The 57,671-nt window shown below is 34.7% G+C and carries 50 protein-coding genes and 2 riboswitches (2 of these 52 running past the window's edge); of the genes, 43 read left to right on the top strand and 7 right to left on the bottom strand.

Annotated features, from left to right (window positions below; genetic code table 11):
- Nucleotides 1-80, bottom strand: partial view of a methionine adenosyltransferase gene (metK, locus tag O5O44_RS15910; protein ID WP_289195180.1) — the beginning only. It extends 1,174 nt beyond the left edge of the window; the window shows 80 of its 1,254 coding nt (coding positions 1-80); the start codon lies at nt 78-80; its stop codon lies beyond the left edge, outside the window.
- A 753-nt stretch (nt 81-833) separates the two neighbouring features.
- Here metK and ilvD point away from each other — a divergent pair.
- From ilvD to O5O44_RS15875, 7 genes are all read left to right on the top strand, one after another.
- Nucleotides 834-2,513 (top strand): dihydroxy-acid dehydratase, encoded by a 1,680-nt coding sequence (gene ilvD / locus O5O44_RS15905; RefSeq protein ID WP_019387706.1) that lies wholly within the window; start codon nt 834-836, stop codon nt 2,511-2,513.
- Nucleotides 2,514-2,558: 45 nt separating this feature from the next.
- Nucleotides 2,559-4,292: a biosynthetic-type acetolactate synthase large subunit gene (ilvB, locus tag O5O44_RS15900; RefSeq protein ID WP_289195179.1), complete on the top strand. Its 1,734-nt coding sequence runs from the start codon at nt 2,559-2,561 to the stop codon at nt 4,290-4,292.
- A gap of 10 nt (nt 4,293-4,302) precedes the next feature.
- Nucleotides 4,303-4,836, top strand: coding sequence for an acetolactate synthase small subunit (gene ilvN, locus O5O44_RS15895; RefSeq protein WP_019387708.1), 534 nt, complete (start codon nt 4,303-4,305; stop codon nt 4,834-4,836).
- Between the two features lie 17 nt (nt 4,837-4,853).
- The gene (gene ilvC, locus O5O44_RS15890; RefSeq protein ID WP_289195178.1) at nt 4,854-6,329 is read left to right on the top strand and encodes a ketol-acid reductoisomerase; all 1,476 of its coding nucleotides are present in this window, start codon (nt 4,854-4,856) and stop codon (nt 6,327-6,329) included.
- Between the two features lie 159 nt (nt 6,330-6,488).
- Nucleotides 6,489-7,754, top strand: coding sequence for a threonine ammonia-lyase IlvA (gene ilvA, locus O5O44_RS15885; RefSeq protein ID WP_289195177.1), 1,266 nt, complete (start codon nt 6,489-6,491; stop codon nt 7,752-7,754).
- A gap of 267 nt (nt 7,755-8,021) precedes the next feature.
- Nucleotides 8,022-9,614, top strand: coding sequence for an NADP-dependent glyceraldehyde-3-phosphate dehydrogenase (locus O5O44_RS15880; protein ID WP_019387711.1), 1,593 nt, complete (start codon nt 8,022-8,024; stop codon nt 9,612-9,614).
- A gap of 27 nt (nt 9,615-9,641) precedes the next feature.
- The gene (locus O5O44_RS15875; protein WP_019387712.1) at nt 9,642-10,163 is read left to right on the top strand and encodes a plastocyanin/azurin family copper-binding protein; all 522 of its coding nucleotides are present in this window, start codon (nt 9,642-9,644) and stop codon (nt 10,161-10,163) included.
- A gap of 82 nt (nt 10,164-10,245) precedes the next feature.
- On the opposite strand, the gene O5O44_RS15870 is transcribed toward O5O44_RS15875, so the two are convergent.
- The 4 genes from O5O44_RS15870 to O5O44_RS15855 form a co-directional block, all read right to left on the bottom strand.
- Entirely contained in the window at nt 10,246-11,694 is a 1,449-nt protein-coding gene (locus O5O44_RS15870) for a Gfo/Idh/MocA family protein (RefSeq protein WP_289195176.1), read from the bottom strand.
- Nucleotides 11,695-11,718: 24 nt separating this feature from the next.
- Nucleotides 11,719-12,462, bottom strand: coding sequence for a 3-keto-disaccharide hydrolase (locus O5O44_RS15865; RefSeq protein WP_289195175.1), 744 nt, complete (start codon nt 12,460-12,462; stop codon nt 11,719-11,721).
- A 62-nt stretch (nt 12,463-12,524) separates the two neighbouring features.
- On the bottom strand, nt 12,525-13,142 hold the full coding sequence (locus tag O5O44_RS15860; protein ID WP_289195174.1) for a gluconate 2-dehydrogenase subunit 3 family protein: 618 nt from the start codon (nt 13,140-13,142) through the stop codon (nt 12,525-12,527).
- 11 nt (nt 13,143-13,153) lie between these two features.
- Nucleotides 13,154-14,878 carry a GMC oxidoreductase gene (locus tag O5O44_RS15855; RefSeq protein WP_289195173.1) on the bottom strand — a complete coding sequence of 575 codons (1,725 nt, stop codon included), beginning with the start codon at nt 14,876-14,878 and terminating at the stop codon, nt 13,154-13,156.
- Nucleotides 14,879-14,983: 105 nt separating this feature from the next.
- On the opposite strand from O5O44_RS15855, the gene O5O44_RS15850 reads away from it, so the two are divergent.
- From O5O44_RS15850 to O5O44_RS15760, 19 genes are all read left to right on the top strand, one after another.
- Entirely contained in the window at nt 14,984-16,003 is a 1,020-nt protein-coding gene (locus O5O44_RS15850; RefSeq protein WP_289195172.1) for a helix-turn-helix transcriptional regulator, read from the top strand.
- Nucleotides 16,004-16,113: 110 nt separating this feature from the next.
- Nucleotides 16,114-17,094 (top strand): sugar phosphate isomerase/epimerase family protein, encoded by a 981-nt coding sequence (locus tag O5O44_RS15845; RefSeq protein WP_289195171.1) that lies wholly within the window; start codon nt 16,114-16,116, stop codon nt 17,092-17,094.
- 30 nt (nt 17,095-17,124) lie between these two features.
- Complete coding sequence (locus O5O44_RS15840; protein ID WP_289195170.1) at nt 17,125-18,354, top strand: nucleoside permease; 1,230 nt, start codon at nt 17,125-17,127, stop codon at nt 18,352-18,354.
- 11 nt (nt 18,355-18,365) lie between these two features.
- On the top strand, nt 18,366-19,511 hold the full coding sequence (locus O5O44_RS15835; RefSeq protein ID WP_019387720.1) for a Gfo/Idh/MocA family protein: 1,146 nt from the start codon (nt 18,366-18,368) through the stop codon (nt 19,509-19,511).
- Nucleotides 19,511-20,563, top strand: coding sequence for a sugar phosphate isomerase/epimerase family protein (locus tag O5O44_RS15830; protein ID WP_019387721.1), 1,053 nt, complete (start codon nt 19,511-19,513; stop codon nt 20,561-20,563). The genes O5O44_RS15835 and O5O44_RS15830 overlap by 1 nt, the downstream gene beginning before the upstream one ends.
- A 17-nt stretch (nt 20,564-20,580) precedes the next feature.
- The gene (locus tag O5O44_RS15825) at nt 20,581-21,327 is read left to right on the top strand and encodes a DUF1080 domain-containing protein (RefSeq protein WP_019387722.1); all 747 of its coding nucleotides are present in this window, start codon (nt 20,581-20,583) and stop codon (nt 21,325-21,327) included.
- Nucleotides 21,328-21,817: 490 nt separating this feature from the next.
- Nucleotides 21,818-22,429, top strand: a complete 612-nt coding sequence (locus tag O5O44_RS15820; protein WP_019387723.1) for a GNAT family N-acetyltransferase — start codon at nt 21,818-21,820, stop codon at nt 22,427-22,429.
- A gap of 39 nt (nt 22,430-22,468) precedes the next feature.
- Nucleotides 22,469-23,650, top strand: a complete 1,182-nt coding sequence (locus O5O44_RS15815) for an argininosuccinate synthase (RefSeq protein ID WP_289195169.1) — start codon at nt 22,469-22,471, stop codon at nt 23,648-23,650.
- On the top strand, nt 23,647-24,624 hold the full coding sequence (gene argC, locus O5O44_RS15810; protein ID WP_289195168.1) for an N-acetyl-gamma-glutamyl-phosphate reductase: 978 nt from the start codon (nt 23,647-23,649) through the stop codon (nt 24,622-24,624). Before O5O44_RS15815 ends, argC begins: the two co-directional genes overlap by 4 nt.
- 272 nt (nt 24,625-24,896) lie before the next feature.
- The gene (gene proC / locus O5O44_RS15805; protein WP_289195167.1) at nt 24,897-25,691 is read left to right on the top strand and encodes a pyrroline-5-carboxylate reductase; all 795 of its coding nucleotides are present in this window, start codon (nt 24,897-24,899) and stop codon (nt 25,689-25,691) included.
- A gap of 1 nt (nt 25,692) precedes the next feature.
- On the top strand, nt 25,693-26,841 hold the full coding sequence (locus tag O5O44_RS15800; protein ID WP_289195166.1) for an aspartate aminotransferase family protein: 1,149 nt from the start codon (nt 25,693-25,695) through the stop codon (nt 26,839-26,841).
- A gap of 9 nt (nt 26,842-26,850) precedes the next feature.
- Nucleotides 26,851-28,047: a glutamate-5-semialdehyde dehydrogenase gene (locus O5O44_RS15795; RefSeq protein WP_289195165.1), complete on the top strand. Its 1,197-nt coding sequence runs from the start codon at nt 26,851-26,853 to the stop codon at nt 28,045-28,047.
- A gap of 1 nt (nt 28,048) precedes the next feature.
- Nucleotides 28,049-28,813, top strand: a complete 765-nt coding sequence (proB, locus tag O5O44_RS15790) for a glutamate 5-kinase (protein ID WP_019387729.1) — start codon at nt 28,049-28,051, stop codon at nt 28,811-28,813.
- Between the two features lie 3 nt (nt 28,814-28,816).
- Nucleotides 28,817-29,755: an N-acetylornithine carbamoyltransferase gene (locus tag O5O44_RS15785; protein WP_019387730.1), complete on the top strand. Its 939-nt coding sequence runs from the start codon at nt 28,817-28,819 to the stop codon at nt 29,753-29,755.
- Nucleotides 29,756-29,864: 109 nt separating this feature from the next.
- A complete protein-coding gene (argB, locus tag O5O44_RS15780) occupies nt 29,865-30,641 on the top strand; it encodes an acetylglutamate kinase (protein ID WP_289195164.1) in 777 nt (258 codons plus the stop codon).
- On the top strand, nt 30,642-31,709 hold the full coding sequence (locus tag O5O44_RS15775; protein WP_289195163.1) for a M20 family metallo-hydrolase: 1,068 nt from the start codon (nt 30,642-30,644) through the stop codon (nt 31,707-31,709). It abuts the gene before it with no gap.
- Nucleotides 31,710-31,744: 35 nt separating this feature from the next.
- Nucleotides 31,745-33,019, top strand: coding sequence for an argininosuccinate lyase (gene argH, locus O5O44_RS15770; protein ID WP_289195162.1), 1,275 nt, complete (start codon nt 31,745-31,747; stop codon nt 33,017-33,019).
- Nucleotides 33,020-33,129: 110 nt separating this feature from the next.
- Complete coding sequence (locus tag O5O44_RS15765; protein ID WP_289195161.1) at nt 33,130-33,765, top strand: hypothetical protein; 636 nt, start codon at nt 33,130-33,132, stop codon at nt 33,763-33,765.
- Between the two features lie 357 nt (nt 33,766-34,122).
- Nucleotides 34,123-34,440, top strand: a complete 318-nt coding sequence (locus O5O44_RS15760) for a DUF3784 domain-containing protein (protein ID WP_289195160.1) — start codon at nt 34,123-34,125, stop codon at nt 34,438-34,440.
- Nucleotides 34,441-34,563: 123 nt separating this feature from the next.
- Here the strand turns inward: O5O44_RS15760 and leuB are convergent, their stop codons facing one another.
- A complete protein-coding gene (leuB, locus tag O5O44_RS15755; RefSeq protein WP_289195159.1) occupies nt 34,564-35,682 on the bottom strand; it encodes a 3-isopropylmalate dehydrogenase in 1,119 nt (372 codons plus the stop codon).
- Nucleotides 35,683-35,728: 46 nt separating this feature from the next.
- Entirely contained in the window at nt 35,729-36,904 is a 1,176-nt protein-coding gene (locus O5O44_RS15750; RefSeq protein WP_019387736.1) for a 2-isopropylmalate synthase, read from the bottom strand.
- Between the two features lie 148 nt (nt 36,905-37,052).
- Between O5O44_RS15750 and O5O44_RS15745 the strand changes: the two genes are divergently transcribed.
- From O5O44_RS15745 to metH, 17 genes are all read left to right on the top strand, one after another.
- Entirely contained in the window at nt 37,053-38,597 is a 1,545-nt protein-coding gene (locus O5O44_RS15745; RefSeq protein ID WP_289196453.1) for a hypothetical protein, read from the top strand.
- Between the two features lie 263 nt (nt 38,598-38,860).
- Nucleotides 38,861-38,981: riboswitch (SAM riboswitch) on the top strand.
- 119 nt (nt 38,982-39,100) lie between these two features.
- The gene (locus O5O44_RS15740; RefSeq protein WP_289195158.1) at nt 39,101-40,375 is read left to right on the top strand and encodes an O-acetylhomoserine aminocarboxypropyltransferase/cysteine synthase family protein; all 1,275 of its coding nucleotides are present in this window, start codon (nt 39,101-39,103) and stop codon (nt 40,373-40,375) included.
- Between the two features lie 127 nt (nt 40,376-40,502).
- Nucleotides 40,503-43,901 (top strand): bifunctional aspartate kinase/homoserine dehydrogenase I, encoded by a 3,399-nt coding sequence (gene thrA / locus O5O44_RS15735; RefSeq protein WP_289195157.1) that lies wholly within the window; start codon nt 40,503-40,505, stop codon nt 43,899-43,901.
- A gap of 37 nt (nt 43,902-43,938) precedes the next feature.
- Nucleotides 43,939-45,111: a trans-sulfuration enzyme family protein gene (locus O5O44_RS15730; protein WP_289195156.1), complete on the top strand. Its 1,173-nt coding sequence runs from the start codon at nt 43,939-43,941 to the stop codon at nt 45,109-45,111.
- An 80-nt stretch (nt 45,112-45,191) separates the two neighbouring features.
- A complete protein-coding gene (locus O5O44_RS15725; RefSeq protein ID WP_289195155.1) occupies nt 45,192-45,611 on the top strand; it encodes an RrF2 family transcriptional regulator in 420 nt (139 codons plus the stop codon).
- A gap of 161 nt (nt 45,612-45,772) precedes the next feature.
- Nucleotides 45,773-46,030 (top strand): DUF2061 domain-containing protein, encoded by a 258-nt coding sequence (locus O5O44_RS15720; RefSeq protein WP_026010050.1) that lies wholly within the window; start codon nt 45,773-45,775, stop codon nt 46,028-46,030.
- Between the two features lie 9 nt (nt 46,031-46,039).
- Entirely contained in the window at nt 46,040-46,660 is a 621-nt protein-coding gene (locus tag O5O44_RS15715) for a phosphoadenosine phosphosulfate reductase domain-containing protein (RefSeq protein WP_019387743.1), read from the top strand.
- A gap of 10 nt (nt 46,661-46,670) precedes the next feature.
- Nucleotides 46,671-47,576 (top strand): sulfate adenylyltransferase subunit CysD, encoded by a 906-nt coding sequence (cysD, locus tag O5O44_RS15710; RefSeq protein ID WP_019387744.1) that lies wholly within the window; start codon nt 46,671-46,673, stop codon nt 47,574-47,576.
- A 127-nt stretch (nt 47,577-47,703) separates the two neighbouring features.
- On the top strand, nt 47,704-48,951 hold the full coding sequence (locus tag O5O44_RS15705) for a sulfate adenylyltransferase subunit 1 (protein ID WP_019387745.1): 1,248 nt from the start codon (nt 47,704-47,706) through the stop codon (nt 48,949-48,951).
- Nucleotides 48,952-48,999: 48 nt separating this feature from the next.
- Nucleotides 49,000-51,093, top strand: a complete 2,094-nt coding sequence (locus O5O44_RS15700) for a ferredoxin-like domain-containing protein (protein ID WP_289195154.1) — start codon at nt 49,000-49,002, stop codon at nt 51,091-51,093.
- 12 nt (nt 51,094-51,105) lie between these two features.
- Nucleotides 51,106-51,867: a uroporphyrinogen-III C-methyltransferase gene (cobA, locus tag O5O44_RS15695; protein WP_289195153.1), complete on the top strand. Its 762-nt coding sequence runs from the start codon at nt 51,106-51,108 to the stop codon at nt 51,865-51,867.
- 3 nt (nt 51,868-51,870) lie between these two features.
- On the top strand, nt 51,871-52,455 hold the full coding sequence (locus O5O44_RS15690) for a precorrin-2 dehydrogenase/sirohydrochlorin ferrochelatase family protein (RefSeq protein ID WP_289195152.1): 585 nt from the start codon (nt 51,871-51,873) through the stop codon (nt 52,453-52,455).
- Between the two features lies 1 nt (nt 52,456).
- A complete protein-coding gene (locus tag O5O44_RS15685) occupies nt 52,457-53,509 on the top strand; it encodes an NAD(P)/FAD-dependent oxidoreductase (protein WP_289195151.1) in 1,053 nt (350 codons plus the stop codon).
- A 131-nt stretch (nt 53,510-53,640) separates the two neighbouring features.
- Entirely contained in the window at nt 53,641-54,384 is a 744-nt protein-coding gene (gene epsC / locus O5O44_RS15680; RefSeq protein ID WP_289195150.1) for a serine O-acetyltransferase EpsC, read from the top strand.
- Nucleotides 54,368-55,258, top strand: coding sequence for a cysteine synthase CysM (gene cysM, locus O5O44_RS15675; protein WP_289195149.1), 891 nt, complete (start codon nt 54,368-54,370; stop codon nt 55,256-55,258). Before epsC ends, cysM begins: the two co-directional genes overlap by 17 nt.
- Before the next feature lie 79 nt (nt 55,259-55,337).
- A riboswitch (SAM riboswitch) is annotated at nt 55,338-55,448 on the top strand.
- 49 nt (nt 55,449-55,497) lie between these two features.
- Nucleotides 55,498-56,505 (top strand): homocysteine S-methyltransferase family protein, encoded by a 1,008-nt coding sequence (locus tag O5O44_RS15670; RefSeq protein WP_289195148.1) that lies wholly within the window; start codon nt 55,498-55,500, stop codon nt 56,503-56,505.
- A 17-nt stretch (nt 56,506-56,522) separates the two neighbouring features.
- Nucleotides 56,523-57,671, top strand: the start of a protein-coding gene (metH, locus tag O5O44_RS15665; RefSeq protein WP_289195147.1) for a methionine synthase. The gene runs 1,524 nt beyond the window's last position; only the first 1,149 of its 2,673 coding nucleotides appear in the window; its start codon is at nt 56,523-56,525; its stop codon lies off the right edge, out of view.

Below are 57,671 nucleotides of genomic sequence, written 5' to 3'. Positions count from 1 at the left end.
ATTAAGGCATCACTAATTTGATCTGCTACCTTATCTGGGTGTCCTTCAGAAACACTTTCTGAGGTAAATAAATAAGCCATATTTTTTATTTTACGGTAAGATTTGACGAGAACGTCGAAGGAAGTTTACACTGCCTTTAGCATTTTTGCTCCATCCTTAACTTGTTTCAGTATCTCTGGTAGATAACTTTATAAAGTTTAGTATGAAAGAGGTTGCAATCAGTCAAATCTTTCCTCTTGTTATTTGTGTGCGCAAAAGTAAAAAAATAAAAGAATATCTACCTCGATTTTAACTTTTTTAAGCAAATAAATAAGCTTTAGAATTTTTATGTCTCGATTTGTGGTTGTTAAATCTGCAAATGGATAATCAAATAATAATTCTGTCCGTAATTAAATGAATTCTTCTAGTAGAATAAGGTAAATTTGCAGCTAAATATTTTTTTTAAAACCCGTTTAAAAGTGACCTGGTGATAGGGAATATGATATACCGAAAGTTGGATTGAAAGAAATGGTTGCGACAGTAATGAAAGTAGATAAAAAAGGACTACAATAATGAAAAAATGCAGATTCAAATAAGTTTGATATTTTTTTTAGAATTTATTCATCTTTTGAACATCATAAAAAATATAACTTAAAAAGCTGAATAACAATATGTTAAGTTGGTTTTTATGGTTGTGAGTTTAACCTAAAAAATGAAAGCATAAAATCTATAAAAACCTAATATTTTAATTTCGGCAAGTCGTATTATTAAATTGAAGAATTTATAATATTAATCTTAAAAATTAACAGAATTATAATTAATCAACATAATTAGCGCTATTTTTTGCAACAAATATGAAAGAACTCAATAAACATAGTAGAAGATTAACTCAAGATGAATCTCAGCCTGCATCTCAAGCCATGTTATATGCAGCCGGTTTTAGGGATGAGGATATGAATAAGGCACAAATAGGAATTGCAAGTACGGGGTTTGACGGAAACCCATGTAATATGCATCTTAATGGCTTAAAAGATGAAGTTAAAATTGAGTGCAATATTGCAGGATTAGTAGGTTTAGGGTTTAATACCATAGGTGTAAGTGATGGGATTTCTATGGGGACCTCTGGTATGAATTATTCTTTAGCATCTCGAGATATTATTGCAGATTCTATAGAAACGGTTATGCAAGCACAAAGTTATGATGCATTAATAGCTATTGTTGGTTGTGATAAAAATATGCCTGGAGCTATAATCTCTATGCTGCGTTTAAATCGTCCATCAATCATGATGTATGGTGGTTCCACCGCTTCTGGACTATATAAAGGTAGAAAACTAAATATAGTTTCGGCTTTTGAAGCTTTAGGGCAAAAAGTAGCAGGAGAGATTGATGAAGAGGAATATAAAGAAATTATAAAACGAGCCATTCCAGGCGCTGGTGCTTGTGGTGGTATGTATACTGCTAATACTATGGCTTCAGCAATAGAATGTATGGGGTTTGCATTACCTTATAACTCATCTATTCCAGCACAGAATCCAAATAAATTATCAGAAAGTGAAAGAACTGCAAGAGCTATTAAGAATCTTTTAGAATTAGATTTAAAACCTTTAGATATTATTTCAAAAGAATCTATTGAAAATGCCATTACATTAGTAAACGCACTTGGAGGATCTACAAATGCGGTATTGCACTTTTTAGCAATTGCACATGCAGCAGATATTGATTTCACACTTGAAGATTTTCAACGCGTAAGTGATAGAACACCATTAATTGGCGATTTAAAACCTAGCGGAAAATACTTAATGGAAGATGTTCATAGTATTGGAGGTATTCCTGCAATAATGAAATATTTATTAGAGAATGGTTTCTTACATGGTGACTGTATGACGGTTACAGGTAAAACACTGGCAGAAAACTTAGCTAATGTAGAAGCTATCGAGTTTGAAGAACAAGACATTGTTTATCAAAAAGAAAACGCTTTAAAATCTTCTGGAAATTTACAAATCCTATATGGGAATTTAGCCGAAGAAGGTGCGGTAGCAAAAATTTCAGGGAATGAAGGATTACTGTTTGAAGGTAAAGCTGTGGTTTACGATGGTGAACAAGCTGCTAATACAGGGATATCAAATGGTGAAGTCGAAAGAGGTGATGTAGTCGTCATTCGTTATGTAGGTCCTAAAGGAGGTCCGGGAATGCCTGAAATGTTAAAACCAACATCCTTAATAATGGGTGCTGGTTTAGGAAAATCTGTGGCGTTAATAACTGATGGTCGTTTTTCAGGAGGAACGCACGGTTTTGTGGTAGGTCATATAACACCTGAAGCACAAACAGGGGGAACTATCGGATTATTAAAAACTGGTGATAAAATTAGAATTAGTGCAGAAGATAATTCTATTAATGTATTGATTTCTGATGAAGAATTAGCTCAAAGAAAAGCACAATGGGTTCAACCACCATTAAAACACAAAAAAGGAATATTATATAAATATGCAAAAACTGTAGCATCGGCTTCAAAAGGCTGTGTAACAGATGCATAAAATGTTCTTGCATTGGCAGGAATCTCACACTTAAAAGTTGAGAATATGAAGACACAAACAATTAATAAGAACCAAGAAGTGGCAGAAAAAACACAAAATATTGCGGGTAGCGAAGCAGTAGTAAGAAGCTTAATTGCCGAGGGTGTAGATATTATTTATGGATACCCAGGAGGAGCTATTATGCCGGTTTATGATGAGTTATTTAAATATCAAGATAAAATTCATCATGTATTAACGCGTCATGAGCAAGGTGCTGCACATGCTGCTCAAGGTTATGCCAGAATTTCTGGTAAAGTAGGTGTTGCTATGGCAACTTCGGGTCCAGGAGCAACCAATTTAATCACCGGAATTGCCGATGCGCAAATAGATTCTACACCGTTAGTTTGTATAACAGGTCAAGTGTTTTCGCATTTATTAGGAAGTGATGCATTCCAAGAAACCGATATTGTTGGTATTTCTACTCCTGTAACCAAATGGAATTGTCAGGTTACTAAAGCTGAAGATATTCCAGGAGCAATCGCAAAAGCATTTTACATAGCTAAAAGCGGGAGACCAGGGCCAGTATTAGTTGATATTACTAAAGATGCTCAAGTCTCAAATTTAGATTTTATATATAAGAAATGTACAGGTATAAGAAGCTATAATCCTGTGCCAAAAACAAGTCAAGAGTCTGTTAATGCAGCTGCAAAATTAATTAATAATGCTAAAAAACCAATGATTGTTTGGGGTCAAGGTGTTATTTTAGGTCAAGCAGAAGAAGAACTTAAAGCAGTAATAGAAAAAGCTGGAATTCCATCGGCGTGGACTATTCTAGGAGCTTCGGCATTACCAACATCTCATCCTTTAAATATTGGTATGGTAGGAATGCATGGTAATTATGCTCCTAATAAATTAACTAATGAATGTGATGTTCTAATCGCTATTGGAATGCGTTTTGATGATCGTGTTACTGGACGATTAGATGCTTATGCGAAACAAGCAAAAATCATTCATTTCGATATTGATCCTGCAGAGATTGATAAAAATGTGAAGACTGATGTTGCAGTATTAGGAGATTCAAAAGAAAGTTTATCAATGCTTTTAGATGCTTTGGATAATAATTCACATGAATCATGGTTACAAGAATTTAAAGATTTATACGCTATTGAATTTGAAAAAGTAATTAAAGGTGATATCAGTCCTACGAAAGAAGGGTTGACTATGGGCGAGGTTATCAAACAAATAAATATTGAAAGCAAAGGTAAAGCAGCTATTGTTTCAGATGTTGGTCAGCATCAAATGATAGCCTGCAGATATGCCGAGTTTAACGTTTCAAAAAGTAATATTACATCTGGAGGTCTAGGAACCATGGGGTTTGCACTTCCAGCGGCAATAGGAGCTAAAATGGCAGCACCAGAGCGCGAAGTTGTTGCCGTTATTGGTGATGGTGGTTACCAAATGAATATTCAAGAATTAGGTACCATTTTTCAGCAAAAAGCTGCGGTAAAGATTGTAGTTTTAAATAACGAATTTTTAGGAATGGTACGTCAATGGCAACAGTTGTTTTTCGATAAGCGTTACGCATCTACCGAAATGACAAACCCAAATTTTGTTGCCATTGCAGAAGGGTATTATATCAAAGCTAGAAAAGTAACAAAACGAGAAGAATTAGCAGGGGCTGTAAAAGAAATGATGGACTCAAAAGAGTCTTATTTCTTAGAGGTTTGTGTTGAAAAAGAAGACAATGTATTTCCAATGATACCATCGGGTGCAGCGGTTTCAGATGTAAGATTAAGTTAAGTTTATAGAAATGAAGGAAGATATAAAATCATTCACAATATCAATATATACCGAAAATAATATCGGATTATTGAATCGTATTTCAGCTATATTTCAGCGCAGACATATCAATATAGAAAGTTTAACAACATCGCAGTCAGAAATAGATGGCGTTAATCGTTTTGTAATTGTTGTAAATATTTGTGAAGACACAGCTTGTAAAATTGTTAAACAGATTGAAAAGCAAGTTGAAACCATTAGAGCTTATTATCACACAGAAGATCAAACCATTTTTACCGAGTCTTGTATGTTTAAAATAAAATCTGATTTGTTGTTTAACGAACCTCAAATTCAGAATATTATAAAAGAAAGCAATGCAAGAATTGTAACTGTAAATAAAGAGTTTTTTGTACTTGAAAAGTCAGGTAGAAGAAACGAAATAGAATCTTTACGACGTGATTTAAACGTGTTTGGCATCATGCAATTTGTGCGTTCTGGCAGAATTGCAGTAACTAAAGATCAAATGAAAATAACCGAATTGCTAACAGCATTCAATAACCAATAATAACAATTAAATATAAAATGGGAAATTATTTTAACACACTATCGCTAAGAGATAAATTAAATCAATTATCGAAGTGTAGATTTATGGACGCTTCAGAGTTTTCAGATGGAGTAAACGCTTTAAAAGGTAAAAAAATAGTTATCGTAGGATGTGGTGCTCAAGGATTAAACCAAGGGTTAAACATGAGAGATTCTGGTTTAGATATCTCTTATGCATTGCGTGTTGCTGCGATTAAAGAAAAGCGTCAATCTTTTATAAATGCTACAGAAAATGGTTTTAAAGTTGGTAATTATCAAGAGTTAATTCCAACTGCAGATTTAGTGTTAAACTTAACACCAGATAAACAACATACCAATGCCGTAAATGCTGTAATGCCTTTAATGAAAAAAGGAGCAACATTATCGTATTCTCACGGCTTTAATATTGTTGAAGAGGGTATGCAAATACGTGAAGACCTTACTGTAATTATGGTGGCGCCTAAGTCTCCAGGGTCTGAGGTTCGTGAAGAATATAAGCGTGGTTTTGGTGTGCCAACATTAATAGCAGTGCATGACGAGAACGATCCAGAAGGTAAAGGTTGGGCGCAAGCTAAAGCTTATGCAGTAGCAACTGGTGGAGATAAAGCGGGTGTGTTAGCATCATCTTTTATTGCTGAGGTGAAGTCTGATTTAATGGGAGAACAAACTATTCTTTGTGGATTATTACAAACAGGATCTATCCTTTGTTTTGATAAAATGGTTGAAGAAGGTATTGATGCTGGTTACGCTTCAAAATTAATTCAATACGGTTGGGAAACTGTAACAGAGGGTCTTAAATATGGTGGTGTGACTAATATGATGGATCGTTTATCTAACCCAGCAAAAATAAAAGCTTTTGAATTGTCAGAAGAATTAAAAGACATTATGCGTCCGTTATTCCAAAAACATATGGATGATATTATAGAAGGTCGTTTTTCTGCAGGAATGATGGCAGATTGGGCTAATGATGATCATGATTTATTGACTTGGAGAGCAGCAACTGCTGAAACCAATTTTGAAAAAACACAGGCTGGTGATGTTGAAATATCAGAGCAAGAATATTACGACAATGGCGTGTTAATGGTTGCTATGGTGAGAGCTGGAGTTGAGTTAGCTTTTGAAGCTATGACTGATTCTGGAATTATTGATGCATCAGCATACTACGAGTCTTTACACGAAACACCATTAATTGCTAACACCATCGCAAGACGTAAATTATACGAAATGAATAGTGTGATTTCTGATACTGCTGAGTATGGATGTTATTTATTCGATCATGCTTGTAAGCCTTTATTGAAAGACTTTATGTCGAATATTAAAACCGATGTAATTGGTAAGGCTTATGCTAAAGATAATGGTGAAGGAGTTGATAATGCAAAACTTATTGAAGTGAATAAAGCATTAAGAAACCACCCAGTTGAAAAAGTAGGTGAGTTTTTAAGATCTTCAATGACGGCAATGAAGCCTATTGTATAGCACACAATTAAACTAAACTATATTTTTAAAAGCCTGTCAGATACAATTTATTCTGACAGGTTTTTTGTTCTAAAACATAATCTAATTAGGTCTTACATAATTTTTAGAACACTAATTAAAACAGTAACTTGTATCTATCAAATTCTATAAATTGATATTATGAATCAGGAAAAACAAATTTATTTTCCTACTATTGAAAAGGTAAAAAAAGCTACCGAAAACATTAAAAATGTATCGGCTGTAACACCTTTAGGTGTTAGCTTAAGGTATTCAAAACAATTTGATGCTAAAATTCTTTTAAAACGTGAAGATTTACAACAAGTACGATCTTATAAAATTAGAGGGGCATATAATAAAATAAGTTCTCTTACTGCGGAAGAGTCTAAGAACGGTGTGGTTTGCGCAAGTGCTGGAAATCATGCCCAAGGTGTAGCCTTGTCTTGTAAATTACTCAAAATAAAGGGCACCATTTATATGCCGGCTCCAACTCCAAATCAAAAGGTGGAACAAGTAAAGATGTTTGGCGAAAATTATATAGAAATAAAACTCGTTGGAGATACATTTGATGACTCTTACCATGCCGCAATGTTGGAATGTGAGTCTTTAGGTAAAACATTTATCCATCCATTTAATGATGAAAAAGTTATAGAAGGGCAGGCTACAATTGGTTTAGAAATTTTAGAACAATGTGACAAACCTATCGATTATGTATTTATTGCTGTAGGTGGTGGTGGACTTGCGGCAGGATTATCAACAGTATTTAAAGCCTTATCTCCAAACACAAAGGTTATTGGGGTTGAGCCGGAAGGAGCGCCTTCAATGAAAACATCTATTGAAAATAATAAAAACACCGAACTTGAATCTATAGATAAATTTATAGACGGTGCAGCGGTAAAACGCGTGGGCGATTTAAATTTCGCTATTTGTAAAGAAAATTTACATGCCATGATAACGGTGCCCGAAGGGAAGGTATGCGAAACCATTTTAGAACTATATAATAAAGATGCTATAGTTGCGGAACCTGCGGGAGCATTAAGCATTTCGGCCTTAGATTTTTATGCTGAAGACATTAAAGGAAAAAACGTGGTTTGTGTGGTTAGCGGCAGTAATAATGATATTACACGAACACCTGAGATAAAAGAAAGAGCCTTATTATTCGCTAATTTAAAGCATTATTTTATCATCAATTTTCCACAGAGAGCAGGCGCGTTAAAAGAGTTTGTTGTTGATATTTTAGGAGCGAATGATGATATAACTTATTTTCAATATGCTAAAAAAACAAACCGTGAAAATGGTTCAGCTGTGGTTGGTGTTCAATTAAAATCCGCATCAGATTTACAACCCTTAGTTGAAAGAATGAAGAAACATAATTTTTATGGTGATTACTTAAACGACAAACCTGATCTCTTTCAGTTTTTAGTTTAAAGACCTTGTTTTTTAGGTAGTTAAAGTCTATTATTTACGAAATCGTTTGAGTTGAAATTCTTAAATTTATTTAAAGTTTAAAGGTTTGGTTTCAGTTATTTTCAGTTATTTTGATTGAGACGTCTTATGTTAAATTGGAGATTCTATAGTCTTTAAACTTTAATTTTTGAAACACTCTAACAATAAAAAAGACCATAAAACTTTTCTATTAAATAAGATGTTTAAGGGACAAATTACACTAATCAAAAAAATAATAAATTCAAACTGATGAAACAACCTTTTAAAGAAATTCCGCAGGCATTTAAAATTGACTCTCTTTTGCATCAAAACACGTATTTGGTAAATGGTGAGTTAAAACCTTGGAAGGGAGAAACGGCAGAAGTATATTCAACCATCTCATCAACTTCAGATTATAAGCAAACACTTCTCGGAACTATTCCGCAATTGGGTGAAAAGGAAGCTAAAGAAGCTTTAGATTCAGCAACTTTAGCTTACGATAATGGTAAAGGTTTATGGCCAACTATGAAGGTTGGAGATAGAATTGCATGTATGGAAACCTTTGTTGATCAAATGAAAACAAAGCGTGAGGAAGTCGTGAAATTACTCATGTGGGAAATTGGAAAGAATCTTCCAGATTCTGAAAAAGAGTTTGATAGAACTGTTGACTACATTTATGACACTATTGAAGCCTATAAACAAATTGACAGAGATTCTGCGAAATTTGAAAAGAACTCAGGTGTACATGCCCATATCCGCCGTGGTCCATTAGGTGTTGTTTTATGCTTGGGGCCTTATAATTACCCTTTAAATGAAACATTCACTTTATTAATTCCTGCATTAATTATGGGGAATCCTGTAATTTTTAAGCCTGCTAAATTGGGTGTCTTACTCATTTCACCATTATTAGATGCTTTCCAAAGTAGTTTTCCAGAAGGGGTTGTAAATATTGTGTATGGTCGTGGTCGTGTTTTAGCTACTCCAATTATGCAATCTGGTAAAATTGATGTATTAGCATTAATTGGGAATAGTAATTCAGCTAATGCATTACAATCGCAACATCCAAAAGGAAATAGATTGAGAATGGTTTTAGGTTTAGAAGCCAAAAATCCAGCAATTGTATTGCCTGATGCCGATTTAGATTTAGCTGTTGAAGAATGTATTGCGGGTACTTTATCATTTAACGGACAACGTTGTACAGCCTTAAAAGTATTATACGTACATGAATCAATTATTGAAGAATTCAATCGTCGTTTCGCATACAAGGTAGATCAACTAAAGTTTGGAAATCCATGGGAAGAAGGCGCGAAACTAACACCACTTCCTGAAGTTGATAAGCCAGGATATATTCAAGAATTAATTGATGATGCTAAGGCAAAAGGAGCAAAAGTGTTGAATAAAAAAGGTGGAGAAACGACAGAAAATTTCATTTTTCCAGCAGTCCTGTATCCAGTTTCAAAAGATATGCGTGTTTTTAAAGAAGAACAATTTGGTCCTGTTATTCCTATTGTTTCTTTTTCGGATATTGAAGAACCTCTAGATGATATGGCCGAATCAAATTATGGACAGCAAGTAAGTTTGTTTGGTAAAAACGTTCATACCTTGTCACCATTGATTGATACTTTAGTGAATTTAGTGTGTCGTGTAAACTTGAATAGTTCTTGTCAACGTGGTCCAGATGTCTATCCTTTTACTGGAAGAAAAGATTCTGCTTATGGTACTTTAAGTGTTCATGATGCTTTACGATCATTCTCTATTCGAACTTTTGTAGCTGCGAAAGATAATGCATACAATAATGCGATACTTCAGGAATTATTAGAAAAGAAAACCTCAAACTTTATAAGTACGGATTATATTTTATAAATTTATATCAAACTAAAAAGTACAGATATGAAAATCATTAAATTACCAATCCTAGCCATTTTATTAGCTTCATTAATGTTTAATTGTGGAGGTAAAGAAGAAAAGAAGAAAGAAGGTTTTAGTTATGAAAGAACAAACTCTTCAGAAGCAAACGAATCCAAAGAAACAGATAGCGACGTTGCAAATATTGTATTAACATCTAACGATGTAATGCAGTATAATTTAAAAGAAATTAAAGCTAAAGCGGGTCAAAAAGTTAAGTTAACATTAAGACATATTGGTAAGCTTGATATTAATGTTATGGGGCATAATGTAGTTATACTTAAACAAGGCGTTGATTTAACAGAATTCGCAGGAAAGGCTGCTATTGAAAGGGAAAATAAATATATCCCTAAAGATTCACAAGATATTATTGCTCATACCGATCTTATTGGTGGTGGTCAAGTGACATCTATAGAGTTTGTTGCTCCAGAAGCAGGAACGTACGATTTTTTGTGTAGTTTCCCTGGGCATTCTGGAATTATGAAAGGTAAATTTATTGTAGAATAAATCTTTAAAAAATAAAAATGAAAAACCCTTTTGAGATAAAATCTTAAAAGGGTTTTCTAGTTAATATAGTTGAGTTAGTAGTTTAGAAATCTAATTTCCAGCCTTCACGATAAGCTCTTTTCACGAATTGATTGGCTGGTTCAAAATTGGTAATTTTCATGTTTTTACCATCCCAGAGTAATTTTTTACGCCCAGGATATTCAAATCTGTTATTATTTTCTTCTCGTAAATTATAACTTCTTATGGCTAAATTACCCATTAAAATGGATTCAGTAAGCGGACCAGCGAAATCAAATGAAGAAGTTAATGCTTGATGTTCTTTACTTTCATATCCAGCTTTGCAAGCTTCAACCCATTTATGGGGATGACCATTTTCAGGTAATGAAATTTCTTCATAATCACTGTCTTCAGGTAAAATAATTTCACCCGAATTTAAATATAGTTTAGGATTTCGTCCGTACGTTCCACATGTTATAATGCCTTTTTCACCTATCATGATAACACCATTCGCACTATTCTCATCACCAATAGGGTGGTCCGCAGGAATAAGCTCAGGATGAAACGGTCGTAAACCACCATCAGTCCAATTTAATTTAACTTCTGAAGGATTTTTATCGGTTGCTTCAAATTTTAATTGTGTTCTTGATGATGGCGGACAAGATTCTGGAAAATAATCTGGTGTCCAATCGCGTGTAAATACAGCTCCTACGCTGCTTTCTACTTCAGTTGGATATCCTAATCCTAAAACACGGTAAGGAGGGTCCATTAAATGGCATCCCATGTCACCGAGTGCGCCAGTTCCGAAGTTCCACCATCCTCTCCATTTAAACGGATGGTATAATGGATGGTAATCTACCCATTGTGCAGGACCTACCCAGGTGTCCCAATCTAAGTTATCAAGAATAGCTGGTTTGTCGGTTGGTGTTTTAATGCCTTGTGGCCATACAGGTCTGTTTGTCCAAACATCAACATGGTTAACCGTTCCAATCATTCCAGAATTGAACCAATCTGCCATGATTTTGACACCTTGTCCTGAAGCCCCTTGATTTCCCATTTGGGTAACAATTTTGTATTTTTTTGCAGCTTCAGTAAGCACACGTGCTTCATGAATACTATGTGTTAGCGGTTTTTGCACATATACATCTTTGTTTAATTGCATTGCGGCAAGGGTTATAACAGCATGCGTATGATCTGGAGTGGAAACCGTAATGGCATCAATACCTGAACTATCTTCTAATAATTTTCTGTAATCTTTAAATTGTTTGGCCTTCGGAAATTTTGAAAATGCTTTAGAAGCACTATTCCAATCGACATCACAAATTGCAACAATATTATTTGCACCATTGTTCCAAACATTCATCATATCTGAGTAGCCTTTACCACCTGCACCAACAATTGCTATATTTAGTTTATCGCTAGGTGCGACAAATCCTTTCCCCATGACATGACGTGGAATTATGGAAATACCAAATGTTGTAAGCGCTGTTTTTTTAATGAAAGAACGCCTACTGTTTAAAGATTTTTTACTCATAATGAAAGGGATTTATGATGAAAACTATTTTAATTCTAGTATTTCGATATTTCTGAATTCAATAGGATGGCTCTCACTTTGTAATGAAATATATCCTCCGGTTAAAGGTTGCCCGTCTTTAGCTTGAATTTCTTCTGAAGTTGAATCTAAAAACTGACCGCCAATTGTTGGGTTTGAGTATGAAATAACCGATTTTCCGTCAAGGTAATGCGTGATAGAATCTTTGTTTACAGTTACCATGGCAGTAATCCATTCTTCGCCATAATAAGTTTTACTATCTGAAGAAATACAATGATCGGTAACTAACGCGCCATTCATTTCAACATGAGTTCCTGGAGTGCATAAATTTCCTGAAGGGCGAAGTGCGTTTTCATTAACACCACCAAGTAATTGAACTTCTAGAGAAATTGGGAACCCTTGACCAACTAACATGGTTTCTGGAGATTGACAATGAATCATAATTCCACTATTTTTTTCTGCCCAAGATGCACCTCCATTAGCTTGCTCTCCTACAAATCTGTATTCCAAACGCAATTTATAATTTGTGAAAGGTGCCTTGTAAAACAAATGCCCGTATTCGTTTGAGAAATTCTCATATCCATCATAAGATACCTTTAAAAGATTATTCTCTACTCGAAAAGTATTGTTGTAATTGTTGCCTAATTCGTAACCATTGATTTTAGGAGTCCAATCCGTTAAATCTTTGCCGTTAAACAGGGAAATCCAGTTTTCAGTTTCTATCTCGTCAGACTCTTTTTCATCATTCATCTTACAATTGCTAAATAAAGCAATAGCGAGAATCAACAAAATGTATTTAGCAGCAAATTTCATTATATAACTAATGAGTTATCAAGAGACCAAGCTTTACCTTCGGTTAATTCTTGTAAATCACCGCAATAATATTGAGACGGTACAGGGTCGTACTTCAATACTTGTTCGCCTATCTGTTCCGTTGTAACATAGGCACTAATGGTCATCATTTTGATGCTGTTTAAAAATTCAGATTTCGTAGGGATTAACGATTCTAAATCGGCTTCTCTTTCTTCATCAATTTCATCTTTAAGCAACATGTGTTTGTCTAATAATGCTTTGTAATTTTCATCGGTTACTGAGTCTATAGTTTCTTCAGCATTAGGTTTTAAAACACTAATAATATTGTTAAACGCTGTTTTAATATGTGCTTTGTCTTCATCTTCAACAACTTCTACAATATACTTATCAATAAATTGAGGGACGTTGAGCTCTAACGCGGAGGGTAAATTTTCTGTTTTTGGTAAAATAATATCAACGAACCTAGTTAAAACTTTCCCTTGTTCTTCAGACAAAAAATCTGGAATCCAAGTTTTAACATCACTTGTACAACTTTGTAATAAACTAACAATAGTAGGGGTGGCTACAAAAAGCCCTGTTGCTAAACCTAAATTTTTTAATGCATCTCTTCTTTTCATTTTAAAAATTATTAAAGGTTATCTTTTTTTAATTGTTCAACAGCATGATTAGCTGCTCTAGCTGTAAAGGCCATATAGCCTAATGATGGATTATGGCAAGCCGCAGAGGTCATAAACGAACCATCTGTAACATAGACATTCTTACAAGCATGAATCTGGTTGTATTCATTTAATACAGATGTTTTTGGGTCTCTTCCCATTCTCGCAGTTCCCATTTCATGAATACCTAAGCCCATACCTCTTCCTTCTGCTCTGTCATACCCTTCTACATCTTTAAATCCAGCAGATTCGAGCATTTTTATGGCTTGTTCTTGCATGTCTTTTCGCATTGCTATTTCGTTTTCACCAAAATCGGCATCAAAAGTGATTGTTGGTAATCCCCATTCGTCTAACTTATCGTAATCTAAATACATTCTATTTTTATGGTCGGGTAGTGTTTCACCAAACCCAAGAAGATTGACGCGCCATTCTCCCGGTTTTAAAATGGCTTCCTTCAATTCTGGTCCGTATTTTAATTCGGCAACCATATCGGAAAGTCCAGATCTGCTTGCACCACCTTGATAACCATATCCTCTTCTAAATTCCTTAACATTGGTTTTGCCACCAAGATTTCTAAATCGCGGAATATATACGCCATTGGCTCTTCTGCCTTTGTTAATTTTGTCTTCAAATCCTTTAGCTACTGCTGTGGCACCAACATGGAAATGATGGTCCATGATATTATGCCCTAATTCGCCACTATCGTTTCCTAAACCGTTAGGAAAACGCTCTGATTTTGATTGTAGTAAAATAGAAGCGGATGCAATAGCTGAAGCACATAAAAAGATGATTTTTGCTTTAAACAGGAAGGCTTCTTTAGTCTCTGCATCTATTACTTTAACACCAATTGCTTTTTTAGTGGTTTCATCATAAACAACTTCATGCACGATAGAGTTTGGTCTTAACGTCATGTTGCCGGTTGCTTCTGCAACAGGTAATGTAGAAGAGTTGCTACTAAAATAAGCACCAAACGGACAACCACGCATACATCTGTTTCTATATTGGCAGGTACTTCTACCCATTCCTGGTTTAGTGCCTTCGGTTATATGTGCAGTTCTACCAATTGTTAGCACTCTACCGTCATCGAATTTTTCTGATATTTTTGATTTTAATTCTATTTCAACACAATTAAGGTTCATTGGTTTTAGTAGCTTTTGGTCTGGAAGCACCTCTAAACCTAAATTTTCGCCGCTTACACCAATAAATTCTTCAACTTTATCATACCAAGGGGCAATATCTTTATATCGTACTGGCCAATCAACAGCAATACCTTCTTTTTTGTTTGCTTCAAAATCTATATCACTCAATCGATAACTCTGTCTTCCCCACATTAATGAGCGTCCGCCAACATGATAGCCTCTTATCCAATCAAAACGTCTGTCTTCATTATAAGGGTGTTTAATGTCATCTACAAAAAAATGTTGATGTGCTTCTTGAGTAACATAACCTGTTCGGTGTTGTTTGAATTTACGTTCTTTTGTTTCTTTAGATGCTACACCGCCGTTTGGAAAATCCCACGGATCCATATTAGCAGTTTTATAATCTTCAATATGTTTCACCATTCGTCCACGTTCAAGAACGAGGGTTTTTAAGCCTTTTTCACAAAGTTCTTTGGCGGCCCATCCTCCAGATATTCCCGTTCCAACTACAATGGCATCATATTCTTCTTCAATAGAAATTAAATTGTTAACACTCATTTGTTACGTATTATTTGGTTTTAGTTTAGAATTTAAAATGTGATAAGTTACACATTTAACGCCAAATTAGTTAATTTGCATTTTAATAATGTTCAATTTTTTTCAGTGAAGATAAATATACAAAAAATAACCCCTTTTGAAGCTGATGGAATAATCTATCATGCAGACACATGTTTGCCTTTAATTGATGCTGTAAAACGAAAGAAAGTTAAGTTTAAAGCATTGGCAAGATATACTTATCCTGGAGATAGATTAACAGATGACACATTGGGTTTAAATAGCATTGGGTATTGGGATGCCAACGAACAGCAAGATTGGGGTCTAGATTGGCACAGAAATGAAGGTATTGAAATACATTTTTTAGAATCAGGTTCTATGCCGTATGCTCAAGAAAAAAAAGAACTAGAATTGCAGCCTAATGATTTAACCATAACACGACCTTGGGAAGCGCATAAGGTTGGTAACCCAGACATAGGAGTAGGTAAATTTTATTGGGTAATATTAGACTTAGGCGTGCGTAGGCCTCATCAAAATTGGGTTTGGCCTGATTGGATTATTTTGGCGCCTGAAGATTTGATGAGATTAACAACTATTTTGAGACAGAATGAAGATGTAAGATTGCGCTCGGACAGAAGGGTTAGAGATTGTTTTCAAAGAATAGGACGCGCTGTTGATACGGATAAGTCAGGTAGTAATTCATCAAGAATAAGATTGTTAGTGAACTACCTTTTAATTCTGCTATTAGATCTTTTAGAATCTGAAAATGTTGAGCTTAGAGAAGAGCTAACAGATAGCTCTAGAAGCGTTAAATTATTTTTAAATGAATTAGAAAAAAATTTAGCTGAAGCATGGACTATTGAAAAAATGGCTGAATCTGCCGGAGTTGGTCTAACAAGATTTACTTTTCATTGTAAGCAATTAACTAATTTAACACCCATGCGCTACTTGATGATGAGACGCCTAAAAATGTCCAAACAAATGCTGTTAGAAAATAAAGATTTGAGCGTCGCAGAAGTTGCATTTAGTTGTGGTTTTTCAACAAGTCAATACTACTCAACAGTATTTAAAAAACAAGAAAAGTGCACACCAATAGAATATCGCCAAAAACATGAGATTTTAATTTAAAAATGATTGTCTAGTTTGTATAAATTCTTTCACTGAATAATTATAAACATGTTTAATGGTGTAATTTTATAATTTTCAATTTATTTTAAACTAATTAAAACACTATAAAAATGACTTTAAATCTCTATAACAAGAGTGTAATCGCATTAGTAATATGTTCATTCTTATTAATCTTATCTTGTAAAGACAATAAAAAGGTAGCAGCTAATGACGAACCAATTGCTCATGAAATAGCTGAAGAACCATTTTTTAAACTCTCATTAGCACAATGGTCACTTCATAGAACATTTAATGATGAAGGTGTAAGTCCTTTTAAATTTGCTGAAATGGCAAAAGCTCATGGGTTTGAAGGTCTAGAGTATGTGAATCAGATATATGAAAATCAAATTGAAGCCTTAGGTATTGATACAGTAATCGATTCTTTAATGGTAATGAGTCAATTACATAATATGAGCAACGTATTAATTATGGTTGATGGCGAAGGCGATTTGGCTGACCCGAGTGAAAAAGTGCGTGATCAAGCTGTTGAAAACCATAAAAAATGGATTGACGCTGCACAAAAATTAGGTTGCCATTCTATTCGAGTAAATACATTTGGAACTAACGACCCAGAATTGTGGTTGCCCTCGGTGGTTGATGGATTGAAAAAATTATCGGAGTATGCAGCTACCAAAAATATAAATGTATTATGTGAAAATCATGGTTGGTTGTCTTCTGATGCAGCTAAATTAGTGGAAGCAATTAATCAAGTAAATATGGAAAATTGTGGCACATTACCAGATTTTGGAAACTGGTGTGTGAAGCGTAAAGAAGGAGCTAAATGGGGCGAATGCGAAGAGGTTTATTCAGATAAATACGAAGGAATTAAAATGATGTTGCCAGCTGCCAAAGCGGTTAGCGCAAAAAGTTATGATTTTGATGAGGAAGGAAATGAGACCACATTAGATTATCCAAGAATATTGAAATTAGTGAAAGATGCCGGATATACAGGTTTTATTGGAGTTGAATATGAAGGCAAAAGATTAAGCGAAAAGGAAGGTATTTTAGCAACAAAAGCATTGTTGTTAAAGGCTGCTAGCGGATTGCAATAGAATTCTGATAACTAACTAACTAAATTATAAATGAAAAAATCCACACAATTTCAATTGTCTTTTATGATGTTCCTTGAATTTTTTATTTGGGGAGGATGGTTTGTAACCCTCGGATCTTTTATGGGAAACAATCTAAGCGCAACAGGTGCTGAAACTGGAATGGCATATTCAACACAATCTTGGGGAGCAATTATAGCACCTTTTATTATTGGATTAATTGCCGATAGGTTTTTTAATGCTGAAAAAATTCTTGGAGTGTTGCATATTGTCGGTGCATTTTTAATGTATCAAATGGCACAATCAACTGAAGTTGCGACATTTTATCCTTATGTCTTGGGTTACATGATAGCTTATATGCCAACATTAGCTTTGGTAAATTCAGTATCATTTAATCAAATGAACGACCCAGCGAAACAATTTCCTATTGTTAGAGTATGGGGAACCATTGGTTGGATTCTAGCGGGATTAGTAATAAGTTTTGTTTTTAAGTGGGATTCTATCGAAAATATTGGACAAGGCATGTTGTCAAATACTTTTATAATGGTAGCTATAGCTTCAGTTATCTTAGGGGTGTTTAGTTTCTTCTTACCAAAAACACCACCAAGTGTTTCTAAAGATGAAAAAGTAACAGTTAGGGATATTTTGGGACTAGATGCATTGAATTTATTAAAAGACAGAAACTTTTTAGTATTCTTCTTGTCATCGGTTCTTATTTGCATTCCATTAGCCTTTTATTATCAAAATATTAGTCCTTTTTTAACCGAGTATAAAGTTGAAAATTCTACAGCATGGGCTTCATTAGGGCAAATGTCTGAAGTTGCATTTATGCTATTATTACCATTCTTCTTCAAAAAATATGGCTTCAAAAAAACCATTCTTTTCGGAATGCTAGCGTGGGCAATTCGTTATGTGTTATTTGCTTATGGTAATAGCGGCGACTTGTTTTTCATGTTGGTAGTTGGAATAGCATTACACGGAATTTGCTATGATTTCTTTTTTGTCTCAGGTCAAATTTACACCGATTCAAAAGCTGGTGAGAAAGTTAAAAGTGCAGCACAAGGGTTAATTACATTAGCTACTTATGGTGTTGGGATGTTAGTAGGATTTTGGGTTGCAGGACAAATTGTAGACCAAAATGCATTGGCAAATGGCGATCATAGTTGGATAGATATTTGGAGGTTTCCAGCATTATTTGCGTTAGGCGTTTTTGTTCTATTCGCATTCTTTTTTAAAAATGAAAAAGTAGAATATAAAGAGTAAAAAATAAACTAATGAGTAATAAAATTAGATTAGGAATTTTAGGGGGCGGAGGAGATTCTTTAATTGGTATTTTACACCGCGTAGCTTCATCAATGTACGATAAATATCAAATTGTTGGAGGTGTGTTTAATCCTAATTGGGAAGATAATATTGGTTTTGCAAAACAAATAGGGCTACCAACAAATCGGATTTATAAAGATTTTGACACTTTAATTGAAGAAGAATTAAAACTCCCAGAATCTGAGAGAATACAGGTGGTGTCTATACTAACACCTAATTTTCTACACTTTCCTATGGCAAACAAGCTATTGGAAAATGGGTTTCATGTGATTTGCGAAAAGCCAATGACAACCACTTACGAAGAAGCAAAAATCCTGAATCAAACCTTAAAAAAGGCGCAAACTGTTTTTGCAGTTACATACACCTATACCGGTTATCCTATGGTGCGTCAAATGCGTGAAATGATTTTAAACGGTGAGTTAGGAACCATTCAAAAGGTAGATGCGCAATATTATCAAGGTTGGATAAATCCAATTATTCATGATAAAGAAAAACGTTCTTCAACATGGAGGTTAAACCCAGAAAAATCTGGAATTAGTTGTTGTATTGGTGATATCGGAACTCATGCTTTTGATATGTTGGAGTTTGTTTCAGGCGTAAAAATAGAATCGGTTTTGGCCGATTTAAACTATTTGTATTCAGATAATAAAATGGATATTGACGGAACCGTTTTACTCCGCTGTAGTAAAAATGTTAAAGGGGTAATTTGCTCTAGTCAAATTGCAACTGGTGAAGAAAATAGTTTTATTGTAAAAGTGTATGGAGATAAAGCAGGTTTAAAATGGGAACAAGAAAACCCTAATTATTTGTATTTAATGGAAGATGGAAAACCGCTACGTGTTTTAAAACCAGGACATTCTTATAATTCTGAATTGTCTTTAGATGGAACAAAATTACCGCCTGGACATCCAGAAGGAATCTTTGATTCTATGGGAAATATTTATAAAGGCGTTGCAAAAGCTATTAACAAAGAACCTTACAATCATGGAGAATTCCCAACAATTATTGATGGAGTAAGAGGAATGAATTTTATTGAAAAAGCTGTGGAATCTCACCAAAAAGGAAATGTTTGGGTAGACATTGAAAATGTAGATTAATGAAAACAATTAAAGGACCAGCTATTTTTTTAGCACAATTCATGGATGATAAAGCACCGTTTAATTCTTTAGACGGATTGTGTAAATGGGCTTCAGATTTAGGTTATAAAGGTATTCAAGTTCCAACTCTAGATAAATCGATTATCGATTTAGATATTGCGGCAAATAGTCAAACCTATTGCGACGAATTCAAAGGAAAAATTAATAGTTACGGATTAGAAATTACAGAGCTTTCCACCCATATTCAAGGACAGTTAGTAGCAGTTCATCCGGCCCATGATATTATGTTTGATGCCTTTGCTCCAGATCATTTAAAAGGAAAATTTAAAGAACGCACTGCTTGGGCAATAGACCAAATGCATAAAGCTGGTAAAACAAGTAAACGTTTAGGATTAAAAGCACATGCTACTTTTTCTGGGTCGTTACTTTGGCCGTACGTTCATCCATGGCCACAACAACCTCAAGGTTTAATCGAGCTAGGATTCAAAGAACTAGCAGATAGGTGGAAACCTATTTTAAACACCTTTGAAGATAACGGTGTGGCAGTTTGTTATGAAGTTCACCCTGTTGAGGATATTCACGATGGTGATACTTTCGAACGTTTTTTAGAAGCCACAGGAAATCATAAAGCAGTAAATATTCTGTATGACCCTTCGCATTTTGTGCTTCAGCAACTTGATTATATAAAATATATTGATCATTATCATGAGTTTATAAAAGCGTTTCATGTCAAAGATTCAGAATTTAATTCTTCAGGTAAAAAAGGAACTTTTGGTGGGTATAATGATTGGAAAGATAGGGCAGGTAGATATCGTTCTCCAGGAGACGGTCAAGTAGATTTTAAAACTGTGTTCTCAAAACTAACAGAATATGGTTGTGATGTTTGGGCAGTTTTAGAATGGGAATGTGTTATTAAAAGCCCTGAGCAAGGCGCTAAAGAAGGTGTTGATTTTATAAGCACTCATATTATTGAAGCAACAACTAAGCGTTTTGACGATTTTGCGGGCGGAAATACAGATGAAAATCAACTTAAAAAAATACTAGGATTATAAACTAATTACTATTTAAAATGAAGAAATTAATTTTATTTACTGTGGTTGCTATAGCTTTTACAGCCTGCAAAGACAAAACAAAAGAATCTGCACAAGCTGAGGAGGATATAGAGGTAAACACTGAAGTTGAGGTTGAAAATGATTCAGATTGGGTTTATCTTTTTGATGGAACAAATTTTGATAAATGGCGCGGATATTTAAAAGATGAAATGCACCCAGAATGGACCATTGAAGATGGAGTAATGATGTTCACTCCTGGTGAAGAAGGCGGAAAAAATATTATTACTAAAGATACGTTTACCAATTTTGAATTATCATTGGAGTGGAAAATATCTGAAGCTGGTAATAGTGGAATCTTTTGGAGTGTTTTTGAAGATCCAAAATACAACGAAGCCTACCAAACTGGGCCAGAAATACAAGTTTTAGATAATGAGCGTCATCCTGATGCTAAAGCGAATCCTAAATTCCATCAGGCGGGTGCGCTATATGATATGGTTCAGCCAGAGCAAGACGTTTGTAAACCAGCGGGTGAGTGGAATCATTGTGTTTTAAGTGTGAATCATAAAACAAATGAGGGGTCTGTAACTTTAAACGGAACCAAAATAGTTAGTTTTCCTGTACATGGTGAAGCTTGGGATGCGCTCGTAGCAAATTCAAAATTTAAAGATTGGGAAGGTTTTGGAAAACATAAAACAGGGCATATCGGCCTGCAGGATCATTCAGATAAGGTTTGGTTTAAAAACATAAAAATTAGAAATCTATAAGAACTCTTTTATCAATAGAAATCTGAAATGGAGTCGTTTAATCAGCGATTCCATTTTTTTTATAATAATTACACATCTTAAATAGCGCATTATTCATAACAAATGGTAAAATTTTATTAAAAATTAATAATTTTTTGAAAAAATCAACCTTAATTGATTAGTTGTATCAAATAAAATTTTAGTTTTACCATGTGAAAAATTTAAATAATAAAATACGTTGTTCTATTTCTCGTTTGCCCGCACGCATTCGTCGCAGCTTCTAATGCTATAATTTTAGTAAAACCAAACGTAATTTTAATTTTTCAAAAGTGTCCAAATTTATTCTCATAGTATTTCAAAATTCAGTTAATTTTTTAATTAACCCAAGTTCTATTATGCGCCGTAATTTTCCTCGTCGCCCGTAAGGGTATGTTTTAATTTTATTGAATTAGGTGAGTCCAGTTCAGCTTTTAAGAAAAATAAAATAATTGATATTAATACAAGTAAGGAAATGAAGGTTGTAATAGCCGATAAATCACATATAAAATACGCAGAGCTTATCTGTGAAACCATTGCTGAATCAGCAGCTGTTAGAGGAACGGGAATTGCTAGAAGAACTCCTGAGTACATTGCTACCAAAATGGAAAACGGAAATGCGGTTATTGCTCTAGATGGCGATAAGTTTGCTGGCTTCTGCTATATAGAAAGATGGGGTCATGGTAAGTTTGTTGCTAACTCTGGGTTAATAGTTCATCCCGATTACAGAAGTATAGGCTTAGCTAAAAAAATTAAGCATAAAGTTTTTGAGCACTCCAGAAAGAAATTTCCAGATGCCAAAGTGTTTAGTATCACAACAGGGTCTGCTGTTATGAAAATGAATAGCGACTTGGGGTATAAGCCTGTGGTTTTCTCTGAACTTACAGACGATCCAACGTTTTGGGATGGTTGCCAAACCTGTAAAAATTACGATGTTTTAACACGAACCAACAGAAAAATGTGTTTGTGCACAGGGATGTTGTTTGATCCGAATGCAAAGAAAGAAGATATAAAACCTATTAAGGAAAGTGTTTTTAAAAGATTGAAACAAATAAAACAAGCTTTGCTTCTTAAAAAAGATAAATAATTAATATTTCCAGATTTAGGAAATAATAAAATAATTAAAATGAAAAAATTAGTAATAGCATATAGTGGCGGATTAGATACGTCGTATTGCGCTGTAAGTTTATCAAAAGAGTATGATGTTCATGCGGTTAGTGTAAATACAGGAGGTTTTACACAAGAAGAAATAAATCATATTGAGACTAACGCCTATAAAATGGGAGTTTCAACCTATAAAAATATTGATGCAGTTGCCACTTTTTATCAAAAAGTAGTGAAGTATTTGGTTTTTGGGAATGTGTTAAAAAACAACACATATCCGTTATCAGTAAGTGCAGAACGTATTATTCAAGCCATTGAAATTGTAGAATACGCGAAAAGTATAGACGCTGAATTTATTGCTCACGGTAGTACTGGTGCAGGTAATGACCAAGTGCGTTTTGATATGATTTTTCAAACCTTAGCACCGAATATTAAGATAATAACACCAATTAGAGACCAAAAATTAACAAGACAAGAAGAGATAGATTATTTAAAATCTAACGGTATTGATATGTCTTGGGAAAAGGCCAAATATTCTGTAAATAAAGGTTTGTGGGGAACAAGTGTTGGAGGTTCTGAAACATTAACCTCAGAAAAACCATTACCTAACGAAGCTTATCCTTCGCAATTAAAACATGCTGAAGATGAAAAAGTAAAACTAAGCTTTAAAAAAGGTGAACTTGTAGCAGTTAATGGGATTGAAAATACACCCGAAATTAATATTGAAGTTTTAAATAACTTAGCTTCAGTTTACGCCATAGGAAGAGATATTCATGTTGGCGATACCATTGTTGGTATAAAAGGGCGTGTAGGTTTTGAAGCGGCAGCAGCATTAATTACAATTAAAGCACATCATTTATTAGAAAAGCATACGCTTACCAAGTGGCAACTACAACATAAAGAGTATTTAGCAAGTTTTTATGGGATGCATTTACACGAAGGGCAATATTTAGATCCGGTGATGAGAGATATTGAAGCTTTTTTACAAAGCAGTCAAGATAAAGTAACAGGCGATGTTTTTGTAACTTTGAAACCTTATCATTTTTCATTAGATGGTATTTCCTCTAAACACGATTTAATGAGTGCGAAGTTTGGAAGTTATGGTGAAGAAAATAAAGCGTGGACTGCTGACGATGCGAAAGGTTTTATTAAAATATTAGGAAACCAAAATAAAATATATCAGCAAGTAAATTCTATAAAATGATACAAGTAGGAATTATAGGTGGTGCAGGTTATACCGCAGGAGAATTAATTAGATTACTAATTAATCACCCTGAAACCGAAATTAATTTTGTTTATAGCACGAGTAACGCCGGAAACAAAATTAGTAAAGTGCACCAAGATTTAATAGGGAGTTTAGATTTAGAATTTACAGATACAATTAATCCAGATGTGGACGTATTGTTTTTATGCTTAGGTCATGGAAATTCGGTTAAATTTTTATCTGCAAATACATTTTCAAATCAAACTAAGATTATCGATTTAGGTAACGATTTTAGGCTTGAAGCCGATAAAACATTTGAAGGCAAAACATTTGTTTATGGGTTGCCAGAATTGAACAAAGATGCCATTGTAAAGGCCAAATATATTGCGAACCCTGGATGTTTTGCAACTGCCATTCAGTTGGGGTTATTACCTTTAGCAGATCAAGGTTTACTACAACAAGATGTGCATGTAAACGCGGTTACTGGCGCAACAGGTGCTGGTACTTCATTATCTGCAACAACGCACTATACTTGGAGAGATAACAACTTTTCATATTATAAACCGTTTACACATCAGCATTTAGGCGAGATAAACCAATCGGTTAAGCAATTGCAAAATAATTTTAAGTTTGAAATTATTTTTATGCCAAATAGAGGTAATTTTTCTAGAGGTATTTTTGCAACCATTTATACCGATTTTGAAGGTACAGTTGAAGATGCAGAAAACATTTATAAAATGTATTATCAAGATGCGAAATTCACGTTTGTGTCTGACGAATTTTTACATATGAAACAAGTGGTAAATACCAACAAGTGTTTGGTACATTTGCATAAACATAACGGTAAATTATTAATTACAAGTACGATTGATAATTTATTAAAAGGAGCATCTGGACAAGCAGTACAGAACATGAATTTAATGTTCGACTTTGAAGAAACAACTGGGTTGGGATTGAAGGCGACGTATTTTTAGATTCCCACCTAACGTACAGAAGGGGAGAAAAGAAAATATGTCTGGGAGTTAAAGTAGAAAGTTTGAGTAGAGGTATTTGGTAAGGCTTAGCTGCGTTAGCGATTGTAGTGAAATATTTATTTCATGAGTAGATAATTTAAAATAAAAACTCATGAATAAAAGCCCACAGTAAGGCACGAACGAGGACTTGCAACGTAAAGCGCGACCCTTGTGGTAACGCCATAAAAAGTTAAATGAATTCCTTTTTTGATAGGGAACAAAATAAGAATAAAATGAAAGTAGCAATTATTGGAGCAGGGAGTTTAGGACAATCTATTGCGAAGGGGTTAGTATCGTCTAGCACTTTAACTTCGTTGTACTTAACTAAGCGGGATTTAAGCTCTATTAAAGGGTTTGAGGATAACCAAAAGGTGTTTTTAACCAGTGATAATGCGTTGGCAATTAAAAACGCTGAGGTTATTATTTTTGCTGTTCAACCCCGCCATTTAGAAGCTATTTTAACGGATTATAAATCAGTTTTACAGAAAAGCCAGGTGCTGATTTCGGTGATTACTGGTTTTTCGATTTCAAGAATTGAGGCTATTGTTGGGCAGGATAAATTTATTATTCGCGCCATGCCAAATACTGCGGCTTCGGTTGGGCAATCAATGACTTGTATTTCATCCAATAACAAAGGCAAAGAAAAAATAGAATTGGCGAAAACTATTTTTAATAGTATGGGGCGCTCTATGGAGATTCCTGAGGAACAATTGCAAGCAGCAACAGTTATTTGTGCAAGTGGAATTGCCTTCTGGATGCGTTTGATTAGAGCGACTACCCAAGGTGCAATTCAGTTGGGTTTTGAAGCCCATGAGGCACACGAATTGGCGATGCAAACTTGCTTTGGTGCTGCCACTTTATTAAAAGAATCTGGAAAACATCCAGAGGAAGAAATAGATAGAGTTACTACACCAAGTGGTTGTACTATTGAAGGATTAAACGAAATGGAACACCAGGGTTTAAGCTCGTCTTTAATTAAAGGTATAACCGCATCATTCGAAAAAATTAACCAAATTAAAACCACATAAAATGCCACTATTTAATGTATATCCTTTGTACGATGTAACACCTGTTTCGGGGAATGGTGTTTATGTTTATGACGAAAAGGGCGTAGAGTTTTTAGATCTTTATGGTGGTCATGCTGTAATTTCTATTGGACATGCGCATCCTAAATATGTTAATGCTGTTATCGAACAAGTAGCTAAACTAGGGTTTTACTCTAACGCCATTCAAAATCCATTGCAAATAGAATTGGCAGATAAAATTGAAAAACTTTCGGGTTGTAAAGATTACGAATTGTTTTTGTGTAATTCTGGAGCAGAAGCTAACGAGAATGCTTTGAAATTGGCATCTTTTAAAACTGGAAAATCACGTATAGTGGCCTTTAGAAATGGGTTTCATGGGCGTACATCGGCAGCTGTGGCAGCAACCGATAACCCAAGTATTATTGCGCCTATAAACGCGCAACAGCAAGTAACTATTCTGGAGCTTAACGATATTTCTGGTGTAAAAGCAGAACTTGAAAAAGGTGATGTTTGTGCTGTTATAGTGGAGTTTATTCAAGGTGTTGGAGGGCTAGATCAAGGAACTTCAGATTTCTTTGAGCAAGTATATGCGCTGTGTAAAGCCAATGATACAATGTTTATAGCAGATGAGGTGCAATCTGGGTACGGACGTTCGGGTAAATTTTTCGCGTTTCAGTATTATAATGTAACACCAGATATTATTTCAATAGCCAAAGGCATGGGTAATGGATTTCCTATTGGAGGGATTCTGATTCACCCAGATATTGAAGCTAAATTTGGCATGCTAGGAACCACTTTTGGTGGAAACCATTTGGCTTGTGCTGCAGGTCTTTCAGTTTTAAATGTTATAGAAGAGCAAAAATTGATCGACAACGTGAATGAGATGTCCGAATATTTTATCAAGCTTGCTAAAACCATTCCGCAGATAAAAAATATAAAAGGGCGCGGTTTAATGCTAGGTTTAGAATTTGATTTTGAAGTAGGCGACCTTAGAAAAAAACTAATTTATGAGCATCACATTTTTACGGGCGGTGCATCAAATAAAAAGTTGTTAAGAATATTACCTCCGTTAACGATAAGAAAAGAGCACATCAATATGTTTTTTGAAGCATTAATTGAAACGCTTGCTGAGGTTGAAGCAAAGATGGAATAAAAATTAGAAATGAATATATTATTATCTATAGAAACTAGAAATGCAGTCCTACTTAAAATGGCAGTTTTATTAGAGCGCGAACGCGAAGTTTTAATTGCAAATAATAAAAAAGATTTGGATGCTTACAATGGCGACGATGTTTCTATGTACGATCGATTAAAAGTTGATAATGCCAAGGTTGATGAAATGATTAATGCCGTTAAACATTTAGCGTCTCAGGACGACCCTGTTGGTGTTGAAAGGTTTAGTTTTAAACATGAAAATGGCATGCAAGTGTATAATAAAACGGCGTCGTTTGGTACGGTTTTAATTATTTATGAATCTAGACCAGACGTTACCGTTGAGGCGGCAGGAATTGCTTTTAAATCGGGTAATAAAATATTGCTTAAAGGCGGAAAGGAATCATTACAATCCAATTTGAAAATTGTCGAGTTATGGCACGAAGCGTTGCAAGAATTCAAGGCTTCAAGCCAATGGGTTGAATATTTACAATTCAATAGAACTGAAACCCAAGCATTTTTAGAAAAACCAACACAAAAGGTCGATTTAATTGTGCCTCGAGGTGGTGAACGCCTCATTAAATTTGTAAAAACACACGCTACTTGTCCGGTGATCATAAGCGGACGAGGAAACAACTTTGTCTATGTGCATGCTGAAGCCGATTTAGATATCGCAATGGATGTTATAATCAATGGAAAAACAGCAAAAATATCGGCTTGCAACGCTGTTGATAAGGTTTTAATTGATGAGAATTTACCTAATAAAGAGACATTTGTAAAGAATTTAATTTCAAAGTTAAAAACTTATAACGTTGAAATTTTAGGTGATGCTGCCATTAGTCAATTTGATGACGTTGATGCTTTTAAATCTGATGCCATTTGGTACGAAGAGTTTTTAGATTATAAAATTGTTATTGGTGAAATAGAATCGACAACCGACGCTATTGCTAAAATAAACACCTATTCAGGTGGGCATTCTTCGTCTATAATTTCGAAAAATAACGATGAAGCCAAAACCTTCATGGAAAATGTTGATACCGCAGCAGTTTATCATAATGCGTCCACTCGATTTACAGATGGCGGGCAATTAGGTTTAGGAGGAGAGTTGGCTATTAGTACAGATAAGTTACACCAACGCGGACCAATAGGATTGCAGCATTTAGTAACCAACAAATGGTATATTCATGGTAATGGGCAAATAAGATAGCATGCAGAAAAAGAAACGCATTTTATTAAAAATAGGGTCTAACACGTTAACCAAAGAAACCGACAATATTTCGAGAGGTAAAATTGAAGATGTTGCAAGTCAAATCGCAAAACTCAAAGATACTTGCGAGTTTATTATTGTTAGTTCGGGTGCAATTGCAGTTGCAAAACAATTTGTGAAACTGGAAAGTAAAGGCAATGGGGTTTTTGTAAAACAAGCGTTAGCATCAATTGGGCAGCCGCATTTAATTCGTATTTACCAAGAAATTTTTAGAGAATACGGATTATTAAGTTCGCAGTGTTTATTGTCTTATTCTGATTTTGAAAAACAGGAAAGTAAAACCAATATAGTAAACACCATAAATGTATTAGTAAACAATAATTACATTCCTATTATAAATGAAAATGATACCGTAGCTACCGATGAGATTAAATTTGGGGATAACGATAAATTAGCCGCATTAACAGCATCGTTATTGGATGTAGATTTGTTTATAATTGCCACCAATACAAATGGCATTTATACCAAAGCTTCCATTAACAGTAAAACGCCCGAAACCATTGGTGAAGTTGTTGATTTTAATGAATTAAGAGCGCAAGTGGTTAGTTCTAAATCAACACACGGCAGTGGTGGTATGGCTTCCAAAATAGAAGCGGCATCGGTATCAAAAGCAGCAAATATAGAAACATGGATTGTAAACGGTTTGGAGGATGATTTTATAGTGAATGCTATGGAAAATAAAGTGCCGTTTACCAAAATAAAATAAGAAATGAAACATTACACATCCATACACGATATAGATCATATTAATTCTTGGATTGAAGATGCTAAAGCATTAAAAAAGGAGCCGTTAAAGCATATCACATTAGGTAAAAATAAAACCCTTGGGTTACTGTTTTTTAATTCGAGTTTACGTACCCGATTAAGTACTCAAAAAGCGGCTTTAAACTTAGGTATGAACCCAATAGTGATGAATGTTTCTGGCGATGCTTGGGGTTTAGAGTTTAATGATGGAACTGTAATGAATGGCAATACTGCAGAACATATTAAGGAAGCAGCAGCAGTAGTTTCACAATACTGCGATATTATAGCTGTAAGAGCATTTCCAACCTTAACCGATAAAGTAAAAGATGAAAGCGAACAGGTTATGAGCGCTTTTAAAAAATATGCTTCTGTACCAATTGTAAACATGGAGAGCGCCACGGGTCATCCTCTACAAGGGTTAACCGATGCTTTAACCATTTCGGAATATGCAAAAGTGAAAAAGCCCAAAGTGGTTTTATCTTGGGCACCTCATATTAAAGCGCTACCGCACGCGGTTGGTAATAGTTTTGTACAAGCGATGCAAAAGATGGATGTAGAATTTGTTATTGCAAATCCTGAAGGTTACGACTTAAATCCTGAAATTACAGGAAGCACACCAATTTATCATAATCAAGAAGAAGCATTTAAAGATGCCGATTTTGTATATGCTAAAAACTGGAGCTCTTATGAAAATTACGGTAAAGTTGTGAATTCAGATCCGAATTGGATGATTACTAAAGCTAAAATTGGCGATGCTAAATTTATGCACTGTTTACCAGTACGAAGAAATGTTGTGGTTGAAGATGCCGTTTTAGATAGCGATAATTCATTGGTTATAGAACAAGCCAACAACAGGACCTATGCTGCACAATTAGTGCTTAAAAAGATATTGGAAGACTCATAGTTTGTTATTCTGATCTTGTTTCAGAATCTCAACTTATTGTCTGGTCGATCGGAGTCAGAACCTTTATAACCTCTCGACTGCGCAGCACAGGAGACTTAAAAATAAAAAAATGGAAAAACTATCCATAGTAAAAATAGGAGGAAATATCATTGAAGATGATGAGGCTTTACATGCCTTTCTAAAATTGTTTTCCAATTTAAAAGGAAAAAAAATTTTAGTGCATGGTGGTGGCAAACGCGCTACACACATGGCATCAAAACTAGGTATTGAGTCTAAAATGATTAATGGTCGTCGTATTACAGATGCAGACACTTTAGAGGTTATTACTATGGTTTATGGAGGTTTGGTGAACAAAAATGTAGTTGCTAAATTGCAAGCATTAAACACCAATGCCATTGGTTTAACGGGTGCCGACATCAACAGTATTAAATCTGATAAACGCCCTGTAAAAGAGGTAGATTTCGGATTTGTGGGAGATGTCAAAGAAGTGGCCTACAAGTCTATCGATAAATTAATTCAAGCTGATTTTACGCCGGTATTTTGTGCGATTACGCACGACGGAAACGGACAGTTGTTAAACACAAATGCCGATACCATCACATCACAAGTAGCGGTAGGGATGAGTCATTTGTACGAAACCTCAATTTATTATTGTTTTGAGCTGAATGGCGTTTTAGAAAACATCAACGATAAAAATTCGGTTATCAAACACATCGATTCTAAAATTTATAAAGATTTATTAGAAAAAGGTGTTATTGCAGATGGCATGCTTCCGAAACTGGAAAATTGTTTCGACGCATTAAAACATGGTGTTCATAATATTAACTTGGGTAATACGTCTATGTTAACACGAGAAAATGATAATTTCACTAAAATAACCTTGTAAATGGGATTAGAGCAATTGACAAATGATGCCATTCAACTATTAAAAACCTTAATAGAAACACAATCGTTCTCTTCGGAAGAAGATGTAACAGCGGCACATATTGAAGACTGGTTTAAGCGTTATAAAATCGATTATAAACGCACTAAAAATAATGTTTGGGCTGTAAATAAGCATTATCAAGAAGGTAAGCCAACGCTGTTGTTAAATTCCCATCATGATACCGTTAAACCTAATTCGGCATATACCAATAATCCTTTTGAGGCTTTTGTTGAAGATGGTAAATTATACGGATTAGGGAGTAATGATGCAGGAGGATGTTTGGTGTCGTTAATTGCAACATTCACCCATTTTTATAATCAAGACAATCTAAAATACAATTTAGTTATAGTCGCTTCCGCGGAAGAAGAAAGCAGTGGACCTAATGGACTAAACAGTATGCTTCCCATAATTCCAAAAGTAGATGTGGCTATTGTAGGCGAACCAACTTTAATGAATTTAGCAGTTGCCGAAAAAGGCTTAGTAGTTTTTGATGCCGTTATTGAAGGTACTCCAAGTCATGCAGCACATCCAAACGATAATAATGCGATTTATAACAGTATAGAAGCCTTACAATGGTTTAAAGATTTTAAGTTTGAAAAAGGCTCAAAAGCTTTGGGTGATGTTAAACTAACAGTCACACAAATTAATGCAGGTTCACAACATAATGTGGTGCCTGGGCATGTTGATTTGGTTATTGATGTACGTGTGAATGACGCTTATAGCAATTCAGAAATCGCAAAAATATTACAAGACGAAGCGCCCGTAACAAAAATTACACCGCGCAGTTTACGTTTAAATTCATCATCGATACCTGAAAATCATGATTTGGTGAAAGCAGGCATAGCTATGGGAAGATCAACCTACGGATCGCCAACATTATCAGATCAAGCGGTATTGTCTTGCCCGAGTTTAAAATTCGGACCTGGGGATAGCACTCGCTCGCATTCGGCAGATGAATTTATATATGTAAGTGAAATAGAAGAAGGCATAAAAATATATATTGAATTGTTGAAACGGGTAGTAGTTTAAACAAATCAACACATAAACAAATAAACATTTTTAAAATGAAACTCTGGGATAAAGGCATAAGTATCGATAAAAAAATAGAACAATTTACTGTTGGAAACGATCGTGAAATTGATATTCACATTGCGAAATATGATGTTATTGCTTCTCGTGCACATGCTAAAATGCTTCAAAAAATAGGTATAATTTCAGTTGAAGAATTGGTTGATTTATTAGGTGGACTAAAAGCTCTAGAAACTCAAATTGATAACGGAACTTTTATTATTGATGATCAATTTGAAGATGTACACTCTAAAATAGAATTTGAACTTACAAAAAGCCTTGGTGAAGTTGGTAAAAAAATCCATACCGCACGTTCAAGAAACGATCAAGTTTTAGTGGCTTGCCATCTATACTATAAAGACAATTTAAGTTTAATTAAGGACAAGACGCAAGAATTGTTTAACACACTTCTAGATTTAGCAGATAAGTACAAAAACAAGGTTTTACCAGGTTATACGCATTTGCAGGTGGCAATGCCATCATCGTTTGGGTTGTGGTTTTCGGCTTATGCAGAGTTAATGATAGACGATGTTTACATGCTAAACGCAGCTATAAAAACAGTTGATCAAAATCCATTAGGTTCTGCAGCAGGTTACGGTAGTTCATTTCCAATAGATAGAGAATTAACCACCAAAGAAATGGGTTTTGCGACTTTAAAATACAATGTGGTTGCGGCGCAAATGGGACGTGGTAAAAACGAGCGCACTATTGCCGCTGCCTTAGGTGGTTTATGCAACACCTTATCACGTTTTGCAATGGATGTATGTTTGTATATGAGTCAAAATTTTGGGTTTGTATCTTTTCCAGATGAGTTAACTACTGGAAGCAGCATCATGCCTCATAAAAAGAATCCAGATGTTTTTGAGTTAATTCGAGGAAAATGCAATAAAATACAGGCGTTACAAACCGAAATGATTTTAATAACCAATAATTTACCAAGTGGTTACCACAGAGATTTTCAGTTGCTAAAAGAAAACATGATTGCCGCTTTTGAGGAATTAAAAGATATTCTTGATATTTTTAATTTTTCCATTCAGCAAATTATTGTTAAGGATATTGATATCAATGATGATAAGTACAAGTATTTATTTACTGTTGACAATATAAATACTTTGGTTGTTGAAGGTCAAAGTTTTAGAGAAGCTTACCAAAAAATTGGCGGACAAGTGCAAGATGGAACCTACGTACCAGATACTTCTAAAAAACACACGCACGTTGGTAGTATTCATAATTTGAGTCTAGATAAAATTAGAGCAAAGTTTCCCGGATAGGAATTTACTTGACTTCTTCAGGTTTTTCCATTAACTTCGTTTAACAATCGATAAAGCTCAATGAATTAGAACTATATCTTAACGTTGTTGCACATTTGTGAAATTATAGAATGATGATAAACCCAAAAGGATTATTAAAATTTCTACCAACTATAGGAATACTTGTTTTCATAGGTATTTATATTTATGCTTCTCAATTATATCCTGGAGGTTCAATAGCAGATATCAATTCTATAGGTTTTGATTGGAGTAATAATCATTGGTGTAACTTAATGCGTGAAAGAAGTTTAAATGGAATTCAAAATCAAGCAAGACCAGTTGCAATAGCGGGAATTTCTATTCTTTGCTTCAGTATGATTATATTTTTTATTCAATTTGCAAATTACTTCGAAAAAAGTAGAAACTGGAATATTACTATTAAAATTTCTGGTGGATTGGCAATGTTATCTGCAACTTTCATTTTTACAGAATATCACGATATAATGACCACGATATTAAGTATATGTGGCACTATAGTTTTAATCGGAATGATTAGAGCACTTCATATTAACAAACTAACTTTTTTCAAGGTAATGGGTGTCTTTTGTGTTCTTATAATAGGACTAAACAACTTTTTCTACTATAGTGAAGATTTAATTCAGTACTCTCCTTTGGTTCAAAAAGGTGCTTTCTTACTGATACTTTCTTGGACAATTGGACTTAATTTTATTATTAATAGAAAAAACGTGCCACAACAGCTTGATTAATTATTTGCTTTAGTGTTTATCTGCCAATCGGAAATTTTTCTCAGTTTCGTACCTTTTTGCTATTTTTAATCTCAACGCAACTAACCATACACAAACACATTAAACGAACCTCAGCAAAAACGTAATAATTTTTGCTTAAAAATATTAACTTAGCAAACGAGTGCGTTAGGGATAGCAGTGGAAAGCCCGCAGCGAGGTACGAGCGAGGACTTGTAACGAATAGCCCGACCCAGTTCCTGTATTTTTTTCAGGATCTGGGTAACGCCCAAACACATAAAAAAAATATTCAAGTAGTAAGCATCCATAATTTACGTTTAGATAAAATTAAAGCGAAGTTTCAAAGTAAAATTTTTAGATATGATAGCAGTTGCTGTTCTTTTTATTGTGCTCGGGATTTTAATAAAATATGGAAAAATGTATTTTCTTATTGCCGGGTATAATACCCTGAAAAAAGAAGATAAAGAAAAATACGATATTGAAGGTATTGCGACTGTATTTCGTAATGTTATGTTTGGAATGGCATTTCTTATTACAGCTGGGTACTTTGTTGCAAAATGGGCTGAATTCCCAAATATTAATAATTATGCTTTTTGGATGGCAATGCTAATTGGAATTCCGTATTTATTGATTGTTTCGAACTCTAAAAGATTCAAGAGGAACAAAGATAATTCCTGATTCACAAGATTTAAATTTAACACAATATAGGGCATTAAAAAAGCGCATTATGTAAATGCGCTTTTTAAGGACTTTCCTGAAAAAAATGTTTAGTTTAATTGTTTGGTGACTAACTCAAAATAATTAAATAATGGTGGATTGTCCTAAATGAATGTTTGTAAAGTTTAGATTAGTTTCGTCTGGATTTTGTATAAAATCTTCTATAAAATCACCCACTTTTGTTGTGGTTATATTATCATATTTGTTATTTAAATCGGGTGTGGTAATGTGCAATTTTAACGATTTGTCTACACCTTCTCTTACTAAAGATGCCTCTTCATCAAGTCCGAAATGATCTAACAACATAGCTGCCGATAAAATAGATGCAATTGGGTTAGCAATACCTTTATTCGCTGCCTTAGTGTATGCCCCATGAATGGGCTCGAACATAGCATGCTTGTCGCCAATAGATGCGGATGCTAATAAACCAATAGATCCAACAATAACACTTGCTTCTTCCGATAAGATGTCGCCAAACATGTTCTCAGTGAGTATAACATCAAATTGCCTTGGTTTGATAATAAGTTCCATGGCGGCATTATCAATATAGGTGTAATTTACCTTTACATTCGGATATTGTGGTGCTATTTCTTTTACTATACGACGCCAAAGTCTTGAACTTTCTAAAACATTAGCTTTATCAACTAAAGTTAATTTGTTTCTTCTAGATTGAGCTGCTTTAAAAGCTAAGTGAGTAATTCGCTCAATTTCAAAACGCTCATATTTACAAACATCTGATGCTGTATTTCCATCTTCACTAAGGTAGCGCTCCCCAAAATAAATACCTCCTGTTAACTCGCGATAAATAAGAATATTGGTATCCTTAATTTGCTTTACTTTTAATGAGGATTTGCTTAATAAATCTTCGTACGCAATAATTGGTCTGATGTTGGTGTATAATCCAAGTTCTTTACGAATTCCTAATAAACCTTGTTCTGGTCTTATTTTTGCATCTGGATCGTTGTCGTACTTGGTGTCTCCAATAGCGCCAAATAAAACAGCATCTGCGTTTTTACAGATGCTAATGGTTTCTTCTGGTAAAGGGTTTCCTGTTTTGTCAATAGCCGATGCCCCGACCAATGCTTTTTGAAATGTAAATACATGATTAAATTCCATAGCTATAGCCTTCAATACCTTTACGGCTTGTGCTGTAACTTCTGGTCCTATACCATCGCCTGGTAAAAGGGCAATATTTAATTTCATTTAGTTAACTATTTGTCTTTCCCATTAAAGTGGGAATCTATTTTATTTATGCTGAGGTAATCTCTTTATATACTTTACTGTTTTCTATAATTTTATGAATGTCGTTATCATCAACTTCTTTTTTCTTATCGGCAAAATCTAAGAAATTTGTATAGATTTCGTCCAACTGAAGTTTAGTTAACTCGTATCCAATATTTTTTGCTCTATATGCTAATGCTGCTCTTCCACTACGTGCAGTTAATACAATAGCAGATTCTGTAACACCTACATCCTTAGGGTCTATAATTTCGTAAGTTTCACGATTTTTTATAACACCATCTTGGTGAATTCCAGAACTGTGTGCAAAGGCATTAGCTCCAACAATAGCTTTGTTAGGTTGTGTGTAAATACCCATGCTATCTGACACCAATTGGCTTATGCCGTATAGCATTTCCGTTTTAATATTGGTATCTAAGTTAAGGTAAGGGTGTTGTTTTAAAATCATAACAACTTCTTCTAAGGCTGTATTTCCAGCACGCTCACCAATACCATTAATAGTACATTCTATTTGGCGTGCACCGTTAATAACACCTTCAATAGAGTTGGCAGTTGCTAACCCCAAATCGTTATGGCAATGGCAAGATAAAATAGCTTTATCTATACCTTTCACGTTTTCTTTTAAGTATTTAATTTTTGCTCCGTACTCACTTGGTAAGCAATATCCTGTGGTATCCGGAATGTTTAAAACAGTAGCTCCTGCTTTAATTACAGCTTCACAGACTCGAGCTAAGTAAGCGTTGTCGGTCCTTCCAGCATCTTCAGCATAAAACTCAACGTCCTCAACAAAGCTTTTGGCATATTTCACGGCATGTACTGCACGCTCAATAATAGCATCTGGATTAGAGTTAAATTTGAATTTTATATGTGAATCTGAGGTTCCTATTCCGGTATGAATTCTTGCTTTTTTAGCATGTTTTAATGCTTCTCCAGCTACTTTTATGTCGTTTTCAACCGAACGTGTTAATCCACAAACAGTAGCATTTTTTACGATTTTTGAAATGGCTTCAACCGATTTAAAATCTCCAGGACTTGATACCGGAAAACCAGCTTCAATAATATCAACACCCAAAAAATCAAGCTGTTCAGCAATAACTAATTTCTGTTCAGTGTTTAGTTTACAACCCGGGACTTGTTCTCCATCACGTAGTGTTGTATCAAAAATTTGGACCTTATTATCAGACATTTATTAAAATATATTTTCGTATTGTTATACGAATGTATATTTTGGTTTTCTAAATACAGAACTTCATATATAAATTTTACGATGTTTAACCTTATATATACTGATTTAAATAGCTGAAAATCAGATTAATAATATTGTTTTTATGACTATGACAAAAGAGCAAAAAGATAATTTATTTGTGTTAATAAAATCGTTGTCTAAATCGGAAAAAAGACAATTTAAGCTCTATGTAGGAAGATTGGGTGTAAATGAAGACTCTAAATTCTTAATGCTTTTTAATATACTTGATAAACTTTCGGTTTATGATGAGGCGACTATTTTAAAAAAAGGCATCGTAAAAAAGCAACAACTTTCAAATTTAAAAGCACATTTATACAAGCAAATATTAATTAGTTTACGATTAAATCCGTCGCATCAGGATATTAGAATTCAAATTCGCGAACAATTAGATTTTGCGACCATTTTGTATCATAAGGGATTGTACAAGCAAAGTCTTAAAATTTTAGATAAAGCTAAAACGTTAGCAATAAATCACGAAGAAAAAAATGTAGCTTACGAGATTGTTGAGCTCGAAAAAATTATAGAATCACAATATATTACACGAAGTTTAAGTAACAGAGCAGACGAGCTTTCTATACAAGCCAAAGAGCTTAGTTTACAAAATGTAATGGCGAGTAAACTCTCAAACCTATCGTTACAGTTATACGGTTTGTTTTTAAAAACAGGTTATATAAAAAATGACGAAGAGCATAAAATAATTACCAAATATTTTCACGATAGGCTTCCAAAATACGACATCAATAAACTAGGTTTTAGAGAAAAACTATGGCTTTACAAATCGTATTTGTGGTACAGTTTTTTAACTGTAGATTTTTTAGCATGTTATAAATACGCCTCAAAATGGGTGGATTTATTCTATGAAAATAAAGAGATGATTGCCTTAAATCCTGTGTTTTTTCTTCGCGGTAATCATTATTTATTAGAATCACTTTTCTATCTAAGACGATATAATAAATTTAAAAAAACCTTATCAAATCTCGAGAATATCACCCAAGAAAAATGGTTTCCTATAGACGATAATATTGATGGATTAGCCTTCCTTTATATCTACAATAACAAATTTAATTTACATTTTATAGAAGGCAGTTTTAACGAGGGTTTACAGCTGGTTGATGAGGTTTTAGAACGATTAGAAAGCTACAAAAACCGAATAGACGAGCATCACATTATGGTGTTTTATTACAAAATTGCCAGCATGTATTTTGGCGCTGGCGACACCAAAAAATGCATTTTCTTTCTTGAAAAAATAATTAGTAATAAATCACTACAGATGCGCGAAGATTTGTTGTGTTTTTCTAGAATTTTAAATTTGGTAGCGCATTATGAAGCAGGACTCGATTACAACCTCGATGTTTTAATAAAAAGCACCTACAAGTTCTTAATTAAGATGGAAGATTTGTACGAGGTGCAAAAAGAATTCATCAAATTTTTACGTGGTTTGGGCGACATTTACCCGCATGAGGTAAAAAACGAATTCATCAAGTTGCACAAAAAACTAAAAGAGTTCGAGAACGACCCCTATCAAAGTCGCGCGTTCCTGTATCTAGACATCATTTCGTGGCTAGAATCCAAGATAGAAAACCGTCCAATTGGAGATGTTATTCGCGACAAATTTAAAAAAACTAACGCTTAAAATTTGGGCGCCTGACTGCCGGCAGGCAGGTTACCCTATGGGGTCGGGCTTTCCGTTAAAAGTTTTGGCTCGATAGGCGCCTCGCCAAAAGCTAGCCACTACAATCCCTTACGCTCTTGCCAGCCATCGCCTTTTTTAAACTTTATTTTTGGTATGTCTGGTAATGAATAGTGAAACTTAAAATAAAATTTTCAAGAAAAAATTTGGATATTAACTTTTTCTAACCGAATATTTGCATTCACAAAGTTCAAACACTTATTGAAATGTTATCAAGAAAGGTGGAGGGAATAGACCCTTTGAAGCCTTAGCAACCTCCCGAGTTTTCGGGGAAGGTGCTAAATTCTACTTAAGTATTTAATATTAAGTGCTTTAGATAGATAACCCAAGAAAATTACTTTCAGTAATTTTCCAAAACTCTTAATAACATTTTTCTATATAAGTACATCAAAATTGATGCATTTTGGCTTTTGAATTAATTTATTAACTCAAAAAAATTTAGAAAAATGAGCGATCACAAATTAGCGACAAACGCACTACACGCAGGACACGATGTTAAGGTAACCGGAGGCACTAGAGCGGTACCTATTTACCAAACAACTTCGTATGTTTTTAACAATTCAGATCATGCAGCAAACCTGTTTTCATTACAAGAATTAGGTTTTATTTACACACGATTAAACAATCCTACAAACCAAATTCTACAAGAACGTTTGGCAGCAGTAGAAGGCGGCATTGGAGCCGTAGTTTTTGCTTCAGGTACAGCAGCTATCTCAACAGGTTTATTAACCTTGTTAAAAGCGGGAGACCATATTGTAGCATCGAGTAGTTTATACGGTGGTACTTACAATTTATTAAGCGTAACCTTACCTAGATTGGGTATTACAACAACCTTCGTAGATGCATCAAACCCAGATAATTTTGCAGCGGCAGTACAAGATAATACGAGAGCCTTTTTTGTAGAGTCTTTAGGAAACCCGAAGTTGGATGTTTTAGATCTTGAAGCAATTTCTAAACATTCAAAAGCTGCTGGCGTACCATTTATTGTTGATAATACGGTAGCAACACCAGCTTTATTGAATCCGATAAAGCATGGTGCTAATATTGTAATCCATTCGTTAACGAAATATATTGGCGGTCAAGGAAATTCTCTTGGAGGCGCTATTATTGATGCAGGTACTTTTGATTGGGCAAATGGTAAATTTCCAGAGTTTACAGAGCCTTCAGCAGGATACCACGGTTTAAAATATCACGAAGCTTTAGGTGCTGCATCCTACACGTTTAAATTAATTCTTGAAGGCTTAAGAGATTTTGGAGGGGCTTTAAGCCCAACAAATGCCTTTAATATTATTCAAGGTTTAGAAACCTTACCTGTTAGAATCAAGCAACATAGCGAAAATGCTTTAGCACTTGCAAAATGGTTAGAAGCACAAGACGAAGTGGCTTGGGTAAACTATCCTGGTTTAGAAAGCAGTAAATACAAAAAACTTGCAGATAAATATTTACCAAAAGGACAAAGCGGAATTGTTACCTTTGGACATAAAGGTGGCTTTGAAGCGGCTAAAAAGATTGCAGATAACACGAAACTATTCTCGTTATTAGCAAATATTGGAGATACAAAATCGCTTATTATTCACCCAGCAAGTACAACGCATCAACAGTTAGATGAAGCGGAACAAGCTTCTGCTGGAGTTTCTGGAGATTTAATTCGATTGTCTGTTGGTATTGAAGATTTAGACGATTTAAAAGCAGATTTAACCGAAGCTTTTAAAACGATTTAACGAGTTAGAAAATGACATTGACGGTTGTACCCGCGTTAGGGGTAGTAGCGGCATCCTTTTTTGAAGCATGAAAAAAAGATATAGCGAATAGCCCGACCCGACAGGGTATCGCCCAAATAAATAAAATTTGAAACACCCATTAAAACATATTATTGTACCTAACTACACAACTGAAAGTGGTGCGGTTGTTCCTGAAATTAAATTGAGTTACCAGGTTTTTGGTAAACCGCTTGGAACGCCACCTATAGTTTTGGTTAACCATGCACTTACTGGTAATAGTAATGTTGCTGGCGATGATGGTTGGTGGAAAGATTTAATAGGCGACGATAAGGTTATTGATACCAAATTGTATACGGTGTTGGCCTTTAATATTCCGGGGAATGGTTTTGATGGTTTTGTGATTGATAATTACAAAGATTTTGTGGCTAGAGATGTTGCGAAATTGTTTTTAACAGGATTAAAAGAATTAAAAACGGGTACTGTTTTCGCAACTATTGGAGGTTCTCTGGGTGGCGGTATTGCTTGGGAAATGGCCGTATTGCAACCTAATTTCACGGAGCATTTGGTGGTTGTAGCAACCGATTGGAAATCGACAGATTGGTTAATTGCCAATTGCCAGATACAGGAGCAATTCTTGTTAAATTCTAAACACCCCGTGCATGATGCTAGAATGCATGCGATGTTATGTTATCGCACACCAGAGTCTTTTAAAGAGCGTTTTCAGCGTTCAAAAAACGACGATTTAGAAATCTTTAATGTAGAGAGTTGGCTGTTGCACCATGGTAAAAAACTGCAGGAACGTTTTCAGCTTTCGGCTTACAAATTAATGAATCAGTTGTTAAAAACGATTGATGTTACTAAAGGCAGGTCGAGTAATTTTAATGTGCTTGAAAATATTGAAGCCAAAATTCATATTATTGGCGTGGATTCTGATTTGTTTTTTACCGCCGAAGAAAATCGTGAAACCCATAAACAATTGGCTTTAACGCATCCTAATGTTACTTATAATGAAATTCATTCGGTTCATGGGCATGATGCCTTTTTAATGGAATACAGCCAGTTGGAAAAGATAATAGAAGGCATTTTTGTACCACATTCTAAAAGAAAACCTATGAAGGTATTAAAGTTTGGAGGAAAATCTTTAGCCAACGGAAAAGGCTTAGATACTGTACTTTCAATTATAAAAAATAAAGTGGAATCTGGAGAGCGTATTAGTATTGTTGTTTCCGCAAGAGGCAACGCTACCGACGAACTAGATGCTATTTTAAACAAAGCACTAAAAGGTGAAGCTTATAAAGAAAATTTAGAGGCTTTTAAAAATTACCAAATAGAACCTTTAAAAACCATTGATTTTTCAAAAGAATTTATGGTTTTAGATAAGCTTTTTGAAGGTGTAAGTTTATTGCGCGATTACAGTAAAAAAACCAAAGACAATATTTTGGCCCAAGGCGAATTGCTTTCGGTAAAATTGATAACAGCTTTGTTGAAAGAGCAAGGTATTGAGGCTCAAGCAACCGATGCTAGAGATTTGATAAAAACCGACGAAGCCTTTGGTAATGCACAACCTTTATCAAAATTATCTAAAGAAAATACGCTAGCTTATTTTAGTCAAAACAAGAATGTGGTTAATGTGGTTACTGGTTTTATTGCTTCTAATTTAAAGAACGAAACCACGACTTTAGGTCGTAATGGCAGCAATTATACGGCGGCTTTACTTGCTAATTTTTTAGATGCAGAAGAGCTTCAAAATTATACACATGTAAGTGGAATTTATACCGCCGACCCTGGGTTGGTTGCAGATGCGAAACAGATTAGAGAATTATCGTTTAGTGAAGCAAACGAATTGGCAAATTTTGGCACTTCGGTATTGCATGCTAAAACCATTATTCCTTTAGTTGAAAAGAACATTAACTTACGTATTTTAAACACCTTTAATCCTGATGATGAAGGGACTTTAATCACTGCTAGACCGAGTAATAAAGAGGTAACTTCTTTGTCTATTTTAGACAACGTGGCTTTATTGAATTTTGAAGGCCGCGGATTATTAGGAAAAATTGGAGTGGATGCCAGAATTTTTGGTGCCTTAAGTAAATACGGTATTAGTGTTAGTATCGTGTCTCAGGGTTCATCGGAAAGAGGTATCGGTTTAATAATTGATGCAGACCAAGCAACTCAAGCCGTAATTGCATTAGAGCGTGAGTTTGAAAGCGATTTTTATTCTCAAGATGTAAACAAAATTGATGTAGTTGATGATGTTGCTGTAATTTCCATAATTGGTATTGAATTAAGTTCGTTTCATAAACCATTTAATGCATTAATTAAAAACCAAATTACCCCACTTTTATTCAACAATACGGTTACTGGTAAGAATGTGAGTTTAGTGGTTAAAAAATCGCAATTACACAAAGCAGTCAATGTGATTCATGGTGAAATTTTCGGTATTTCAAAGAAAATAAACATTGCCATATTTGGTCATGGTGGTGTTGGTGGTGCATTAATCAATCAGATTTTAAAATCTAAAAATGATATTGAAAAACGCAAGGGCATAAATTTAAATGTGTTCGCCATTGCAAATTCGAAGAAATTATTGTTAGATAAAAATGGAGTAGCATCTGATTGGAAAAATGCTATTGCATCAAGTTCTTATGAAAGTTCTATTAGCGATATTATAACTTATGCTAAAAATCATCATTTAGAAAATTTAATTGCGGTTGATAACACCGCGAGTTCAACGTTTTATCAAAATTATATTCCTTTAATTGAGGCAGGTTTTGATTTAGTGTCGTCAAATAAAATTGCCAATACCATTTCTCATGATTTTTACACAGCATTACGAGAGCAATTGGCAGTAAATAATAAGCAATACTTATACGAAACTACTGTTGGTGCAGGTTTACCGTTAATTGATACTATAAAATTATTACATGAATCTGGTGAAAATATCACAAGAATTCGTGGGGTCTTTTCAGGAACATTGAGTTATTTATTCAATAATTTTTCAGTTGAAGACAAACCGTTTAGTGCCATTATTCAAGAAACTGTAGATAAAGGATTTACTGAGCCAGATCCTCGTGAAGATTTTTCAGGAAATGACGTGGCAAGAAAGCTATTAATTTTGGCAAGAGAGTTAGATTTGCAAAACGAATTTGAAAATGTTGAGGTCTTGAATTTAATACCAGAAGCTTATCGCGATATTTCAGTTGAAGAATTTTTATCTCAATTGCATGTGTTAGATGAGCAGTATCAACAAATAAAAGACAATCAAGAGCCAGGTCATGTGTTGCGATATGTTGGCGATTTATCAGGAGATTTGTCTCAAGATAAAGGAAATTTGGAGGTGAAATTAGTTTCTATCCCAGAAGATAGTACCTTAGGGCACGTAAAAGGAAGTGACGCGATTTTTGAAATATTTACCGAAAGTTATGGAGAGCAACCTATAGTTATTCAAGGAGCAGGAGCAGGAGCAGAAGTTACGGCACGAGGCGTTTTTGGAGATATCCTAAGGTTGTCTAAGCATATAAATTAAAGTTAGGTTGAGCGCACTCGAAACCTCATACAATAAAATGAAAGAGAATAAAAAACATTTCGAAACAGAAGCGATAAGAACCCAGTCTGAAACCACGCAGTTTTCAGAGCATTCTGTACCCTTGTATATAACATCAGGATTTGTTTTTGATGATGCTGAAGAAATGAGAGCCTCATTTGCAGAAGAGAAGCAACGAGATTTATATAGTAGATATAGTAACCCTAACGTCAACGAGTTTGTAGATAAAGTGTGTTTAATGGAAGGGGCAGAAGCCGGTTTTGCTTTCGCAAGTGGAATGGCTGCCGTGTTTTCAACATTTGCTACCTTACTAAATGCTGGTGATCATGTTGTGTCTTGCAGTTCTGTGTTTGGAGCAACTCATGGTTTGTTTACAAAATACTTTCCAAAATGGAATATTGAATGTTCTTACTTTAACATCAATGAAGTTGAAGATATAGAAAGCTTAATAAAACCAAATACAAAGTTTATTTACGCAGAAACACCAACCAATCCTGGGGTTGATGTTTTAGATTTGGAGGCGCTGAGCATTATTTGCAAAAAACACAATCTCTTATTGGTGATTGATAATTGCTTTGCCACACCATATTTGCAAAATCCTATAAAATTTGGAGCAGATTTGGTAATTCATTCAGCTACCAAATTAATGGACGGTCAAGGACGAGTATTAGGAGGTGTAACTGTTGGCAAAAAAGATCTCATTCGAGAAATTTATTTATTTTCAAGATTAACAGGTCCATCAATGAGTCCGTTTAATGCATGGGTCTTGTCTAAATCTTTAGAAACCCTAGCGATTAGAGTGGATAAACACTGTGAAAATGCCTTAAAATTGGCAACTTATTTAGAATCACACCCTAAGGTAAAATGGGTGAAGTATCCATTTTTAAAGTCGCACCCTAAGTTTGATATTGCCAAAAAGCAAATGCGATTAGGCGGTAATATTGTCGCTTTTGAAGTTGAAGGAGGTATAGAAGCAGGAAGAACGTTTTTAGATGCCATTAAAATGTGTTCATTGTCTGCTAATCTAGGAGATACCAGAACCATTGTAACTCATCCGGCAAGTACAACGCATGCCAAGGTGGAGCCAGAAGTTAAAGCCGCCGCAGGTATCAGTGACGGTATGGTTCGCGTATCTGTAGGACTGGAGCATGTTGATGATATTATTAAAGACTTGAAACAGGCACTGGATTAGAAATCAAGTAATTAGCTTAATATTAATCTCTATTCTTTATAGGATAGAAATGACTTTTCTAAAATCGCTATATTAGCAAAATGCTATCTAAAAAAACTAAATACGGCTTAAAAGCACTCACGTTCATTGCGAGAAATGAAGGCGATATGCCTGTGCAAGTGAGTAAGATTGCAAAAAGCGAACAAATTCCTTCTAAGTTTCTTGAAGGGATATTGCTAACACTGAAAAAGGCTGGAATTTTAGGTTCAAAGAAAGGTAAACACGGTGGTTATTACCTCAGAAAAGAACCTTCGGAAATTTTAATGACCGAAGTTATGCGCGTTTTAGAAGGCCCTATTGCTATGGTTCCATGTGTGAGTTTAAACTATTATGAAAAATGCGACGACTGCCCCGATGAACATAAATGTAGCGTTCATAAATTAATGATTGAAGTTCGTGATAGCACTCTTAAAGTATTTAGAAATACCACTTTGGCTGATTTGTCTAATACAAACAGATAACAATTTCACAACAAACAAGTGCTTTTAAAAGAATATTTCGCACTTATTCCTTAAAATTTTTCATATTTCTAAAAAGTTTCCAAAATTCTTTTTTATGTAATAAAAAGTTTTACTTTTGTAATCCCTACTAAATCGATAGGATTAATATAAAACAATTAGAAATGTTTGCACAAATGTTAACAAAGGAAAAAGAAAAGTCGACTTATAAAGAGGATACTGCTAATGAAAAACCATTAAGAAGTGTGGTCAAATCACTTAGCTGGAGAACTATCGGAACTTTAGATACGATTTTAATTTCTTGGGTAATAACTGGGAAACTAGACCTAGCATTTTCAATTGGTGGCATAGAGTTAGTGACTAAAATGGTGTTATACTTTTTTCACGAACGCATTTGGAATTCAATTAAGTGGGGTAAATAAGTTTACAATATGTTTACAGAAAGTCAAATAGAAGAATTAAACAAAAGTTTTGAAAAAGCTAAGCCATCTGAAATTATTCAGAAGGCTTTTGAGCTAAATAATAACGCAGTAGTTACTACAAATTTTAGACCCTACGAAGCAGCAATTTTGCACGCTGTAAGTCTTGTGGAAGCTAAAATCCCTGTGGTTTGGTGTGATACAGGCTACAACACACCTCAAACTTATAAACATGCAGAACAGGTCATTAAAGATTTAAATTTAAATGTGTTTTTATATGTTCCAAAACAAACTTCGGCACACCGCGATGTAGTTATGGGTATTCCAACAGTTGATGCTCCAGAACATGCTTTATTTACAGAGCAAGTAAAATTAGAACCTTTTAAACGAGCCATGGAAGAGCATAAGCCAAACGTGTGGTTTACAAACTTGCGTCAAGGGCAAACAGCATTTAGAAACAGTATCGGTATTTTTAGTTTAAGTAAAGATGGCGTTTTAAAGGTAAGTCCGTTTTATTATTGGTCTGATGAAAAATTAGACACTTATTTAGAAGAAAACAATTTGCCAAACGAGTTTAAATATTTCGATCCCACTAAAGCATTAGAAAACAGAGAGTGTGGTTTACACGCTTAAAAAATAGATTATGAAGAAAGACACATCACATATAAATTCGCTAGAAAACGAAGCAATCTATATCATGAGAGAAGTAGCAGCACAGTTTGAAAAACCAGTGCTTTTATTTTCTGGAGGAAAAGATTCAATTACTTTGGTAAGATTAGCTGTTAAAGCATTTTACCCTGCAAAAGTACCGTTTCCGTTAATGCATATAGATACAGGGCACAATTTCCCTGAGACTATTGAATTTAGAGATCGCTTGGTTAAAGAACTAGGTTTAGAATTAATAGTTCGTAATGTTCAAGATTCTATTGACGAAGGAAAAGTGAAAGAAGAGTCTGGTCGTTATGCCAGTAGAAATATGTTGCAAACAACAACGCTTTTAGATGCGATTGAAGAATTTAAATTTGATGCATGTATTGGTGGAGCACGTCGAGATGAAGAAAAAGCCAGAGCAAAAGAACGTATTTTTTCTGTACGTGATGATTTTGGTCAATGGGATGAAAAAAATCAACGTCCAGAATTGTTCGATATGTTAAACGGCGAGATTGAGCATGGACAAAATGTACGAGTATTTCCTATTTCAAACTGGACTGAATTAGATGTTTGGTCTTATATAGAAAAAGAAAACATTGAAATTCCTTCAATCTATTTTGCACATAAACGTAAAGTGTTCTTAAGAGATGGTATGATTTGGTCTGCTGATGATGAAGTGGTTTATAGAGATGATCATGAAGAAGTTATAGAAGAAATGGTGCGTTTTAGAACCGTTGGTGATATGAGTTGTACTGCAGCTGTACTATCAGAAGCATCAACCATTGATAAAGTTGTTGAAGAAATTAGAGATTCAACAATTTCAGAACGAGGCGCGCGTATAGATGACAAACGATCTGAAGCAGCTATGGAAAAACGTAAACAACAAGGGTACTTTTAAAATTTTCTTTTGAAAATTTTGCCTTGAGCTTTTGGCGTTGAGCCTTTAGCAAAACAAATAAGAATTTAAAATAAGGTGTTTGGAATTAGCCAATAGCTAAAAGCCAATAGCCAACAGTCGATAAAAAATGGAAGTATTAAAAATTGCAACAGCAGGAAGTGTAGATGACGGGAAAAGTACGTTAATAGGTCGTATTCTTTATGATACAAAATCTTTAACAACCGATAAGTTAGAAGCTATTGAGAAAACAAGTAAGCAACGCGGATACGATTATTTAGATTTTTCGTTAGCAACAGATGGTTTGGTTGCCGAAAGAGAACAAGGAATCACCATTGATGTAGCGCACATCTATTTTTCTACAAAGAAAAAAAGTTACATCATCGCAGATACACCGGGCCATGTGGAATATACACGTAATATGGTGACTGGCGCTTCAACTTCGCAGGCTTCAATAATTTTAATAGATGCAAGAAAAGGGGTGATTGAGCAAACCAATCGTCACTTCTTTATCAATAATTTATTGAGAATTAAGGATGTTGTAGTAGCTATCAATAAAATGGATTTGGTAGACTATTCTGAAGAAGTTTACAATAAAATTAAAGCAGATTTCTCTGAATTAATGAGTAAGCGTGATTACCAAGACCAGAAAATCACTTTCATCCCAGTAAGTGCTTTAAAAGGAGATAACGTAGTAAACAAAACAGATAAAATGCCTTGGTATAAAGGTGAAGCCTTATTAGAGCATTTAGAGCAATTGGATAAAGCTGATATTTTTAATGTGGGTACACCACGCTTCCCTGTACAGTATGTTATTCGTCCGAAAACTGAAGAATTTCATGATTACCGAGGTTATGCAGGAAAAGTTTATGGTGGCGATTTAAGTGTAGGTGATGATATTATTGTGTTGCCATCGAAAACACGCTCTAAAATAAAAGATATTTATTTCTATGATGAGAAATACGAAACGGCTTCAAGACGCTCGTCTGTTACTATTACTTTAGAGAATGATATTAACGTAAGTCGTGGCGATATGATTGTAAAAGAAGGCGATTTACCAACAATCGATAAGCAATTTACAGCAAACGTATGCTGGATGGATACCAATGAGTTAACACCTGGTGGCAAGTACGTTGTACAACATGGCATCAACAAAGTATTAGCCAAAGTGGAACGTATCAATCATAAAATCAATCCAGATTATTCTGGTTTTGAAAAAGGTGTAACCGGTTTAGCTATTAATGATATTGCTTCGGTAACGTTCAAATTAAATAAGCCAATTTTCTACGATCAATTTAAAAATCATAGAACGAATGGCTCGTTTATTATTATCGATACACAATCAAACAATACAGTAGGAGCTGGTTTTATCCAGTAAAACATAAATTAAAAATTCTTTTCTAATAAAGAAAAGGTCAGGTATAGCATGCGAAGTTTTGAAACAGAAATAGAAAATCCGATAGTCCAAAAGGACATCATTGAATTAGCCAATAAAATTGAGCTTTTTCATAATGGTAAAATTGATGAAGAAAAATTTAGAAGTCTTCGTTTGGCTCGTGGTGTTTACGGTCAGCGTCAAGAAGGCGTACAAATGATTCGTATTAAAGTACCATACGGAAAGTTAAAGAGTAATCAATTAAGAAGAATTGCTGCGGTGTCTGATGAATATTCTCGTGGTCGTTTACATATTACTACACGACAAGATATACAAATTCATTACGTAGATTTAGACAGAACTCCAGAGCTTTGGGCTGAATTAGAAAAGGATGAAGTAACGGTGCGTGAAGCTTGTGGCAATGTGGTAAGAAACGTAACGGCTTCTGAAACCGCAGGTATTGATCCAAACGAACCTTTTGATGTGTCTCCTTATGCAGATGCGCTTTACAAGTTCTTTTTACGTAACCCAATTTGTCAAGAAATGGGACGTAAATTTAAAGTGTCTTTTTCTTCGACTGACGAAGATACCGGGTTGTCATATTTACACGATATAGGATATATTGCTAAAACAAAAGATGGCGTTCGCGGATTTAAAGTGATGGTTGCAGGTGGTTTAGGCTCTCAACCAAGACATGCAGATGTATTATATGATTTCATTGAAACCGATAAAATAATTCCAATAATGGAAGGCGTTTTAAGAGTTTTTGATCGTTACGGCGAGCGTAAAAGTCGTGCTAAAGCGAGAATGAAATTCTTAGTAAAAGATATAGGTTTAGAAGCATTTAAAGATTTAATTGCAGAAGAACAAAAGGCCATTGAGTTTAAAAGTGTGGCAATAGACGCCGATGCTTATAAAGCTTCAAAACCAGTAGAGGTTGAAACTCCACAGGTTGAAATTAAAGACCAAGAGGCTTTTAATTTATGGAAATCAACAAATCTTATTCCACAAAAGCAAGATGGCTATGTTGCCATTGGAATAAAAGTGCTTTTAGGTGATTTTTATACGGACAAAGCCAGATTATTGGCTAATTTAGTAGATAATTATGCCGCTGGTGAGGTGCGTTTAACATTACGACAAAATATCGTAATACCTTTTGTAAAAGAAGATTTAGTGCCTTTCTTCTATCAAGAATTAGCGAAGTTAGGCTTCGTAGAGGCGGGTTATAATAAAGCAGTAGATATTACGGCTTGTCCAGGTACAGATACTTGTAACCTAGGTATTGCAAGTAGTACAGGTATTGCTGAAGAATTAGAGCGTGTGATAAAAGCAGAATATCCACAATATTTAAAAAATGACGATTTAGTCATTAAAATTAGTGGTTGTATGAATGCCTGTGGGCAGCACAATATGGCACATATTGGCTTTCAAGGGATGACGATTAGAACACCAGATAAGTTGGTAGCACCGGCTTTACAAGTGTTGCTTGGTGGCGGTAATCAAGGTGATGGCAACGCAACTTTTGCAGATAAAGTGGCGAAAGTACCTAGTAGAAGAGGGCCAGAAGCTTTACGCCGAATCTTAAATGATTTTGAAGCTCATGCCAACGGAAAAGCATTTGTAGATTACTATCAAGAAAAAGGAGAACGCTATTTTTACGATCTATTGAATGATTTGCAAGATGCCACCAATTTAACTCAAGAAGATTTTATAGATTGGGGTGAGGATGAGAAATATGTAAAAGAAATAGGAATTGGCGAATGTGCTGGTGTAGTTATAGATTTAATTGCAACTTTGTTTTTTGAAAGTGAAGAGAAAATTGAAAATGCTAAAACTTCATTCGAAGATGGTGTGTATTCAGGAGCAATTTATTATACTTACCAATCTTTGGTTAATTCCGCGAAAGCGTTATTATTAGCCGAAAACAAAAAAACAAATACACACGCTGGCATCATTTCTCAATTTGATGAAATATTTGTTGAAAGTGAAAAAATTAACTTAGGTACTTCATTTTCAGATTTAATTTATCAAATCAATAAGAATACGCCGAGTAAAGAATTTGCTTTAAATTATATTACTAGTGCTAATAAATTTTTGGCGGCAGTAAGATCATTTAGAGAAACAGAACAAAAGAAATCGGCATAAGCGATATTTAAAATGAGTATTAATATCCCAAAATTAACAGTTGTAGGTGCAGGCCCTGGAGATGAAGATTTAATTACCCTTAAAGCAATTAAGGCAATTGAATCGGCGAATGTCATTCTATACGATGCGCTTATAAACGAATCTTTACTAAAATATGCTGCCGAAAGTGCGGAGCTTATTTTTGTAGGGAAACGCAAAGGATGTTATGCTTTTCAACAAGAACAAATTAATGAACTTATCGTCTCAAAAGCCAAAGAAAAAGGGCATGTGGTGCGCTTAAAAGGTGGTGACCCATTTATTTTTGGTCGTGGCGCAGAAGAGATTGATTTTGTGCGCCAATTTGGTTTAGAAACTTACGTGGTTCCTGGTATTTCGTCATCTATTGCGGTACCCGCTTATCAAGGTATTCCTTTAACAAAACGCGGTGCTTCAGAAAGTTTTTGGGTTATTACAGGAACAACTAAAAACCATCAATTGTCAGATGATATTGCTTTGGCTGTGAAATCAACAGCTACGGTTGTAATATTGATGGGGATGAGTAAATTATCAGAAATTGTTCAAATATTTTCAAATGAAAATAAGCAGGATACTGCTATTGCTGTAATTCAAAACGGAACGCGAAACAATGAGAATGTTGGCATCGGAATAATAAGTACTATTGAAGATATAGTAGAAGAAAAACAATTAGCAAATCCCGCTATAATTATTATTGGTGAAGTTGTAAAACAACGTGCAGTTTTAGGTTCCATTTATAAAGAAGTGATTCAGGAGTAAATTATGGAAAGAAATAATTTATACCCTATTTTTTTAAAAGCAAAAAGCTTGAATGTGCTTATTGTAGGAGGAGGAAATGTCGCTGAAGAAAAATTAACGTTCTTATTAAAATCAAGCCCTGACGCAAAGGTTACTATGGTGTCTCCTATGTTTAGAGAAGGTACCAAAGGACTTGCAAAAAAAGGTTGTGTAACTTTGGTTGAAGATATTTACAAAAAAAAGTATTTATTTGGCAAGCATATAGTGGTTGCAACGACAGATGTACCAGATGTAAATATTCAGGTTTGGAAAGATTGTCGTGCAGAAGCTAAATTGGTTAATGTGGCAGATAATCCACCATATTGCGATTTTTATATGGGAGGTATCGTAACTAAAGGCAATGTAAAAGTAGCGATTTCAACCAATGGAAAATCGCCAACAACTGCTAAACGTCTCAGACAGTTTTTCGAGGATGTTATTCCTGAAAACGTCGACGATTTAGTGAAAAATTTAAATGAATATAGAAAAACAATAAAAGGTGATTTCGAAGAAAAAGTGGAAACATTAAATGAATTCACCAAAGGATTAATACAAAAAAGAGAATCATAAAATGATTAAGACTGATATACTTATCATAGGTGCTGGACCAACAGGTTTATTTACTGTATTTGAAGCAGGATTATTAAAATTAAAATGTCATTTAATAGACGCATTACCACAACCAGGTGGACAATGTTCAGAGATTTATCCAAAAAAACCAATTTATGATATTCCAGGTTTTCCAGAAATTTTAGCCGGAGATTTAACAAACAATTTGCTTGAACAAGGCAAGCAATTTGAACCTGGTTTTACTCTAGGAGAACGAGCTGAAACCATCGAGAAACAAGATGATGGCTCCTTTATCGTAACAACAAACAAAGGTACGCAACACCATGCGCCAGTAGTGGCAATTGCAGGAGGCTTGGGCTCTTTCGAACCAAGAAAACCTGCCATTGAAGGTATTGCAGATTACGAAGACAAGGGTGTTGAGTATATTATTAAAGATCCAGAATTTTATGTTAATAAACGTGTAGTAATTTCTGGAGGTGGAGACTCTGCTTTAGATTGGAGTATCTTTTTAACCGATGTCGCTTCAGAAGTAACCTTAATTCATAGAAGAAATGAATTTAGAGGAGCTTTAGATTCTGTTGAAAAAGTTGGAGAATTGACTAGAGCGGGTAAAATTAATTTAGTGACGCCTGCTGAGGTTAAAGAATTGCATGGCGATGGAAAAATTGAAGCCGTAACTTATGTGAGAGATGGCGAATCGTTTCAAATCGAAACGGACCATTTTATTCCTTTATTCGGATTATCACCAAAATTAGGACCTATTGGAAAATGGGGATTAGAAATTGAAAAAAATGCCATAAAGGTGAATAACGCAGCAAATTATCAAACTAATATTCCAGGTATTTTTGCGATTGGCGATGTGAATACCTACCCTGAGAAATTAAAGTTAATACTTTGTGGTTTCCATGAAGCCACTTTAATGTGTCAAGCAGCGTATAGAATTATAAACCCAGGAAAAAAGTACGTATTAAAATATACAACTGTAAGCGGAATAGATGGCTTTGACGGTTCTCGTAAAGAGGCTCCTAAAGCTGTAGTACAAGCTATAAATTAACTATAAACACAAGATATTTTAGAATAATCCTGCTTAGTTTTTTCTTAGCAGGATTTAGTTTTTAATAAATTTAAGATTTAAAAGGAATAGTTTTATTTTTAGCAGCCGAAAGGCCTATAATTTAAAAACACATGAAAAGTTATAATGTTTGCTTAAAAGATACCGTTAAAACCTTCACTAAAAGATTGTTTTATTCATTGTTTGACTGCGAGCAAGAAGAGGCTCATGGTGAGTATTTAGAATCTACGTTTTTAAAAATTCTTTCAGCTTTAAACATTGATAATGGCGACGAAATTTGGGCAGCATTTCAAAAAGAGCTTCCGCAAATAAGAAAAAAATTAGACTTGGATGCCATTGCTTTTGAATGTAATGATCCTGCATCTCATAGTTTGGAAGAAATTTATCTGGCTTATCCTGGGTTTCACGCCATTTCTATTTATAGATTAAGTCATGCATTATACAAGTTGAACGTGCATATTCTTCCTAGAATGATGACTGAATATATTCATGGCATTACAGGTATTGATATACATCCAGGGGCCACAATAGGTGAGTCGTTTTATATCGACCATGGCACCGGAATTGTTATTGGAGAAACTTCAATCATAAAAAATGGAGTTAAAATTTATCAAGGGGTAACTTTAGGAGGTATTCAAGTGAGTAAAGATTTAGCCAAAATAAAAAGACACCCAACCATAGAAGATAATGTATGTATTTATGCTAATGCGACTATTTTGGGTGGCGATATTGTAATAGGTGCTAATAGCATCATTGGAGCAAACGTTTGGATAACTCAATCCGTACCTGAAAACTCCTTAGTTACCTATCAAACAGAAATTAAAATAAGACCAAAGAAAAATGGAATTCGAGAATAGTATAATTGGTCAAATAGGAAATACGCCGTTAGTTGAAGCAACTCATCTAATTAAAAAAAAGGGTGTGCGATTGTTTTTAAAATTAGAAGGCAATAACCCTGGCGGAAGCGTTAAAGACAGGCCTGCCTTCAACATGATTAATGAAGCTTTAAAACGTGGTGATATCCAAAAAGGAGGTACTTTAGTTGAGGCTACTAGCGGTAATACAGGTATTGCGCTTGCATTCATAGCGAAACTTTTAGGCCTGAATATGGTGTTAATCATGCCTGAGAATTCAACCGAAGAACGTGTAAAAACCATGCGCGCGTATGGAGCTGAAGTTATTTTAACATCCTCAGATATTGGAATTGAAGGGTCGCGAGATTTGGCATTTCAACTAAGAGACGAAAAAGGATATACGCTTTTAAATCAGTTTGAAAATGATGACAATTGGAAGGCGCATTATAAAACAACAGGCCCTGAAATATGGAAGGCTACTAAAGGCGAAATAACCCATTTTGTATCTGCCATGGGCACAACTGGTACCATTACAGGAACATCTACTTATTTAAAAGAGCAGAATAAAAAAATCACCATAGTTGGTGCACAACCTGCTGATGGTGCAAGAATTCCTGGTATTCGAAAATGGTCACCTGATTATGTTCCGAAATTTTTTGACCCTAAAAAGGTTGATATTGTAGTAGATGTCTCAGAAGAAAATGCTAAAGCAACTACAATTAAATTGGCCAAAGAAGAAGGCGTTTTTGCAGGTATGAGTAGTGGTGGTTCAGTATATTGTGCACTGCAAATAGCAAATCAAATAGATAAAGGCGTTATAGTAGCCATTATTTGCGATCGCGGAGATAGATATTTATCGTCCACACTCTTTGATTAAGAAATAACAATTTTTGCAAATTTCGTGTGAATAAAGCAATATAGTTAGTACTTTTGTATCCCAGTTCATTAACGTATTAATGTTATCAAGAAAGGTAGAGGGAATAGACCCGTTGAAACCTTGGCAACCTCCCGAACTTCGGGAAAGGTGCTACGTTCTACCAGTAATTAATTTACTGGACAGATAACGAAAAGTAAATCCCTGACTTTTCTTGATGACATACAGATAATATTTATCAAATGTCGAGTATACAACAAGCATTAAAAGAACGAATTTTAGTTTTAGATGGCGCCATGGGCACCATGCTACAAGCTTATAAATTTACAGAAGCCGATTTTAGAGGCGAACGTTTTAAAGATTACCCAACGCCTTTGCAAGGTAATAACGATTTGTTGTCTATTACACAGCCTGAAGCTATAAAAACCATTCATGGAAAATATTTTGAAGCTGGTGCAGATATCGTTGAAACCAATACGTTTTCAGGGACAACCATAGCCATGGCTGATTATCAAATGGAAGATTTAGTTTATGAATTAAATTATCAATCGGCCAAAATAGCTAAAGAAGTAGCAGAAGAGTTCACAGCTAAAGAGCCAAATAAGCCACGATTTGTCGCAGGTTCTATAGGGCCAACAAACCGTACGGCAAGTATGTCTCCAGATGTAAACGACCCTGGCTATAGAGCCGTAACTTTTGATGAGCTGAGAATTGCTTACAAGCAACAAGTAGAGGCTTTAGTAGATGGCGGTGTAGATTTGCTTTTAGTTGAAACTGTATTTGATACACTTAACGCCAAAGCAGCATTATTTGCAATTGAAGAAGTGAAAGAAGAACGCGGAATCGATATTCCAATTATGTTAAGCGGTACAATTACCGATGCATCGGGAAGAACCTTATCTGGACAAACGGCTGAGGCATTTTTGATTTCAGTATCTCATATACCTTTGCTATCTGTAGGGTTCAACTGTGCTTTGGGAGCCAATTTACTTCAACCACATTTAGAAGCTATTGCTAGTAAAACCGATTTTGCAATTTCTGCACATCCTAACGCCGGTTTACCAAATGCATTTGGTGAGTATGATGAAACTCCTGAAGAAATGGGAGAACAGATTGAAGAATATTTAAAGAAGAATTTAATTAATATTATTGGTGGTTGTTGCGGAACAAGTCCAGAGCATATTCGCGTTATTGCAAATATAGCAGCTAAATATAAACCTCGTGAATTTGCAACTCTGAGCGCAGTCTAAGATTCTCATTAGAAAAAATGAAAGTTAAACAAACAAAATACATGAAATTATCTGGTTTGGAACCTTTGGTTCTAAACGAAAATAGCAATTTCATAAATGTAGGAGAGCGAACTAACGTCGCGGGATCTCGAAAATTTCTACGATTAATAAAAGAAGAAAAATTTGATGAAGCCTTAGATATAGCACGTCATCAAGTAGACGGTGGCGCACAAATTATCGATATTAATTTTGATGATGGTTTAATTGATGGAAAAGAAGCAATGGTACGTTTCTTAAACTTAATTGCCGCTGAGCCAGATATTTGTCGTGTACCTATCATGATTGATAGTTCAAAATGGGAAATTATTGAAGCTGGACTTCAGGTAGTACAAGGAAAATGTGTTGTAAACTCCATTTCGTTAAAAGAAGGAGAAGAGAAATTCATTTGGGAAGCAAAACAAATAAAGAGATATGGAGCCGCTGTGATTGTCATGGCTTTTGATGAAGTTGGGCAAGCCGATAATTATGAACGAAGAATTGAAATTGCCAAACGATCGTATGATGTTTTGGTGAACAAGGTAAATTTCCCATCAGAAGATATCATATTCGATTTAAATATATTTCCTGTTGCCACTGGAATGGATGAGCACAGGCGTAATGCTATCGATTTTATTGAAGCCACACGTTGGGTTCGCGAAAATTTACCAAATGTAAGTGTAAGCGGAGGCGTTAGCAACGTGTCATTCTCATTTCGAGGTAATGATGGTGTTCGTGAAGCGATGCACTCTGTATTTCTGTATCATGCCATACAAGCTGGAATGAATATGGGTATTGTAAATCCTGCGTTATTGGAGGTTTATGATGATATTCCAAAAGATTTATTAGAGTATGTAGAAGATGTGATTTTAGACAGACGAGATGATGCCACTGAGCGTTTATTAGATTTTGCTGAAACCGTAAAAGGGTCAAAGAAGGAAGCAGGTGCAGACTTATCTTGGAGAGAAAATCCGTTACAAGAGCGTATCACCCATGCTTTAGTTAAAGGTATTGATGCTTTTATTATTGAAGACATTGAACAAGCAAGACAAGAAGCCGAAAAACCTATTGATGTTATCGAAGGGCATTTAATGATTGGTATGAATGTGGTTGGCGATTTGTTTGGTGCAGGAAAAATGTTTCTGCCACAA

The organism is Algibacter luteus, from assembly GCF_030344935.1.
GTDB lineage: Bacteria > Bacteroidota > Bacteroidia > Flavobacteriales > Flavobacteriaceae > Arenitalea > Arenitalea lutea.
This window is presented reverse-complemented; position numbering and strand designations above follow the sequence as displayed.

What these genes read in the sequence shown, in the direction of transcription:
- O5O44_RS15690 (WP_289195152.1), top strand. Translation starts at nt 51,871, where the DNA reads ATGGAAAGAAATAATTTATACCCTATTTTTTTAAAAGCAAAAAGCTTG.
- O5O44_RS15750 (WP_019387736.1), bottom strand. Translation starts at nt 36,904, where the DNA reads ATGTCTGATAATAAGGTCCAAATTTTTGATACAACACTACGTGATGGA.
- O5O44_RS15830 (WP_019387721.1), top strand. Translation starts at nt 19,511, where the DNA reads ATGAAAACAATTAAAGGACCAGCTATTTTTTTAGCACAATTCATGGAT.
- O5O44_RS15825 (WP_019387722.1), top strand. Translation starts at nt 20,581, where the DNA reads ATGAAGAAATTAATTTTATTTACTGTGGTTGCTATAGCTTTTACAGCC.
- O5O44_RS15705 (WP_019387745.1), top strand. Translation starts at nt 47,704, where the DNA reads ATGGAAGTATTAAAAATTGCAACAGCAGGAAGTGTAGATGACGGGAAA.
- O5O44_RS15745 (WP_289196453.1), top strand. Translation starts at nt 37,053, where the DNA reads ATGACAAAAGAGCAAAAAGATAATTTATTTGTGTTAATAAAATCGTTG.
- O5O44_RS15875 (WP_019387712.1), top strand. Translation starts at nt 9,642, where the DNA reads ATGAAAATCATTAAATTACCAATCCTAGCCATTTTATTAGCTTCATTA.
- cysM (WP_289195149.1), top strand. Translation starts at nt 54,368, where the DNA reads ATGGAATTCGAGAATAGTATAATTGGTCAAATAGGAAATACGCCGTTA.
- O5O44_RS15795 (WP_289195165.1), top strand. Translation starts at nt 26,851, where the DNA reads ATGAATATATTATTATCTATAGAAACTAGAAATGCAGTCCTACTTAAA.
- O5O44_RS15815 (WP_289195169.1), top strand. Translation starts at nt 22,469, where the DNA reads ATGAAAAAATTAGTAATAGCATATAGTGGCGGATTAGATACGTCGTAT.
- argH (WP_289195162.1), top strand. Translation starts at nt 31,745, where the DNA reads ATGAAACTCTGGGATAAAGGCATAAGTATCGATAAAAAAATAGAACAA.
- O5O44_RS15855 (WP_289195173.1), bottom strand. Translation starts at nt 14,878, where the DNA reads ATGAGTGTTAACAATTTAATTTCTATTGAAGAAGAATATGATGCCATT.
- O5O44_RS15865 (WP_289195175.1), bottom strand. Translation starts at nt 12,462, where the DNA reads ATGAATGATGAAAAAGAGTCTGACGAGATAGAAACTGAAAACTGGATT.
- O5O44_RS15685 (WP_289195151.1), top strand. Translation starts at nt 52,457, where the DNA reads ATGATTAAGACTGATATACTTATCATAGGTGCTGGACCAACAGGTTTA.
- ilvD (WP_019387706.1), top strand. Translation starts at nt 834, where the DNA reads ATGAAAGAACTCAATAAACATAGTAGAAGATTAACTCAAGATGAATCT.
- O5O44_RS15845 (WP_289195171.1), top strand. Translation starts at nt 16,114, where the DNA reads ATGACTTTAAATCTCTATAACAAGAGTGTAATCGCATTAGTAATATGT.
- epsC (WP_289195150.1), top strand. Translation starts at nt 53,641, where the DNA reads ATGAAAAGTTATAATGTTTGCTTAAAAGATACCGTTAAAACCTTCACT.
- O5O44_RS15880 (WP_019387711.1), top strand. Translation starts at nt 8,022, where the DNA reads ATGAAACAACCTTTTAAAGAAATTCCGCAGGCATTTAAAATTGACTCT.
- O5O44_RS15835 (WP_019387720.1), top strand. Translation starts at nt 18,366, where the DNA reads ATGAGTAATAAAATTAGATTAGGAATTTTAGGGGGCGGAGGAGATTCT.
- O5O44_RS15870 (WP_289195176.1), bottom strand. Translation starts at nt 11,694, where the DNA reads ATGAGTAAAAAATCTTTAAACAGTAGGCGTTCTTTCATTAAAAAAACA.
- O5O44_RS15840 (WP_289195170.1), top strand. Translation starts at nt 17,125, where the DNA reads ATGAAAAAATCCACACAATTTCAATTGTCTTTTATGATGTTCCTTGAA.
- cobA (WP_289195153.1), top strand. Translation starts at nt 51,106, where the DNA reads ATGAGTATTAATATCCCAAAATTAACAGTTGTAGGTGCAGGCCCTGGA.
- ilvB (WP_289195179.1), top strand. Translation starts at nt 2,559, where the DNA reads ATGAAGACACAAACAATTAATAAGAACCAAGAAGTGGCAGAAAAAACA.
- ilvN (WP_019387708.1), top strand. Translation starts at nt 4,303, where the DNA reads ATGAAGGAAGATATAAAATCATTCACAATATCAATATATACCGAAAAT.
- leuB (WP_289195159.1), bottom strand. Translation starts at nt 35,682, where the DNA reads ATGAAATTAAATATTGCCCTTTTACCAGGCGATGGTATAGGACCAGAA.
- O5O44_RS15725 (WP_289195155.1), top strand. Translation starts at nt 45,192, where the DNA reads ATGCTATCTAAAAAAACTAAATACGGCTTAAAAGCACTCACGTTCATT.
- O5O44_RS15820 (WP_019387723.1), top strand. Translation starts at nt 21,818, where the DNA reads ATGAAGGTTGTAATAGCCGATAAATCACATATAAAATACGCAGAGCTT.
- argB (WP_289195164.1), top strand. Translation starts at nt 29,865, where the DNA reads ATGGAAAAACTATCCATAGTAAAAATAGGAGGAAATATCATTGAAGAT.
- ilvA (WP_289195177.1), top strand. Translation starts at nt 6,489, where the DNA reads ATGAATCAGGAAAAACAAATTTATTTTCCTACTATTGAAAAGGTAAAA.
- O5O44_RS15775 (WP_289195163.1), top strand. Translation starts at nt 30,642, where the DNA reads ATGGGATTAGAGCAATTGACAAATGATGCCATTCAACTATTAAAAACC.
- O5O44_RS15765 (WP_289195161.1), top strand. Translation starts at nt 33,130, where the DNA reads ATGATGATAAACCCAAAAGGATTATTAAAATTTCTACCAACTATAGGA.
- O5O44_RS15740 (WP_289195158.1), top strand. Translation starts at nt 39,101, where the DNA reads ATGAGCGATCACAAATTAGCGACAAACGCACTACACGCAGGACACGAT.
- O5O44_RS15670 (WP_289195148.1), top strand. Translation starts at nt 55,498, where the DNA reads ATGTCGAGTATACAACAAGCATTAAAAGAACGAATTTTAGTTTTAGAT.
- O5O44_RS15730 (WP_289195156.1), top strand. Translation starts at nt 43,939, where the DNA reads ATGAAAGAGAATAAAAAACATTTCGAAACAGAAGCGATAAGAACCCAG.
- O5O44_RS15785 (WP_019387730.1), top strand. Translation starts at nt 28,817, where the DNA reads ATGAAACATTACACATCCATACACGATATAGATCATATTAATTCTTGG.
- O5O44_RS15760 (WP_289195160.1), top strand. Translation starts at nt 34,123, where the DNA reads ATGATAGCAGTTGCTGTTCTTTTTATTGTGCTCGGGATTTTAATAAAA.
- proB (WP_019387729.1), top strand. Translation starts at nt 28,049, where the DNA reads ATGCAGAAAAAGAAACGCATTTTATTAAAAATAGGGTCTAACACGTTA.
- O5O44_RS15860 (WP_289195174.1), bottom strand. Translation starts at nt 13,142, where the DNA reads ATGAAAAGAAGAGATGCATTAAAAAATTTAGGTTTAGCAACAGGGCTT.
- O5O44_RS15720 (WP_026010050.1), top strand. Translation starts at nt 45,773, where the DNA reads ATGTTTGCACAAATGTTAACAAAGGAAAAAGAAAAGTCGACTTATAAA.
- proC (WP_289195167.1), top strand. Translation starts at nt 24,897, where the DNA reads ATGAAAGTAGCAATTATTGGAGCAGGGAGTTTAGGACAATCTATTGCG.
- O5O44_RS15715 (WP_019387743.1), top strand. Translation starts at nt 46,040, where the DNA reads ATGTTTACAGAAAGTCAAATAGAAGAATTAAACAAAAGTTTTGAAAAA.
- ilvC (WP_289195178.1), top strand. Translation starts at nt 4,854, where the DNA reads ATGGGAAATTATTTTAACACACTATCGCTAAGAGATAAATTAAATCAA.
- argC (WP_289195168.1), top strand. Translation starts at nt 23,647, where the DNA reads ATGATACAAGTAGGAATTATAGGTGGTGCAGGTTATACCGCAGGAGAA.
- O5O44_RS15700 (WP_289195154.1), top strand. Translation starts at nt 49,000, where the DNA reads ATGCGAAGTTTTGAAACAGAAATAGAAAATCCGATAGTCCAAAAGGAC.
- O5O44_RS15800 (WP_289195166.1), top strand. Translation starts at nt 25,693, where the DNA reads ATGCCACTATTTAATGTATATCCTTTGTACGATGTAACACCTGTTTCG.
- cysD (WP_019387744.1), top strand. Translation starts at nt 46,671, where the DNA reads ATGAAGAAAGACACATCACATATAAATTCGCTAGAAAACGAAGCAATC.